Below are 56053 nucleotides of genomic sequence, written 5' to 3'. Positions count from 1 at the left end.
AACTGGCTCACAGCAACAGGCTCAAGGACGAATTCCTCGCCACGCTGACCCACGAACTGCGCACGCCCATGAACGGTGTGATCGGTTCGCTGGAGCTGATGCAGACCGTCGAGATGAACCCAGAGCTGGAGCAGTATCAGCAAACGGCGGCAGGTTCGGCGCGGGACATGATGCGCATGGTCAACGGCATCCTCACCCTGACCGAATTGCAGGCCGGCAAGCTCAAGGTCTATCCGGACACGTTCAGCTTGCGCAGTATGGTCGAGTCTTTGCGCGGGCAGTTCGACGGCAATGCGTCGGGCAAGTCGCTGGACTTCAAGGTCGAGGTAACGCCCGGGTTGCCGGATCGTTTGTTCGGCGACAGCGGCAAGCTGGCGCAATGCCTGGAATGCTTGCTGGACAACGCAATCAAATTCACCCGAGTCGGTGGTCTGGCGCTGCGGGTGACGGGTAAACCGGCGGCGGAGCCCGGTCGTCTGGCGCTGTCTTTTGCGGTGATCGACACCGGCATCGGTTTTACCGATTTGGGGGAGGCGACGCTGTACCAGCGCTTCTTCCAGCTCGACGGCTCGATGACCCGCGAATATGGCGGCCTAGGCGTTGGCTTGGCGATTTGTCAGCAGTTGGTCGACTTGCTCGGCGGCCGCCTGAGCCATCGTTCGGAACTGGGCCGTGGAAGCCGCTTCCAGCTCGACGTCGAATTCGAGCTGTCGGTGGTGGATCCCGCCCCCTCGATCACCCGGCAAACCACCGGCCTGCGCTTGCCCCAGGAGTGCACGGTATTGCTGGTCGATGACAACAGCATCAATCAATTGGTGATGCGCGGCATGTTGCTCAAGCTTGGGTTCCGGGTACGCACCGCTGACAGTGGCCTTGCTGCGCTCGATCAATTGCAGTGTGAAGCCGTTGACGCGGTAGTGCTCGATTGCCAGTTGCCGCCAGTGGACAGCGCCTCCATCTTCCGCCGGATCCGTGCGTTGCCGGGTTGCGCCGAATTACCCGTGTTCATGATTGCCCTGAGTGCGGACCGAGTGCACTGCTCGAGTGACACCTTGGTCGACTACCTGAACAAACCGGTGAAATTCGAGGACTTGCAGGCCGCGCTCTATCGACGGGTGCTCTGTTCTGGACAAGGCGAAAGCGCCGACAGTTAGGCAGATATGCCACTTTGTTCAGCCTCGGGGCGGTGCTTAACTGAAAATCCCTTGGCTGACCAAAGGAGTCCCGTCATGAACCTGCATCAGTTCGCCGAAACCCACGAAGTCACCAACCAGCCACCGTCGCTGGACGGCACCAACCTCTATCGCATCGACCTGCCTTTGCAGGAGTGGTCGCGGCGGTTCGATGCTGGTTGGGCCGAGTCGCGGATCGACGCTTACGGCGCATTGGCCGGCGGGCCGCTGATGGAGGCCGGGTTTGCGGCCAATCAGAGCAAACCGGTGTTCGTCAGCCATGACCGTTACGGCCATCGCATCGACCTGGTGGAGTTTCACCCGGCTTATCACCAGTTGATGCGCACGGCGGTGGAGCATGGCCTGACAGGGTTGCCCTGGACCGATCCGCAACCGGGCGCCCATGTGGCTCGCGCGTCCATGACGTATTTGCACAGTCAGGCTGAGGCTGGCAGCGGTTGCCCATTGACCATGACCTTCGCCAGCGTCCCGGCGATGCGCCTGCAAGCGGATCTGGCCCGGCAATGGCTGCCGAAAATCCTCGCCACCGAATACGACCCACGCAATGTCGGGATGGCCCATAAGGCCGGGGTCACCATCGGCATGGCGATGACCGAGAAACAGGGCGGCACCGATGTTCGGGCCAACACCACCAAGGCGTTTCCGGTGGGGGCCGGTGGGCCGGGCCAGGCGTATGAACTGGTGGGCCACAAGTGGTTCTGCTCGGCGCCAATGTGTGACGCCTTCCTGACCCTGGCCCAGACCGACAAAGGGCTGACCTGTTTCCTGCTGCCGCGTCATCGCCCGGATGACACGCGCAATCAGTTCTACATACAGCGGCTGAAAAACAAACTCGGCAACTGGTCCAACGCCTCCAGCGAGGTGGAGTTCCGTGGCGCCCTGGCCTGGATGGTCGGCGAAGAGGGCCGGGGCGTTCCGACCATTATCGAAATGGTCGCCATGACCCGTTTCGATTGCATGGTCGGCTCCAGCGCGCTGATGCGCCAGGCCTTGACCCAGGCCAGCCATCACTGCGCCCACCGCCAGGTCGGTGGCAAGTTGCTCAGCGAACAACCCTTGATGCAAAACGTGCTGGCCGACCTGGCCCTGGAAAGCGAAGCCGCCCTGGCGTTGAGCCTGCGCATGGGGCGAGCGCTGGATCATCTGGATGACGACCACGAAGCGAAATTCGCTCGATTGGTGACGGCAGTGGGCAAGTACTGGATCTGCAAACGCGCGCCCGCGATGATCAACGAAGCGGCCGAATGCATGGGCGGCGCCGGTTACGTCGAAGAAAGCATCTTGCCGCGACTGTACCGTGAGGCACCGGTCAACTCGACGTGGGAAGGTTCCGGCAACGTGCAATGCCTCGATGTGTTGCGCGCGTTGTCGAAAGAACCGGGTGTGCTCGATGTGCTGTTCAACGAGTTGGGCGATGGCCATGGCGACAAACGCCTGGCCACACACATCGGCCAGTTGCAGAAGGCGTTCAAGGACACCGACGACATTCAATACCGCGCCCGCCAGCTCACCGAAGACATCGCCTTGGGGCTTCAGGCCAGGCTGTTGCTGGAGGCGGGTAATGCGGCGGTCAGTGATGCGTTCATCGCCGGCCGCCTCGGTTCGGCCGCTCGGGTGTATGGAACGTTGCCACGTGGGCTGGATGTGCAAGCGATTGTGGCCCGCTCGACACCGCAGGGCTTCTGAAGGGCGAAAAGATCGCAGCCTTCGGCAGCTCCTACAGGCGTGTGAAGGCTACGATCTTTTTTCACTGTTCCCGTGAAGCGATGATGCAGGCAAGATGAAGGTCTGCAAGTCAGAACACAGGAAGCTGATCGTGACCGAAGCGTTTATTGTCGTTCAAACCGCCGAGCAAGCCGTTGATCGGCTTGCTGTCTTGCACGAGCGTGCAACCACAGCGCTGAATCAAGCGCTCAAGCGTTATCTCAAGGATCGCGTCGAGCCGGACGCTGAACAGCGTGCCCTGTTTCGCTATCCCGAGTTGCGTCTGACCTACCTCTGCCAGGGCGAAGTCCCACAGACCACTCGCGCCTATGCCAAGGTTCAATTGCCGGGGACCTACAGCGTCACCGTCACTCATCCGGCAGCCTTTCGCAAATACCTGCTGGAGCAACTCGTTCCGTTGATGCACGACTTCACCGTGACCGTGGAAGTCGGTGTCAGCCAGCAAAACATTCCTTATCCATATGTGGTCGAGCAGGGCGATGAACTGGCCGGCTCTGGCGTTACGGCGGCGGTACTGGCGCGGGTGTTCCCGAGTACGGATCTGTCGGCCGCCACCGATGGCATCGCTGATGGCTTGTACGATTGGGAAAACACCGATCCGCTGCCATTGGCCCTGTTCGATGCCGCGCGGGTGGACTTCTCCCTGCGCCGACTGGTGCACTACACCGGCAGCGACTGGCGGCATGTGCAGCCGTGGATTCTGCTGACCAACTACCACCGTTACGTCGACCAGTTCATCGTTCATGGCCTGGAACAACTGCGCAAAGACCCGCGTTTTGTGCGCATGGTGTTGCCGGGCAACGTGATCATCGAAAAGGGTATGGACCACGGCGAAGCCTCGGCGATTGCCGCGGGCGTGGTCTGGCATCGTTACCAGATGCCGGCCTATCACCTGATCGCCAGCGACGGCCATGGCGTGACCCTGGTAAACATTGGTGTCGGCCCGTCCAACGCCAAGAACATCACCGACCATTTGGCCGTGCTGCGTCCGCATTGCTGGCTGATGATCGGCCACTGCGGCGGCTTGCGTCAGTCGCAGACCATTGGCGATTACGTGCTGGCACACGCTTATATGCGTCGCGACGGGATTCTCGACCGGGTGGTGCCACCGAACATTCCGATTCCGGCCTTGGCCGAAGTGCAGTTGGCGTTGCAGCAAGCGGCGGCCAACATCACCGGCGAGAAGGGCGACGAACTGAAGAAGCGCCTGCGTACCGGCACCGTGTTGACCTACGACGACCGTAACTGGGAGCTGCGCTGGGCGCAGGAGCGTCCGCTGATCAACCTGTCCCGCGCCGTGGCGGTGGACATGGAAAGCGGCACGATTGCGGCCCAGGGTTATCGCTTGCGGGTGCCCTACGGCACGTTGCTTTGTGTGTCGGATAAACCGCTGCACAGCGAAATCAAACTGCCGGGGTCGGCCAACGCGTTCTATGAGCGCGCGGTCAGCCAGCACTTGAAGATCGGTATCGAGGCGGTGGATCTGTTGCGCACCGAGCTCAACTCGCTGCACTCACGCAAACTGCGCAGCTTCGACGAGCCGCCGTTCCGCTGATTGTTCTCATGGTCATTTGACGGTTGGGGCACTAGCATTAGCGGCCCTGACCGTTAGATGTTCCTTTGCTCATGTCTCGTCCTCAACGTCCCGACTCTCGCCGCCCAGGCGCGAACAAACCGCAATCAGCCCCGCGCCGTGTCGCCAAAGCGCCACCGGCCGAGCCGAGGCTGATTCTGTTCAACAAGCCTTTCGATGTACTGACGCAGTTCAGCGACGGCGAAGGGCGGGCGACGCTCAAGGACTTTATCGAGATTCCGGGGATTTACCCGGCAGGACGGCTGGACCGTGACAGCGAAGGCTTGTTGCTGCTGACCAACGACGGCCAGCTTCAGGCGCGGATTGCCGACCCGAAACACAAACTGGCCAAGACTTACTGGGTGCAAGTGGAAGGCGAGCCAACCGCCGAGCAGTTGCAGCGTTTGCGCGAGGGCGTCGAGCTGAACGACGGTATGACCTTGCCGGCCGAAGCGCGACAACTGGATGAGCCGCAACTGTGGCCACGCAACCCGCCGGTGCGCTTTCGCAAAAGCGTGCCCACCAGTTGGCTGGAGTTGGTGATTCGCGAGGGACGCAACCGTCAGGTGCGGCGCATGACCGCGGCGGTCGGCTTGCCGACGTTGCGCCTGGTGCGGGTCAGAATCGGTGACTGGTCGATCGAAGGGCTCGATCAGGGCCAGTGGAAGGAAGTGCCGGCGCGTTTATAGCGTGCCGGATTCGATCAGGCCGATGACCACGCTTTTGATCACGAATGCGGCCACGCCCAACCCCAGCACAAAGAACAGAATGAACGAGCCGAAGCGTCCGGCTTTGGATTTTTTTGCCAGATCCCAGACGATGAAACCCATGAAAATGATCAGGATGCTGACCAGGCCAGTCATCATCCACTCTTCGAAAACTGCAGGATCCATCGAATATCTCCAGCGCGGGCGGGGCTAAAAAGGCCGGAGGAGTATACGCCAAGGGGGATTGGCGGGGGTATTGACCTGCGTCGGATTGTGGCGAGGGAGCTTGCTCCCGCTGGGGCGCGAAGCGGCCCCAAAATCTGTGGCCGAGTTTAATCAGGCACACTGCGTTCACTGGTTTTACGACTGCTTCGCAGCCGAGCGGGAGCAAGCTCCCTCGCCACAAAGGCATTCTCAGCTGCGCAGATGGGTTAACGGCAACTCGGTGCTATTGAGCACCTGGTTCAACACGAAACTCGACCGTACACTCGTCACCCCTTCAATTCGGGTCAGATGCCCCAGCAGCAGCTTCTGATAGTGATCCATGTCCGGCACCACCACCTTGAGCTGATAATCCGCATCCATCCCGGTCACCAGGCTACATTCCAGCACTTGCGGTAACGTGCGAATGGCGGCTTCGAAGTTCTCGAAACGCTCGGGAGTATGGCGGTCCATGCCGATCAGCACGTAGGCGGTCAGGCTCAGGCCGAGCATCTTGCGGTCCAGCAAGGCGACCTGGCGGGAGATATAGCCATCGTCTTCCAGTTGCTTGACCCGCCGCGAGCAAGGCGAAGGCGACAGGCCGATGCGTTCGGCCAGCTCCTGATTGGAGATGCGCGCGTCACGCTGTAATTCCGCCAAAATACTCAGGTCGTATCGGTCGAGTTTGCTCATCAATCAGGCCTTTGTCATAACTATTGCGGCAGATTATCTATCCTGAGTTAAAAATTGCGCAAGTGATGTTTATTTGAGCAATCTTCGCAATCCTCTGCCGGCGCTCCGGGCCTATTCTTATCACCAGAATCACTGCTCGGACAAACAGTCCAGTGCGGCTCGCCCAATCAGGCCAGCTGCGGTCGCCACCCCCACCGGGGATGCGTCGGCCCCCGAGCTACACACTGTCCAGAAGACGGCGTGAGGTGAGCCGACGTCATAAGCGTCGAGCACGGACGAAGTTCTCAAAGGGAGGCCGACGGGTCTCCCTTTTTTCTTGCCCGCAATTTGGCATGCCCTTAATAAAAAGCCGCTCAATAAAAAAGTTACGTGACTGATAACCTGTTGCAGAACCGGCCTGCGCTTTCCCAGTCTTACGTACAGGCCCTAACCCGCCGTGAGGAAAAGCATGAAATCGCGCATCTGGCGTTTGGCCGGTGTTGGTTTGCTGTGTGTGAGTGTCACTGCACAATCGCTTGCCGATGAACCACAGAACCGCGGCCCCGATGGCGGGCAGCATGGGCCTGATCATCGGGGCAATGAACAGGGCCAGGGCCGTGGCGGCAGCAATCAGCCACGCCCGCAGAACACCGAAATCATTCGTGGCGACAACAGTCGCAAGTTTGAGCTCCACGACCAGAATCAGGGTGGCCAGTGGCAGAACCGGGCGCCGCACGAGTCCAACAATCAGGGCGGCCAGTGGCAGAACCGTACGCCGCACGACTCCAGCGTTCAGGGTGGCCAGTGGCAGAACCGTCCGCTACACGATCCAAACGTTCAGGAGCGAGCGCCGCAACAACCGAGTAATAATCTGCCAATCCAGAGTCGGCCCGATACCGTGCGCCAGACCCAGGAACCGCGGCGTGGCTACTATCAGGACGAGCGGTGGCGTAACAATTACAACCAGCCATGGCAGACCGGGGGGCGGGAGCCGCGTCACGATGACCGTCGCTGGCCCGGTCGCCCGGATGGGCACGGTAATGGCTGGGGCCCCGGTCCGCAGTATCGTCCGGGGTACGTGATCGACCGCTTCCCGGAGGAGCGTCACTTCCGTGTGCCGTATCGTGGCCAGGATTATTTCTATTCCGGTGGGTATTGGTATCGCCCGCAAGGCCCGCGTTATGTGGTGGTTCAGCCGCCTCGAGGGATTCGTGTCAGCTATTTGCCCGATTACGCCCGTGAGGTGTGGATCGGTGGCACGCTGTTGTTCCTGGCGGCCGGCGCGTATTACGCCTACCAGGAGAGCACTCAGGATTACGTCGTGGTCGAACCGCCCGTGCAGCCGCAACCGGTGAGCAATGGTTATGACGTGGTGGCGTACCCGGCCAACGGTCAGTCGCCGGAGGAAGTCAGTCGGGACGCTTATGAATGTTATCGCTGGGCCGTGCAACAGAGCGGTTTCGATCCGCGCACCGCTACCTACCGACCGGATCCGTCGGTGGTGCAAGCTTACCGACAGGCCCAAGGCAACTGCCTGAGCAGTCGCGGTTATCAGGTGAGTTACTGAGCCCTGGCAGCCTTTACCACTTCCTGCGGGTCGGCGTGCACCAGCACTTCGGCTCGCGGGTAAGCGGCGTGAATCGCATCGGCGGCTTGATCGCTGATGCCGTGGGCGACTGACAGGGTCAAGTCCCCCGGCAATTCCAGATGCAATTGCACGAACCACTGGTTACCGGAAATCCGCGTGCGCAAGTCGTGGGCGCCCAAAACCCCCGGTACGCTGCAGGCCAGTTCGAGCATGTGCTGGCTGACATCAGTCGGTAACTCTTCATCCATCAGCACTGCAAAACTTTCCCGGGCGATCTGAATTGCGCTCCAGAGGATGTAAGCCGCGATCCCCAGACCGAACCAAGGGTCGACTTGCTGCCAGCCAAACCCGGCCAGCACCAGCGCCACGAGAATGCCGCCGTTGAGCAGCAGGTCCGAGCGGTAATGCAAGGAGTCGGCGCTCACCGCGTTGGAACCGGTAGCCTTGATTACCCGGTGCTGCAACATCAGCAGGGCCACGGTCAGGACGAGGGAGAACACAATCACCCCGATGCTGAGCCACGCTGCGCCTATCGGCTCCGGATGTTTCAACCGTTCGATCGCCTGCAAGGCAATCAGCACTGCGCTGCCGCCAATGAACAGCGCCTGAGCCATGCCCGCCAATGATTCGGCCTTGCCGTGCCCATAACGATGATCGTCATCGGCCGGGCGCAAGGCGTAATGCACGGCCATCAGATTGAGCAGCGAGCTGACGCCGTCGAGTGCCGAGTCGGTCAACCCGGCGAGCATGCTCACCGAGCCGCTCAGCCACCAGGCGATGGCTTTGGCGATGATCAATATGCACGCGACCGCCACCGAGGCGCGCGTCGCCAGCCGCAGCAGGCGGGCGTGGTCGGTAGGGGTAGTCATCAGTGCTGTGGTTCCTTCAAATGCACGAATTATGCGGCCGGTTGCAGGCCGAACATGGCCAGTTGCTGGGCGTTGCCCTTGTGCTGGATCAGACGCGGATCGTCCAGCGGGAAGCTGCGGCCCAGTTCACTTTCGAGAATAGTCTGCAACTTGTGGTTATCGACCTTGCCGTCGGCACCGATGGCTTCCTTGAGTTTTTCCGGGGCCACCTGAGCGGTCCGACCGGGCTCGAAGTAAATGGCACCCGTGGCGAAGTCCACCGCAAAGGCAATCAGGCCGGGGATGATGTAGAACAGCAGGCCCACGGCATCCAGCGCAGCGATGGCCGGGTCGATCTTGCCGTCGATCTGGCCGCGACGATCCGGGTAGAAAATCGAACCGCAGGCGGTCACCTGGGTCAGCAAGGACGCGATCAATACACCGCCGATCAAGCGAAAGGGAGCACGCATTTGAAATCTCCTGGGTTATCTGGAAACGAAGCATCGTCGATATGAATTAGGACCGCGCTGAACGCCGTTATACTCGGCCCTCTGTTTGGGAGCCAGCATGATTTCTTTGCCAATTGATGAAGTTTTACCCGCCCTGCGTGAAGCCCTCGCTACACGCCACGAAGCCGTGCTCGAAGCACCGCCCGGTGCCGGTAAAACCACCCGGGTGCCGTTGGCCTTGCTCGATGAGCCGTGGCTGGCCGGGCAGACCATTCTGATGCTCGAACCGCGCCGGTTGGCGGCGCGGGCGGCGGCAGAGCGCTTGGCCAGTGAATTGGGCGAGAAGGTCGGCGAAACCGTGGGCTATCGCATTCGTCTCGACAGCAAGGTCGGCCCCAATACCCGCATCGAAGTGGTCACCGAAGGCATCCTCACCCGGCGCTTGCAGGATGACCCGGCACTGGAAGGCGTGGGCTTGCTGATCTTTGACGAGTTCCACGAACGCAGCCTCGATGCCGACCTGGCCTTGGCCCTGAGCCTGAATGGCCGGGAGCTGTTCCGCGACGATCAACCGCTGAAAATTCTCTTGATGTCGGCGACCCTGGAAGGCGAACGCCTGGCCGGGTTGCTGGATGACGCGCCAATCCTGCGCAGCGAAGGTCGCATGTACCCGGTGGCGATGCGCTGGGGCCGGCCGTTTCAGCCCGGTGAGTTCATCGAGCCAAAGGTGGTGCAGACCATCCTTGATGCGCTGAACGATGAGACCGGCAGCCTTCTGGTATTTCTGCCGGGGCAGGCGGAAATTCGGCGGGTGCATCAACAATTGGTCGATGCGCTGGGCGAGGGCACGCCTGTGTTGCTGTGCCCGTTGCACGGTGAACTGGACCTGGCGGCGCAGCGTGCGGCGATTGATCCGGCGCCTGCGGGCAAGCGCAAAGTGGTGCTGGCCACCAACATCGCCGAAACCAGCCTGACCATCGACGGTGTCCGCGTGGTGATCGATGCCGGGCTGGCGCGCGTGCCGCGTTTCGACCCCGGCAGCGGCATGACTCGCCTCGACACCCAACGCATTTCCAAAGCCAGTGCCACGCAGCGCGCGGGCCGGGCCGGGCGTTTGGAGCCTGGCGTGTGTTATCGCTTGTGGTCGCAGGATCAGCACGAACAACTGGCGGCTTACGCCAGTGCGGAAATACTCTCGGCGGACCTTGCCGGGCTGGCCTTGCAACTCGGTCGTTGGGGCGTGACACCGGGGCAATTGGTTTGGCTCGATGTGCCTCCGGCAGCGGCTTATGCACAGGCTCAGGATCTGCTTGAGCGTTTGGGTGCGCTGGAGGGTGAAGCGCTGACCCGTCATGGTCAGGCCATGGCCGAACTGCCGGCCCATCCTCGGATCGCCCATTTGCTGTTGCGTGGCCAGGCGCTCGGCCTGTCTGACATGGCCTGTGATGTCGCGGCACTGCTCGGCGAGCGCGATATCTTGCGTGGTGCTGGCGCAGACCTGCACAGCCGACTGGTGCTGTTACCCGGTGAAGAGCGGGCCGCTCGCGGTGCGCAGGGCGGTGTTCAACGGGCTCGGCAACTGGCGCGGCAGTATCGCGGTTATTTGCGCGGCAAAGCGTCGGAGCCGGTCAGCGATCCCGAACATCCGCGTTGGCTCGGTGCGTTGCTGGCATTGGCTTATCCCGATCGGGTCGCCCAACAGCGGCGGGCCGGTGGCGCTGAATATCGCCTGGCCAACGGTCGTGCGGCATTGTTTGCCGAGGCGGACAGCCTGATGAAGCAACCGTGGTTGGTGATCGCCGATCTGGGCAGTCGTCAGGGCCAGCGTGAAGAACGGATTTATCTGGCGACGGATTTTGATCCGGCGCTGTTCGACTCCGTGCTGGCCGAACAGGTGCGGTGCGTCGATCAACTGGATTGGGATGAGCGCGAAGGTGTGCTGCGGGCCGAGCGTCAGCGCAAGGTCGGCGAGTTGATCCTCAGCCGCGAACCGCTGACCGGGCTCGATGAAAGTGCTCGCAGCCAGGCGTTGGTGAATCTGGTGCGGCGCAAAGGTCTGGAGCTGTTGCCCTGGACGCCAGAGCTGCGTCAGTGGCAGGCGCGGGTGGCGTTGTTGCGGCAGTTGGATCTCGCGGGTAAAGGCGAGAGCGAATGGCCGGATGTCAGCGACGCAACATTGCTCAAAAGCCTCGAACACTGGCTGATGCCCTATCTGGGGAAAGTCTCGCGGCTCAGTCACTTCGCCAATCTGGACCTGTCGAGCATCGTTCACAACTTGCTGCCGTGGCCGTTGCCGCAACGGCTGGATGAGCTGGCGCCGCATCATTTGAGCGTGCCGTCGGGTTCATCGATTCGTCTGGATTACAGCGAGCAGCCGCCGATTCTGGCGGTGCGGTTGCAGGAGTTGTTCGGCCTGGCCGAGACCCCGCGGATTGCCGGTGGCCGGCAGGTGGTCAAACTGCATTTGCTGTCCCCGGCGCGGCGGCCAGTGCAGGTGACTCAGGATTTGGCGAACTTCTGGCGCAGTACGTATGCCGAGGTGAAGAAGGATTTGAAGGGGCGGTATCCGAAGCACTATTGGCCGGATGATCCGCTGGTGGCCGAGGCGACGGCGCGGGTTAAGCCTCGTAAGTAGCGCACGGATTTTTGTGGCGAGGGAGCTTGCTCCCGTTGGGCTGTAAAGCAGCCCCAAATTCTGTCACATCATTTTTCAGGTGCGTGGCGTCAATCGGTTTACGACTGCTGCGCAGTCGAGCGGGAGCAAGCTCCCTCGCCACAGGTGTTTTATGGCGCGGCCGGCAACAGAAACCGCGCAATCACCGGCAAATGATCGGAAATGCGCAACGTATCGTCCTGCCGCACCCGCGCTTCGACCCGTTTGATGCGCGGGCTGTAAAACAGGTAGTCGACGGTCCGGTCCGGCCCGTTCAAGCCGGGATCATTCGGGTAATGGGTCAACCATTGTGCCCGGTCGATACCGCTGGCTTCGTTGTTGGTGGGGATCATCGGGTATTTGTCCCACAGCACATGCAGCGCGCTGTCGGCAGAGTAGGGCGTGCGTTGCTCGGCGGGCAGGCGTTGATACTGGCCCAGTGGCAACAGATTGAAATCTCCGCCGATCAACCACGGCGTGCCGCGGCTTTCGAACTTGTCGAGCACCTTGGCCACGGCGGTCACTTGGGTTTGCAAGGTATCGTCGAGCTGGGTGGCGCGGTCCAGATGGGTGTTGAGCACGGCCATCTGGCCACCGCCGTTCAATGGCAGGTACGTGACCAGCAAGGCGTCTTTCGGCTTGAACTGACGGCTGATGACATTGGCCGGCGTGACCGGCAATTGCAGGCGTTCGGCGTGTTCGATCCGGTAGCGGCTCAGGGTCGCCAATTGCCGGCCAACGCTGCCGAAAATATGCGGTTCAGGTACGAAGTCGGCTTTCCAGTCGAAGGCCTGAGTGCTGCACGGATACAGGTCGGTGACCCGATCCTGAAGTAATTTGAACTGGTTCTGGTAGTCGCTGGCCTTGGCGCCGTCATCGAGTTCCTGCAACAGCACGATGTCCGGTTGCTCGTCGCGAATCACCCGCGCCACTTCGTCGAGGCTGAAGGCCATGTCTTCAGGTGTAGGGGATTCGTCGTCTCCTGCGGCCAGGTCGTTCCAGAACACATAGCGCTTGCCAGCCAGATACTGGACGTTCCAGGTCATCACCTTCAGCGCCTGGCCGGGCACCAGCGTCGGCGCCTGGGCGTTGCAACTGACCGGCAGCGCTTCCTTGGCGTCGGGGCGCCAGGTCAGGCTGTAGATCAGCAATGCAATCAGGCTGATGGCGATCAGCAGGCACAGCAGGGTGTAGCGCAGTAGACGGGGCATCGCTCGGCTTATCGCGTTACAATATTGACCCCGAGCATAACCGAGAGCCGCGCCAAAGCCCAAGGGTAGAGCGGTCAGAGCCGCTCATCAGATTTCTCGGGCGCATCGGCGATCAGCATGAACAATCGGAACAGCACCACGCTGGTAAACAGTTGCAGGAAGCTGTGGGCGCTGTCGATCAGCAGCGAGATCACCGGGTTCTGCGGGTCAGGGTAAACCGCCAGTGTCGCTCCCTTGAGCACCCACAGCGGGCCCATCACACAGAGAATGCACACCAGAATGCGCATGAAATGCCCGCGGGTCAGGCGCAGGCTTTCCTTCATCGCCGCCAGCGGTGCCAGGCCACGCAGCACCAACAGGTACTCGCCGAACGCCAGCGTCACCATCAGCCAGATGCCCGGCAGGAAATACAGCGACAGGCCGATCAGGATCAGCAACGTATTGAGGGCGGTCAGCACGGCGAAGCGCGGCCACAGGGTCGCAGCGGCGGCCAACAGGTCGCGGGTACGTGGCGATTCGCCTCGGCTGCGGGCATCGAGAAACAGGATCAGCGCGGCGGTGTACAGCGGATACACCAGCAAGCCGACAATCACACTGATGCCGGCGAAACTGTCCGGCCCGGTGGAGCGGTCGACCACTTGTTGCAGCAGCGCCTCGACAATCACCAGCGGCAGGCATAGCTGCACGATCTGGCTCAGATTGCGCTTGAAGAAATACAGAGAGTCACGCAGTACATCGAACGAATTCATCAGTCGGTATCGCAGGTTGAAAGCAGTGCCTCACTTTAACCGATCAACTCCTTCGGGGCACAAACGTAAACGTTCGGTAAAGGTCATTGAAACATCCTGTATCAGCCCCATTACTGGTGAGCACCTTATCCACTGTGGGTGAGGGCAATGATATTCCCGGCAATCTACGAGGTCGCCATGAACAGCGAAGAACAAACCCTGATCGATGGACTGTTTTCCCGGCTGCAACAGGCCGAAACGGACTCAGCCCCGCGCGACGCCCAGGCCGAAGCACGGATCAAGGAGCACCTGACTCGCCAGCCAGCGGCGGGCTATTTCATGACCCAGGCGATTCTGGTGCAAGAGGCAGCCATCAAGAGCCTCGACGAACAGAACAAGCAACTCACCCAGCAAGTGCAGCAATTGCAGGCCGAACTGCAACAGGCCAAGGCGCAGACAGCGGCGCCGGCGTCGAGCGGCGGCTTTTTGTCGAGCATCTTCGGCGGCGCTTCCCGTGATCCGCAGCCTGCGCCGACGCAAAGCGCAGCTCAATCGAATGGCGGCTGGCGTGAACCAGGACGGCCGTCGTTCAACTCGCAGCCGCAGCAAAACTTCGGTGCACCGCCTGCTCAGCAGAATTTCGGAGCGCCGCCTTCGCAGAATTACGCACCGCAACAGCCTGTCGGCAGCGGTTTCCTCGGCGGTGCGTTGAAAACGGCAGCGGGCGTGGCCGGTGGCGTGATGCTGGCGCAAGGCATCAGCAGCCTGTTCCATCACAATCAGCAGCCGGAAGTGGTTGAAGTCATCAAGGAAGAACCGGCCAAGGTCAACGATCAGAGCGATAGCAGCGGTTGGGGCAATGATCAGCGCGTGGCTGACAACTCCAGCGATCAGGGCGGTTTCACCGACGCGAATTACGACGATGACGGTTCATCGTTCTTCGGTGGCGATGACGACGACTCCTTCATCTGATTCACCTGTGGCGAGGGAGCTTGCTCCCGCTGGACTGCGTAGCAGGCCCTTGGGTTTTAAAGCAAGGGGGCCGCTTCGCACCCCAGCGGGACGGTGCGGCGTTCCGACAAGCTCCCTCGCCACACGGCCGATTATTCGCGGAACAATCCTTCTGGCTGGCATACTGGGCGACTTTTCGGGCCTGGAGCCTGATCCAGCCCGCGCGCCTGTGCGCCACGACCCCGCGCGCCAACGCGCTGAGAGGATGTACGGTGAAAAAAATCGCAGTGTTCGCCGATGTACAGAACCTCTACTACACCGTGCGCCAGGCCTATGGTTGCCACTTCAACTACGCCGCTTTGTGGGCTGACGTCAGCAAGCAGGGGCAGATCGTCGAGGCCTACGCCTATGCGATCGATCGTGGCGACAGCAAACAGCAGCAGTTCCAGCAGATCCTGCGCAACCTCGGCTTCGTCGTGAAGCTCAAGCCCTACATCCAGCGCAGCGACGGTTCGGCCAAAGGCGACTGGGACGTGGGCATCACCCTCGACATCATGGACGCCGCCGACCATGTCGACGAAGTGGTGCTGGCCTCTGGCGACGGTGATTTCGACATGCTGCTGGAGCGCATTATCGCCAAGCACGGCGTGCAGGCGGTGGCCTACGGCGTGCCGGGCCTGACGGCCAACTCGCTGATCCGCGCCGCCAGTCGTTACGTACCGATCGAAGGCGCGTTGCTGCTCAAGAATTGATTTTTACGGAGTTGAAACAGGTTTGGAACGCATAGCAGTCATCGACTTTGAAACCACCGGGATCTCCCCGAGCAGCAGCTGCCGGGCCACGGAAATTGCCGTGGTGATTCTTGAACAGGGGCGTATCGTCGAGCGTTACCAAAGCCTGATGAATGCCGGCGTGCGGGTGCCGGCGTTCATCGAACAACTGACCGGCATCAGCAACGCCATGCTGCGCACCGCGCCTTCGGCCGAGCAGGTGATGAACGAGGTCAACGAATTCGTCGGCATCACGCCGCTGCTGGCGCACAACGCTGCGTTCGACCAGAAGTTCTGGGACTACGAGCTTGGGCGAATCAAACGTACACGCTTGCAGAACTTTGCCTGCTCACTGTTACTCGCCCGCCGCCTGATGCCCGCCGCGCCGAACCACAAACTCGGCACCCTCACCACCTTCGCCAGTCTGCCCAATACCGGCAAGGCTCACCGGGCCATGGCCGATGCGGAAATGGCCGCCAACCTGACCGCGCATCTGGCGCAAGAGTTGCGGCAAAAGCACGGGTTGCGCGAGTTGTCCCATGATCTGTTGTGCAGCCTGCAGAAAGTGCCGGCGGCGAAGATCAATGAGCATTTGAAGCGGTATCGCGGGTTCTGACAGAAGCACTGCTGAACCCCTGAACCCCTGAACCTCTGTAGGAGCTGTCGAGTGAAACGAGGCTGCGATCCTTTGACTTTTAAGATCAAGATCAAAAGATCGCAGCCTCGTTTCACTCGACAGCTCCTACGGGGGAATTATTTTCCGTTTCCTTCCAGTTGACCCAACGGCACGCGCTTTTCGATGGCACTGGACAACACAATCGAGGTCTTGCTGAACCCGAACGTGGCGATCCGGTTGATCAACTCCTCCAGCTCGGGCATCGACCCAACCGCTGCTTGCATGATCACGCACGGGTCGCCAGTGACGCGATGGCATTCGGTGAGCTGTGGGATTTTGATCAGTTCGTCGTAGGTTTTCTGTTTACCGTGCTGGTTCAGGCGCAGCTCGATGACGCACTGGATCGGCAGGCCGATTTTGGACATGTCGACTTTCGCCTGGTAACCAGTGATCACCCCGCAGGCTTCAAGTTTGGCAACGCGTTCGGCCACCGCCGGAGCGGACAGGTTCACTTTGCGCGCCAGATCGGCGTAGGACGCACGACCGTTTTCCAGCAGGGCGCTGAGGAGCATGCGGTCGTATTTGTCCATCGTGGCCTACCTGAAAAATGACTGACTTTCGAAAGCACGGTTTATAGCGTCGAACTCCGTGTTTTGAAAAGTGTACCGGCGCTATAAACAGGTTTTGTAGCTTATTTTCCAGCGTTGGCCTTTCTAGAATAGCGGCTCTCCTTGTCTTGTTCATCGAGCTGCCCATGTCTGGTCTACGCCGTTTTTCCTTACCGCTGATCGCTGCTTTTTTCGCGTTGTACGTGATTTGGGGATCGACCTACCTGGTGATTCGCATCGGCGTGCAGTACTGGCCGCCGTTGCTGCTCGCCGGTATCCGCTTCGTGCTCGCCGGGACGTTGATGTACGCGTACCTGCGTTGGCGTGGAGCACCGGCACCGACCTGGGCGCAGTGGAAAGCGGCGGGGATCATCGGGATTTTGCTGCTGACGTGCGGTAACGGTGCGGTGAGCGTCGCCGAACACACGGGCGTGGCCTCTGGCGTGGCCGCGTTGGCGGTGGCGACGGTGCCGCTGTTTACTTTGCTGTGCGGATATTTCTGGGGCGCGCGTAATACCCGTCTCGAATGGGCCGGGATTGTGCTCGGGCTGACCGGTATTGCCATGCTCAACCTCGGCTCCAACCTGCAATCGAGCCCGTTGGGCGCAGCGTTGCTGGTGTTCGCGGCGGCGTCCTGGGCCTTCGGCTCGGTGTGGAGCAAACATTTGCCGTTGCCTCAGGGCGCGATGGCCAGTGCCGTGGAGATGCTGGTGGGTGGCGTGGTGTTGCTGATCGGCAGTGCGGTGAGTGGCGAGCGTCTGGAAAGTCTGCCGCCGATCGAAGGCTGGGCGGCGCTGGCGTACCTGACCATCTTCGGCTCGATCATCGCCTTCAACGCCTACATGTACCTGTTGAAACACGTGCGTCCGGCCGCGGCCACTAGCTATGCCTACGTCAACCCTGCGGTGGCGGTGTTGCTGGGGATCGTATTTGTTGGCGAGACCATCGGTATCGAGGAAGCGCTGGCCATGGCGGTGATCATCAGTGCCGTGGTGTTGATCGGGTTGCCGCAGTGGCGCCGTGGTACAGATCGGCCTGCCCCTGCCGTAGTGGTGCCGACAGAATCCCGCGCGAATTAGGGTAAACTGCGCGCCATTGCACACTTGTTTCGCACAATCGCGCTGATTTTTCCTACGGTACTCCCATGACTTTCGCCACCCTTGGCCTGATCGAACCCTTGCTGCGCGCCCTCGAGACGCTCGGCTACCAGACCCCGACGCCGGTTCAGGCGCAAGCGATTCCGGCGGTGCTGGCCGGTCGCGACCTGATGGCCGCGGCCCAGACCGGCACCGGCAAAACTGCCGGTTTCGCCTTGCCGCTGCTGCAATTGCTGGCCATGGAAGGGCCGAAAGTCAGCGCCAACTCCGTGCGCGCGCTGATTCTGGTGCCGACCCGCGAACTGGCCGAGCAGGTTCACGAAGCCGTGCGCCAGTACGCCGAGAACCTGCCGTTGAGCACCTACGCGGTGTACGGCGGCGTCAGCATCAACCCGCAAATGATGAAGCTGCGCAAGGGCGTCGACCTGTTGGTAGCGACCCCGGGCCGTTTGCTCGACCTGTTCCGTCAGAACGCGCTCAAGTTCAACCAGCTGCAAACCCTGGTGCTGGACGAAGCCGATCGCATGCTCGATCTGGGCTTTTCCGAGGAGCTGGGGAATATCTATAAAGCCCTGCCGAAGAAACGTCAGACGCTGCTGTTCTCCGCGACCTTCTCCGATGCCATCCGCATGCTGGCCGGGCAAATGCTCAACGACCCGTTGAGCATCGAAGTCAGCCCGCGCAACGTGGCCGCCAACACCGTCAAGCAATGGGTGGTGACGGTGGACAAAAAGCGCAAGCCGGAGCTGTTCATTCACTTGATGCGCAAGGGCAAGTGGAAGCAGGTGCTGGTGTTCGCCAAGACCCGTAACGGCGTAGACGCGTTGGTGGAAAAACTCCAGGGCCTGGGCGTCAATGCCGACGGCATCCACGGCGACAAACCCCAGGCAACTCGCCAGCGGGCGCTGGATCGCTTCAAGGCCAGCGAAGTGCAGATCCTCGTGGCCACCGACGTCGCTGCCCGTGGTCTGGATATCGAAGATTTGCCATTGGTGGTCAATTTCGACCTGCCGATCGTGGCCGAGGACTACATCCACCGCATCGGTCGTACCGGCCGTGCGGGTGCAACCGGGCAGGCGATTTCGCTGGTCTGCGCCGATGAAGTGAATCAGCTGTCGGCCATCGAGATGTTGACCCGTCAGACGTTGACTCGCCAGATGGAGCCGGACTTCGAACCTGAACACCGCGTGCCGGATACCGATGCCAGCGGTCAGGTGATCAAGAAGCCGAAAAAACCGAAGAAGCCCAAAACCTCCGGTGGCGGCAAGCGCAACCTGGGTAAATGGGTCGAGAGCGGTGAGGCGTCGGCGCCGGAGCCTTCGATCAAGCCGGTGCGTAAAGTGCCGGTATTCAATACCGGGCCGCGCAAGCGTAAGCCTTGATCCAGTAAAGATTGTTCCCACGCTCTGCGTGGGAACGCCTCAATGGACGCTCTGCGTCCGCTTCGAAAGGAACGCGGAGCGTCCCGGGTTGCATTCCTTTGCTGCGCGTGGGAACGATCAGTTTCGGTGCTTCAACCACTCCACCATCCCCAACCCCGCCGCTCGCCCACTGGCGAAACACGCTGTCAGCAGATAGCCGCCGGTCGGCGCTTCCCAATCGAGCATTTCCCCTGCGCAGAACACGCCGGGTAGTTGCTTGAGCATCAGACGTTCATCCATCGCCTCGAACATCACGCCACCGGCACTGCTGATGGCTTCGTCCAATGGCCGGGTTTTCACCAGCGTCAGCGGCAATGCCTTGATTGCTTTGGCCAGCAGCGCCAGATCGGCAAAGCATTCGGCCGGTGTCAGTTCCCGCAACAATGCTGCTTTCACGCCATCAAGCCCAAGCTGACTGTGCAGGTGTTTGGCCATGGAGCGTGAGCCGCGCGGTTTGCTCAGCGCCGCCTGGATTTTATCCACAGGCTTGCCTGGTAACAGATCGAGGTGAAGGGTTGCCGAGCCGTGTTGATTGATCGCTTCGCGGATCGCTGCCGACAGGGCGTAGATCAAACTGCCTTCAATCCCCGTGGCAGTGATCACACACTCGCCGAGTCGCGGCACGTCGTCATTGAGGCCGATGGCGATGTTTTTCAGCGGGCTGCCGGCGAATTTGCTGACCATCAATTCGCTCCAGGCCTGCACTTCGAAGCCGCAATTGCTCGGTTGCAATGGCGCCAGCCCTACACCGCGCTGTTCCAGCGGCAGCATCCAGGCACCGTCCGAGCCGAGACGCGACCAGCTGCCGCCGCCGAGTGCCAGCAGGCTCGCATCCGCGTGAACGGTTTTTTCGCCTTCGGGGCTGTCGATGCGCAAATCACCGTTGGTATCCCAACCGAGCCAGCGATGGCGGGTGTGGATAACTACGCCGGCATCGCGCAGGCGTTTGAGCCAGGCACGCAACAGAGGCGCGGCTTTCATGTCGGTAGGAAACACCCGGCCGGAGCTGCCGACAAAGGTTTCGATGCCCAAGTCATGAATCCATTGGCACAAGGCTTCGGCGCCGAACGAGCGTAACAGCGGGGCAATCTGCGGCGCCCGTTCGGCATAGCGTGAGAGAAATGCCGGGTAGGCCTCGGAGTGGGTGATGTTCATGCCGCCGACCCCGGCGAGCAGGAATTTTCGCCCCACTGAAGGCATGCCGTCGTACAGATCGACCTTGATCCCGGCCTGGCTCAACACTTCAGCCGCCATCAAGCCGGCGGGGCCGCCGCCGATGATGGCGACGTGAGGGGGGAGGGAAGTGGAGGACTGGGTCATGGCGAGAGCTGCGGCGTGGCGGAATAAGCCGCGCATTCTACCAGCCCTGCTCCCTGTGGGATGATTCGAGGGCTGGTTAAAAAACAACCACCACTCTGTAGCCTATATCCCGCATGGGCTGCAGGCCCTTTCACTCAGGTTATCCACAGGCGGCTCCACAGGCATTGTGGGTAAAGACTCACACATCAATGACAACCTGATGACTGCCACACCCGTTGGGCGCTGTGATGGAGGATGCCATGACGGCGCGCCAGGGCCTTGCGGTCCTTGCTGTAGCCGCCGCCGATCACGCCGACCACCGGAATATCCCGGCCCAGGCAATGGCGCATCACGCTTTCATCACGCGCGGCGACACCTTCGTCGGTCAGCTTCAGATAACCCAGGGCGTCATCCTTGTGCACGTCGACACCGGCGTCGTACAGCACCAGATCCGGTTGATAGAGCGGCAGCAAATAGTTGAGCGCATCGTCCACCACCTTCAGGTAATCGGCATCGCCCATGCCCATCGGCAACGGGATGTCCCAGTCGCTTTCGGCTTTGCGTGCAGGAAAATTCTTTTCGCAGTGCAGGGAAACGGTCACCGCTTCCGGGGTGTTGTGCAGGATTCGTGCAGTCCCGTCGCCCTGATGCACATCGCAGTCGAAGATCAGCACCCGATTCACCCGGCCACTTTCCAGCAGGTAATGGCTGATCACCGCCAGGTCATTGAAGATGCAGAACCCGGCAGGGTGATCGTAATGCGCGTGGTGTGTGCCGCCGGCCAGGTGACAAGCCAAGCCATGTTCCAGCGCCTGTTCGGCCGCCAGCAGCGAACCGCCGACCGCCCGCACTGTGCGCCGGGCCAGTGCTTCGCTCCAGGGCAGGCCGAGGCGCCGCTGGTCTTCGCGGGACAACTCGCCGCCCATGTAGCGTTCGATATACGCAGGGTCATGGGCGAGGGCGAGAATATCCGCCGGGCACAGGTCCGGGCGCAGCAGGTCGGCGTCGCGGGTCAGGCCACTGTCCACCAGGTGATCGCGCAGCAGGCGAAACTTGTCCATGGGGAAGCGGTGATCCGCCGGGAACTCGGGACTGTAGTCTTCGTGGTAGATCAGGGGCAGGGGCATGGCTGATTTATCGGGGAAGCCTGTAGGAATGAGTGAACGATCCTACCAGCGATGTAGACTTGCGGCATGGAAACAGAGGGGAGGGGCACGATGGAGCCGATACTGGAACTCGAAAGCGCACGACTGTCATTACGACAGTGGCGCGATGAGGATTTGCCGGCGTTTGCGGCGATGTGCGCCGATTCACAGGTGATGCGTTATTTTCCGGAGCCCTTGAGTCGGCTGGAAAGTGCCGCGCTGATCGGGCGGGTTCGCGGGCATTTTGCCGAGCATGGTTTCGGCCTCTGGGCACTGGAGCGCAAGGACACCGGAGCGTTCATCGGGTTTACCGGGCTGAGTGTGGTCGGCTTTGACGCACCGTTCACGCCAGCCATCGAAATCGGCTGGCGCCTGGCGCGCGAGCACTGGGGCCTGGGTTATGCCAGCGAGGCGGCATGGACCGCTCTGCGCTGTGGGTTTGATCGCTTGGCGCTGCAAGAGGTCGTGGCGTTCACCACCGAAACCAACCTGCCTTCGCAAAAAGTCATGCAGGCGATCGGCATGCACCATGCCCCCGCCGATGACTTCGAGCACCCGCGGCTTGCAGAGGATCATCCGCTGCGCCCGCACGTGTTGTATCGCATCACCCGTGAGCAATGGCTGCAAACCTTGCATGGATAAGCAGGCACGGACGTTTACAATGGCCCTCATGTTGAACCGGGCCATAAACTGAATCGACCGCCGCAGCCAAGACTGCGCGGCATTATTGCTCTGTGTGAGGAGAGTCTGAATGAGCCAAGTGTTGGAAGATCTGGTAGACCTGCTGACCCTGGAACCGATTGAAGAAAACCTGTTCCGTGGCCGCAGCCAGGACCTGGGTTTCCGTCAGTTGTTCGGCGGCCAGGTGCTCGGCCAGTCCCTGTCGGCGGCCAGTCAGACAGTCGAAGAGACACGCCATGTGCACTCGATGCACGGTTATTTCCTGCGTCCGGGCGATGCGAAGTTGCCGGTGGTGTATCAGGTCGATCGGGTGCGCGATGGCGGCAGTTTCAGCACGCGCCGGGTGACGGCGATCCAGAAGGGCAACCCGATTTTCACCTGCAGCGCCTCGTTCCAGTACGACGAAGAGGGCTTCCAGCATCAGAGCCAAATGCCGCAAGTGGTCGGCCCGGAAAATCTGCCGTCGGAATTGGAGCTCACTCAGCAGCGCGCACACCTGATCCCGGAGCACATGCGCGAAAAGCTGCTGTGCCCGAAACCGATCGAATTCCGCCCGGTGACCGAGAAAGATCCCTACAACCCGCAGCCTGCCGATCCGGTCAAATACGTCTGGTTCCGCGCCGATGGTGCGTTGGCTGACACTCCAGCGCTGCACAAATACCTGCTGGCCTATGCGTCGGACTTCGGCCTGCTGACCACCTCGATGCTGCCCCATGGCAAATCGGTCTGGCAGAAAGACATGCAGGTCGCCAGCCTTGATCACGCGTTGTGGTTCCACGCCGACCTGCGCGCCGATGACTGGTTGCTGTACGCCATGGACAGCCCGTGGGCCGGCAACTCGCGTGGATTCTCCCGTGGCAGCGTGTTCAACCGTGCCGGGCAACTGGTGGCCTCGGTCACTCAGGAAGGCCTGATTCGCCATCGCAAGGATTGGGCATGAGCCTGGCCGAAGTGCGGCACTGGGTGTTCGACATGGACGGCACCCTGACCGTGGCCGTGCATGACTTCGCGGCGATCCGCGTGGCGTTGGCGATTCCTGCAGAACACGACATCCTCACTCACCTCGCTGGGCTGCCGGCCGAAGAAGCGGCGGCCAAACATGCGTGGCTGCTGGAGCATGAGCGGGATCTGGCACTGGGTTCGAAACCGGCGCCGGGTGCGGTGGAACTGGTGCGTGAGCTGGCCGGGCGCGGTTATCGCCTGGGCATTCTCACGCGCAATGCTCGCGAGCTGGCCCATGTCACGCTGGAGGCCATCGGCCTGGCCGACTGCTTTGCGGTGGAGGATGTGCTGGGCCGCGATGAAGCACCGCCCAAACCGCATCCCGGTGGTTTACTGAAACTGGCCGAAGCCTGGAAGGTGCCGGCGAGTGAAATGGTAATGGTCGGTGATTACCGCTTCGACCTGGATTGCGGTCGGGCGGCGGGGACACGGACGGTGTTGGTGAACCTGCCGGATAATCCGTGGCCGGAATTGACCGATTGGCATGCGCGCGATTGCGTGGAGTTGCGGCAGCTGCTTTCGGCTTGAGAGATTGGGCGTCCGATCAGACGCCCCAAAACTCACTGCCCGAACAACGCCTTCTGCCCCTCGGGCGAGGTAAACATCCCGTCCCCATTGTGCCCGACGCCGGGCACTTCGATCAGCTGCTGACTCAACCCTTGAGGATGGCGCCGTTTCAGATAATTGAAATAATTGCGCCCGCGAATCAAACGAGAAGCGCCCTGGGCTTTGGCTTCGCAACTTTTATCCAGCGCCGGGTGATTCGGGTCGATGTCCTGCTGCCCGAGTAGATAAACGACGTCACGTTTGACGTAATTTTCTTCCAACTGCGCGGGCGTTTGCCCACCGGAATAGGCGGGCAAGTCCGCCAGCCCGTACTTCCAGCGGTTGAAGTTCGGGCACCCCGCGTGACTGAACGCCACCGGCCGTTGCTCATTGAAATAGGCATACGACGAAGGATTGGCGATCACATAGCGCACCTTCACCCCCGCTGTGTCGAGGGCTGGCTGAGGGTGGCTCAACAAGGCGTAACGCTGAACCACCTGAGCGCCACCGGAGTGACCGGCGATGACGATTTGCTTCACGTCCGGAAACTGTCGCCGATCACCCAGGCGAGCGATGATTTCGTCGAGCACCGCATAGGAGCTCAACGTAAACGGTGCTGTGGACAAGCCGCCGGCCATCCAGTCATTGCCCTGCCAGCGTAAAACGCTGTCAGGCACCGGGTGGCTCGCGATGTCGGTTTCATTGAGGAACTGCGGGGCGAGCACCAAGGTGTTCGCGCTTTGCCCGGCTTGCTCGACGGCATGCTCGGCGCTCTGGCGGTAGGTTTCAGCGTTGCGCAAACGACCATGGATGATGATCAGCACCCGTTCGATCTTTTCCGGCGGTGTCGGGCCGATGCCCACGGCGATTTCGCCGGCGCTCAACAGCAGGCGCCCGGAACTGATTGCCTTGACCCCATGCTCGGCCGCCTGGGTACTTGCGCAGGTGATCAACAGAGCCAGCAGCCACTTACGCATTACAGATTCTTCGCAGAAAAGGTATCGCACTGGCCGATCTCGCCCTGTGCGAATCCGGCTTTGAACCAGCGCACCCTTTGCGCTGACGTACCATGAGTAAACGAGTCCGGCACCACGCGGCCCTGACCTTGCTGTTGCAAGCGGTCGTCGCCGATGGCGTTGGCGGCGTTCAAGGCTTCTTCGATGTCACCGGGTTCCAGCCAGTTCAGGCGCTTCTGCGCATTGTTGGCCCAGACCCCGGCCAGGCAATCGGCCTGCAGTTCCTGGCGCACCAGCAAACCACCGTCGCCCTCCATTTGGCGGCCCTGTTGGCGAGCGGTTTGAATCTTCGCCGAAACACCGAGCAAGGTCTGCACGTGGTGTCCGACTTCGTGAGCGATCACGTAGGCCTGGGCGAAATCACCTGCGGCGGAAAAGCGTTGCGACATTTCCTGGAAGAAACTCATGTCCAGGTAGACCTTCTGGTCCGCCGGGCAATAGAACGGACCGGTCGCCGACGTCGCCAGGCCGCACGCCGAGTTCACCTGATTGCTGAACAGCACCAGGGTCGGGTCTTTATATTGCCGACCGGCCTGCTGGAAAATCTGGCCCCAAGTGTCTTCGGTATCGCCGAGGATCGAGCGCACGAATTCGGCGCCTTCATCATTGGCCGGTGGTGCCTTGCGGGTTTGGGTGGTGGCCGGGGCCGATTGCTCGCTCATCTGTCCGGTCAGTTGGCCGAGGATCTGCAACGGGTCCTGGCCGGTGATCCAGCCGATCCCGACGATCAGCAGGATCGCCGTCAGGCTCAGGCCCTTGCCTCCACCGAAGCGCATCCCGCCGCCGCCACCGCCGACATCATCGCCACGGGCATCGACCACGTTGTCGCTGCGTCGGCCTTTTTTCCAAAGCATGGGGAGGAATCCTCGTTTGAATATGGTGATGAGTGTTGCTGGTCAGTGAGAGCGGCGCCAGTCCGGTCGTCTGTCTTTTACTGCGCACGGAATGTTTCAGACTTGTATTGAACACGGATAGCCCAGCGAATTCCTTCAGGGCGACAGGTTTTTACCGAGTGGGCGAATGCTTGTCTCGAGAATCACTGATCAAACTCACTCCATACCGGCGATATGCCGTGCAGCGATGTAACCGAAAGTCAGCGCCGGGCCAAGATTGATGCCCCCGGCGGGATAGTGCCCGCCCATGATGCTGGCCATGTCACCGCCCGCCGCATACAGCCCGGCGATGGCTTGACCGGATGCGTCGAGGACTTGCGCGTGTTCGTTGACCTTGAGCCCGGCGAAGGTGCCAAAGCAGCCGGGCTGAACCTTCACGGCGTAGAACGGGCCTTGTTCAATCGGTGCGACGCACGGGTTGGGCTGCTGCAACGCATCGCCCTGTTTGCGGTTGTAGGGCGTCGAGCCACGACCGAACAACGGATCTTCACCGTTGCGCGCATGCCGGTTGTACTCATCCACCGTGCTGAGCAATCCGCTTGGGTCGATGCCGCAGGCCAGGGCCAATTCCTCGACGGTGTTGCCGGTTTTCAGATAGCCACTGCGGATAAAGGATGACAGCGGTACTGGAAAAGGCCGAGAAATTCCCAAGCCGTAACGCCGCTGGAAACCATGGGTGCAGATCAGCCAGGAGGCGACTTCTTCACCCTGCGGTGCGGCGGCGACCATGGCCGTCACGTAGTCGTAGTAGCCGTCGGCTTCGTTGACGAAGCGCTGGCCGTTGCTCAGCACACCGATGATTCCCGGTTTGCCGCGTTCGATGATGTGCGGGAAGTGGCCGATGCTGCCGTCACTGTGCGGTACTTGCGAAACCGGTGCCCAGGCCACGGGCGATGCCATGTCGGTGCTGACCCGCGCACCGGCGCTTTCACCCAATCGCAAACCATCACCAGCGACGCCGAGAGGCGGCAGCGCCAGGTGTTCGTTGCCGGTCGGTGTGCGAGGGAACAGTGCCTTGCGCCGCTCGATGTCATTGGCAAACCCGCCGGCCGCGAGCAACACGGCCTTGCGCGCACGGATGCGGGTTTTACCTTTGGCGGTGCTGACAACCGCGCCTCGCACCTGATCGCCTTCGCGAAGCAACCCGGTCACCGGTGCCGATTCCCAGAGCAAGACGCCCAGGTCTTCGGCGGACTTTGCCAGCCGTGCTATCAGCGCAACGCCATTGACCAGTTGCATCGCCCGGCCATGAACGGCGAGGTCGAGCAGGTGCCGGGTAAAGCGCCGGGTCACGTGCCATGCAGCGGGCAAAGAGCGAGTCAGGTTGAGAAATGCGCTCAGGTCCGCCCCTGCCATGATCGGCATGCCCATAAACGAAGTTTCCCGCATGGTTTTGCGAAGACGCTTCAGTAGCTTGCCGACTTTTCGCCCGTCATAAGGCGCAGCGATCACCGAGCGTCCACCGGTGCCGGCACCCGGCGTGTCGCCATGAATGTCGGCGATGGCGTTGCCGTCGGCGAATTGCAGGGCGGTGTGCTGCTCGAAGAACGCAACCATTCGCGGGCCAGCTTCAAGGAACGCGTCGATCATCGCCGGATCGTAACGCTCACCCAATTCGTGCTTCAGGTAAGTGCGCGGTTGCTCGACGTCTTCAACGATGCCGGCACGACGCGCCAGGGGATTGCACGGCACCCAGGCCCATCCACCGGACCACGCCGTGGCGCCGCCGAACACCGGGTCTTTCTCGACCACGATCACTTTCAAACCATGCCAGGCCGCGGTAACGGCTGCGGACAACCCGGCCGCGTCGGAGCCGACGATCAGCACATCGCATTCGATGTCCGCAAGGAGGGTGGATTCGGCAGGCATCGTCTAAAAGCTCCATCGCGTATTTTTAGAATTTGATTCCAGAAAATATAAGAATGAGATTGGCCTCGGCAATCATTCAAGGGCGTAAAGAGGGCGTTTATCGGACAGCGGGTTCCAGATTTCGCATTACGTGGTTTGTCTTCTAGAATCGGCAAAATTTCGAGTGGAACCCCCCATGGCCGGCAGTCAGATCGAACGTGTTTTCAGCGTGCTGGAAAGCCTCACCAGTGACCCTCGCGGCCTGCCGATGCAGACGTTGGCGGAGCAACTGGACATCCCCAAAAGCGCGACCCACCGTCTGCTCGCCGAGCTGATTCGGTTAGGTTACGTGCGACAGAATCCGGAGAACCTGCGCTATCACCTGTCGACCAAACTGGTGGCGATGGGTTTCCGTTACCTGTCGAGCAGCGGCGCCGATATCGTGCAGCCGGTGCTCGATCGCCTGGCCGAGGAAACTGGTGAACTGGTGCGCCTTGGCGTTATTGAAGGCGAGCGGCAGGTCTGGATCGCCAAGTCTCAGGGTGCCCGCTCGGGCCTGCGCTACGACCCGGACATGGGCCGTGATGCGCCGTTGTTCTACACCGCCTCGGGCCACGCATGGCTGGCGTGCATGAGCGATGCCGAAGCGTTGTCGCTGGTGGAGCGTCAGGGGAGCGAACGGCCGAAAGACCTGGGGCCAAACGCGCCGCGCTCCAACATTGAATTGCTGGAGCGTCTGCGTCTGGCGCGAGAGCAGGGCTATGCCTGGGTCGAAGAGAGTTCGGCCGTGGGCACCTCGGCGATTGCGGCGGTGGTGCGCCACCCTGGCGATGGGCGAGTGATCGGTGTGCTGAGCATTGCCGGGCCAAGCGCGCGGATGCCTGGGGCACGGTTGCATGAGTTGGCGCCGCTGTTGTTGAAGTTTACTGAAGAGCTATCGGCGGCAAGTCTGGCTTCTGAGTTGTTCAGCTGATGTTTAATCGTGTGCGCTGTTCGCACACTTTTATGGTTCGCTTGTGTAAGAATCTGGAACCTGGTTCTAAATTATCGGAATTCATCCTTCCGACAATAATCACAAGAGGACCGCAGCATGACTTCGCCCCTTCGCATCGCCCTGATCGGTGCCGGCAACATGGGCCAGCAGCATTACCGGCATCTGCAAACCCTGACGCAAGCGACGTTGTGTGCGGTGGCCGATCCCGGCCCACAAGCGGCAGGCCTCGCGGCCGAATGGGGCGTGGGGTATTTCGCCGATCACCGTCAGATGCTGGAGCAGGTGAAGCCAGACGCGGTCATCGTCGCCAACCCGAACACACTCCACGTCAGCACGGCGCTCGATTGCCTCGCCGCCGGCGTGCCGGTGCTACTGGAAAAACCGGTCGGTGTGCACCTGGATGAAGCGCGCGAACTGGTGGCTGCGTCGAAAGCCACCGGTGTTCCCGTGCTGGTCGGCCATCATCGCCGGCACAATCCGTTGATCGTCCGCGCCCATGAACTGGTGCAGGGTGGCGCTTTGGGGCAGCTGACGACGGTGACGGCGCTCTGGCAGTTGCGCAAACCCGACAGCTATTTCGAAACGCCATGGCGCCGCGAGCCCGGTGCGGGGATGTTGCTGACCAACCTGATTCATGACCTCGACCTGCTGCGTCATCTGTGCGGCGAAGTGCGGCAGGTGCAGGCGATCACCAGCAATGCGGTGCGCGGGTTTGCCAACGAAGATTGCGCGGCGGTGTTGCTGCAGTTCGACAATGGCGCACTGGGCAGCCTGACCGGTTCCGACGCGGTGGCGGCGCCCTGGAGTTGGGAGCTGGATTCAGGGGAGAACCCGGTCTATCCGCGCCAGGCCGATCAGCCGTGTTACTTGCTGGCCGGGACGGGCGGTGCGTTGAGCATTCCGCAGCTCAAGCGCTGGCACTACGCCGACGTCGATGGCGGATGGCATGAGCCGTTGCTGGCGGAGCAGGAAAGTTTCAGCGCCGATGAAGCATTGCGTTTGCAGTTGCAGCATTTCGTGCGCGTGGCGCGCCGGGAAGTCGAACCGTTGGTGAGCGCTGCCGATGCTGCGCGCACCCTGGCGCTGGTTGAAGCGATTCGCGAGGCCGCCGAAACCGGTCGTGCCTGCACCCCGATGTTGATCGAGGAATGAACATGAGTGAGCGGATCTTTTCCCTGGCCAGCCTGACCGTGCTGGAGTTGTCTCCGCCGCAGATGGTGGACGTTGCGGCGCGTGCCGGTTACAGCCATGTCGGATTACGCCTTGAACCGGCGACACCCGAAGAACATCACTTTGCGCTGGTAGCCGATGTCAGTTTACGGCGTGAGACGCTGGCACGTCTGCGCGATACCGGCATTCGTGTGCTGGATGTTGAAATCCTGCGCCTTAAACCGCAAACCGTCGTCGCCGACTTCGAGAAGATTCTGGCGGTCGGAGCGGAATTTGGTGCCAGTGAATTACTGGTGGCCGGTAACGATTCTGACGAGCAGCGACTTACCGAGAACTTCGCCCGGTTGTGCGATCTGGCGGCATTTTATGGGCTGCATCCGCACCTGGAGTTCATGCCGTGGACCGATGCGCGCAACCTCGAACAAGCGGTGCGCGTCGTCGAAAACGCTGACCGTGAAAACGGCGCGGTGTTGGTGGACGCGTTCCATTTCGACCGATCGGGTTCGCGGCTGGAAGATCTGGCCAAAGTTGCCCCGTCACGGTTACGGTATGCACAGCTGTGCGATGTTGCGGGACCACGGCCAACGGACATGGCGGAGATTTTGCGTCAGGCGCGTAACGAACGGCGTTTTCCGGGCGATGGCGATTGTGATCTGGCGGGGTTGTTGCAGTGTTTGCCGGCCGATATTCCGTTAAGCCTGGAGATTCCCACCGTGAAGTTGCTGGAGCAGGGCGTGAGCGGTTTGCAACGGGCGCAGATGGCGTTGGATAAAACCCGGGAATTGTTGGCGCGCCTTTGAACCTGTGGCGAGGGAGCTTGTCGGACCGCCGCACCGTCCCGTTCGGCCGCGAAGCGGTCGTCAACGACCTGTTATATGCAGTGACGGAACACCTTTGCTGATTTGGGGACTGCTGCGCAGTCCAGCGGGAGCAAGCTCCCTCGCCACATTCTGATTTGATTCCAGAGGCCTTGCATGACCATCAGCACACCGCTCTCCGGCGTAAACAAACCCTTCAAAGGGATTCTGCTGATCGTCGTCGCGACCTTCCTCTTTTCCAGTCACGACGCCTTGTCGAAATATCTATCGGGTTTCTATCCGATCGTCATGGTGGTTTGGGCCCGCTATGTGGTTCACACCTTGCTGATGGCCGGGATTTTCCTGCCGCAATCGGGGTTGCGAGTCCTGCGCACCAAACGGCCGTTGCTGCAGTTGTTCAGGGCGTTGTGCCTGTTGGGTACCAGTTTGTTTTTCACCACCGGTTTGCAGTACATCCCGTTGGCCGAAGCCACGGCGGTCAACTTTCTCGCACCGGTTCTGGTCACCGCGCTGTCAGTGCCACTGCTGCGTGAGCGGGTCACTCGTGGCCAATGGATCGCAGTGATTTGCGGATTTGTCGGCGTATTGATTATCGTCCATCCCGGCGGTGATCTGTTCACGCCAGCAGTCTTGCTGCCGCTCTGCTCGGCGCTGTTTTTCTGCTTCTATCAATTGCTCACCCGCAAGCTCAGTGAAATCGACAGCCCGACCACCAGTAACTTCTTTGCCGGTCTGTGCAACACCCTGGTGATGAGCGCGTTGGTGCCGTTTTTCTGGAAAGTGCCAAGCCTTGGGCATGGATTGATGATGGTTGCACTGGGCGCCTGCGGGATGACGGCGCACCTGTTTCTGACCCAGGCGTTCCGCCACGCCGCCCCCGCGCTGCTGGCGCCGTTCGGCTATTGCCAGATTGTCTTTGCCGGATTGCTCGGCTGGTTGCTGTTTTCTCACACACCGACCCTGACCACAGTGGTCGGGATCGCCGTGATTTGCTGCAGTGGGTTGGCGGCGGCGTGGCAACAAAGCCGCCGCTGAGGCCGGTCAAAACCTGAAACGCACCACCAGGTTTTGCAGGCCGTCCGCCAGTCGCGACAACTCCTGGCTGGTGGCGCTGGTCCGGGTTGCGGCATCGGCGCTTTCCAGCGACAGGTCGCGGATGTTCAGCAGATTGCGATCCACCTCACGGGCCACTTGCGCCTGTTCCTCCGAGGCACTGGCGATCACCAGGTTACGTTCATGGATCTGCTCCATCGCCCGGGTGATTTCTGCCAACGCCAGGCCCGCCTGTTCAGCAATCGACAGGGTTTCGGCGACACGCTGACTGTTGTCGTGCATCGACATCACCACACCGTTGGTATCGCCCTGAACCCGGCCAATGATCTGTTCGATCTCCCGGGTTGATTGCTGAGTGCGATGCGCCAGTGCCCGAACTTCATCGGCCACCACCGCGAAACCACGTCCGGCTTCACCGGCCCGCGCAGCCTCGATGGCGGCATTGAGCGCGAGCAGGTTGGTCTGTTCGGCGATGGCGCGGATCACGTCCAGCACCCTGCCGATTTCCCGGGACTGCTCGGCCAGGGTCTGAACCTGTTGCAGCGCGATGCCCGCATTGCCGCTCATCGCCTGAATCGAATCCAGGGTTTCAATCACCCGCGCCTGGCCCTGGCTGGCTTGCTGCGTTGACTGGCGAGTGCTGTCGGAAGTCGATACCGCGTTGCGCGCCACTTCTTCCACCGCGGCGGTCATTTCGTTGACGGCCGTGGCGGCTTGCTCGATTTCATTGTGCTGCTGTTGCAGCCGACTGGAGTCCTGCTGAGTGCTCTGATTCATCTGCAGGGCGGCGGCCGCCAGTTGCGTCGACGTGCCGCTGATCAGTTGCAGGGTTTCCCGCAGGCTGGTCTGCATGGCCGACAGGGCCTTGAGCAAGCGTGCGGTTTCATCGGCGCCGTGGCTGCGGATCGGTTGGCTCAGGTCACCGGCGGCCACTTGCTCGGCCACTTCGACCGCCTGACGGATCGGCATGACGATGCTGCGAATCAACAGCCAGGCCAGGCATAGGGTCAGGAGCGCAACCGCGATCAGCGCACCGATCACGGTGATTTTTACCTGGTTGTAGAGCGAGTCGGCCTGGTTCGCCGAGAGGCTGACTTCGTTGGCGGAAAGCGCCATCAATTCGGCGAACTGGTCACCGGTCTGGGTCGAGTAGTCCTGGATTTTGCCATTGAGCAACGCGGTCATTTCTTCGCTGCGGTTCTCCCGCGACAGCGCTTCGTATTGCGCCAGCGCCTGGCGGTAGCTGGTGACGGTGGCGACGAACTTTTCGTACGGCCCCCGGTTGTAATCACCGACCAGCGGAGTGAATTTTTCCAGCGTCTCTGCAAGCCAACCCTGCACTTGGTGCAGGCGTGTGACGGTGGCATCGAGCACCTTTGGATCGCGGTTGAGCGCCATGCGCAGGCTGAGCACGCGAATGCTCAGGATGTAGTCGCGGATTTCACCCAAGTGGCGAATGCTGGGCAGGGAGACGTTTTCAGTGTGCTGGCCGGTGGCGCGGACCTGCGCGACCTGTTTGAGGGCAAACAGTCCCTGCAACAGGACCAGCAATGCGATGACACCGAAGCTGATCACGGCACGCTTGGCGATGCTCAAGTTACCTGGCGACATGGTGTGCCTCTGTGGCTGTGAGAAAAAAAGGGTGAAATGGATAAATCGCGGCCATAAAAAAACGCAGGCCCGGGATCAGGCCTGCGTTTGTGGTGTATCAATCTTTTACGGTCGGAATCTTGCGCGGTGCCATGAAGTACATCCAGGTCAGCGCGATGAAGTACATCGCCGGAATGATGGTGAACAACACGGTGTAGTTGTTGTTGGTGATGGTCAGAATGTGGCCGACCAACTGGGTCATGAACATCCCGCCGATCGCCGCGCACATGCCGCCGAAGCCGAACACCGTACTCATCATGTGTTTAGGCGTGTAGTCCATCACCAGGCTCCAGATGTTCGCGGTCCAGGCCTGGTGCGCGCCGATGGCCAGGGAGATGGCGAACACCGCGAGCCACAGGCTGCTCGAACCGGCGGCCATGACCACGCCGATGATGCAGCAGGCGAACAGGAACATGGACATCAGTCGGGCCTTGATCGGGTTGATCCCGCGACCGATCAGGAACGAAGACAGGATCCCGCCGCCGACGCTGCCGAAGTCAGCCGTGAGGTAGATGATGATCAGCGGAATACCCATCTGGGTCACGTTGATCCCCAGGTTGTATTGCTGATTGAGGAACGGCGGCAGCCAGTACAGGTAGAACCAGAACACTGGCGCTGTGATCGAGTAGGCGAGGGCGAAGGCCCAGGTGCCACGCATGCGCAGGATTCGCGAGAACGGTACGCGGGATTGTTCCGGTTCGACTTCCTTCTGGATGTAGTCCAGTTCCGATTGTTTAACGCTCGGGTGATCTTCCGGGTTGAAGTACTTCAGGCCCCAGAACAGCAACCAGATGCCGCCCAGCGCTGCCATGCACAGGAACGCGGCTTGCCAGCCCCAGGCGTGAAGGATCAGTGGCAGCAGCATCGGTGTGAACATCGCACCGACGTTGGTCCCGGCGTTGAAGATACCGGTGGCCACGGCGCGCTCGCCAGCAGGGAACCACAACCGCGTGGTTTTCACGCAGGCCGGGTAGTTGGCGGCTTCGGTCAGGCCGAGAATGAACCGGCAGACCATGAAGCCCGCCGCCGAAGTGGCCAGGCCATGAGCGCCGGTGGCCAGGCTCCAGAGCAGTACGGCGAAGAAGAACACGCGCTTCACGCCGACCCGGTCGATCAACCGGCCCTGTAGCACGAAACCGACGGCGTAGCCGACCTGGAACCAGAAGTTGATGTTGGCGTAGTCCATCGCCGTCCAGCTCATTTCCTTGGCGAGGATCGGTTGCATGACGCCCAGGGCGGCGCGGTCGATGTAGTTCAGGGTGGTGGCGAAAAATACCAGCGCCAGCATTCCCCAGCGGGTTTTGCCGACGGCCATGGCGCCGCGGATTTTGTCGCCGATGCCGCCAGTGGCGACGCTTTGGGCCGAAGCCACGCGAGAGCTTTGAGAAGGAAACATGTGTGCCATCCGTTCAATGACTGACAAGCGAGGCTTGTCGGGACTTCAAGGGCGCGTGATCAATCGATGGCGACGGGCGCGGGTGAGATTGATCGGCTGAGGTGTTCTCGTCAGGTGACGACAACGTTTTATTCAGCGAGCGGCACGGTTCGGCCGAGGGGGCGCAAGGTTCGGATGGACACCAGGTCTGGCGTGAGATCGGTGGAGCAAGCAAACAAGGCGTTGAATGAGCGCATGAGCGTGTACCCGTTTTTTGAAATTTTTATGTGGTGTTCAGGGTCTTTGGTAACCGAGTCCATGGGGTCGTGACCGGACTCAATGTGGTGTCGATGGTGCGCAGTGGACGAAAAATCGTCAATTCGCCAACCGCCATTGTGTTCGATAATCGCCCGCAAAACTAACCGGGTAGTACACTTTGAATTGCTGTGCGGATTCGTCAAGCCAATAATTTGCCCAACAAGAATGTCCCCACCACCGGGAGTCGACACATGCAACGTTCCATTGCCACCGTTTCCTTGAGCGGTACCCTGCCGGAAAAACTAGAAGCCATCGCCGCCGCCGGATTTGACGGGGTGGAAATTTTCGAGAACGACCTTCTCTACTACGACGGCAGCCCACGGGAAATCAGGCAGATGTGCGCTGATCTCGGGATCGCGATCACACTGTTCCAACCCTTTCGGGATTTCGAAGGTTGCCGCCGCGATCGCCTGCCGCGCAATCTGGAGCGGGCCGAGCGCAAGTTCGATTTGATGCAGGAGCTGGGCACCGACCTGGTGCTGGTGTGCAGCAACGCCTCGGCCGACTCCATCGACGATGAGCAGATCCTGGTCGACGACTTGCGCCTGCTCGCCGAACGGGCCGGCGCTCGTGGTTTGCGGATTGGTTACGAAGCACTGGCCTGGGGCCGACACGTGAACACATATCAACAGGTGTGGAACATCGTTCGCCAGGCCGACCATCCGAACCTCGGCGTGTTGCTGGACAGTTTCCATACGCTGTCGCTCAAGGGCGACCCGAAGGCGATCGCCGAGATTCCCGGTGACAAGATCTTCTTCGTGCAAATGGCCGACGCGCCGATCCTGGCCATGGACGTGCTGGAGTGGAGCCGGCATTTCCGTTGTTTCCCGGGGCAGGGCGAATTCGATCTGCCGGGGTTCCTCGCGCCGATCATCAAGAGCGGCTACACCGGCCCGCTGTCGCTGGAGATCTTCAACGACGGCTTCCGCGCCGCACCGCCCCGGGCCAACGCTGCCGATGGTTTGCGTTCGTTGCTGTACCTGGAAGAGAAAACCCGCCAGCGTCTGGAACAGGAAGCCGCGCCTGTGGCCAATCGCGAGATTCTGTTCGATACCCCAGGCGCCAGCGAATACAACGGCATCGAGTTTCTTGAGTTCGCCGTGGACGAAAGCCTCGGCGCCAAGCTGTCCCACTGGCTGGAGCGGCTGGGTTTCGTCAAGGCCGGGCAACACCGTTCCAAGAGTGTCAGCCTGTTGCGTCAGGGCGATATCAACCTGATCCTCAACTCCGAACCTTATTCCTTCGCCCACAGTTTTTTCGAGGCCCATGGGCCATCGCTGTGCGCCACCGCCGTGCGGGTCAAGGACAGCGCCAGTGCGTTGGCCCGAGCCGTGGCTTACAAAGGCCAGCCGTATCGCGGGCTGGTAGGCCCCAATGAACTTGAACTGGCAGCCGTGCGTGCGCCGGACGGCAGTCTGATTTACCTGGTGGACCAGGACGCCGACGTCTATGGCACCGACTTCAATCTGCAACCGGCGGCCGTGGCCAGCGGTGGCCTCAAGCGCATCGACCACATGGCCATGGCACTGCCCGCCGACAGCCTCGACAGCTGGGTGCTGTTCTATAAAAGCCTGCTGGATTTCGAAGCCGACGATGAAGTGGTGCTGCCCGACCCGTATGGTCTGGTGAAGAGCCGTGCCTTGCGCAGCCGTTGCAGTTCGATCCGCCTGCCGCTGAACATTTCCGAGAATCGCAACACCGCGATCTCACACGCACTGTCGAGTTATCGCGGTTCCGGTGTGCATCACATCGCTTTCGATTGCGACGACATCTTTGCCGAAGTCAGCCGTGCCAAGGAGGCGGGCGTGCCGCTGCTGGATATCCCGCTCAACTACTACGATGACCTCGCCGCGCGCTTCGATTTCGACGATGAGTTCCTCAGCGAGCTGGCGTATTTCAATGTGCTCTACGACCGTGATGCCCAGGGTGGCGAGCTGTTTCACGTGTACACCGAGCCGTTCGAAGGGCGGTTTTTCTTTGAAATCATCCAGCGCAAAAACGGCTATGCGGGTTACGGCGCGGCCAACGTAGCCGTGCGACTGGCGGCCATGGCCAAATCCCGAAGTGGTGGCGTACGTCAGACAAAGTTGTAGGAAAATCGTAAACACGGGTACAAAACCGCTGCCGCGTGGCTTCCTTCACTGTGCGCAGCGGCCCATAATCGCCTACTTGTGCAGTGATGGCCGTGAGCCCGCAATGACAATAATTTCAGAACTCTCCGTAGCGCCCGAAAAGCCAATTGCCGAGCCTCGCAAGAGTCGCAAGAACAACCCGGAAAAAACCCGCGAGAACATCCTTCAAGAGGCCATTGTCGAGTTCGTCCAGCAGGGGCTTTCCGGTGCGCGCGTCGATGCGATCGCCGAGCGCATCCACACCTCCAAACGCATGATCTATTACTACTTCGGCAGTAAGGAACAGCTCTACGTCGAGGTATTGGAAAAACTCTACGGAGATATCCGCAGCACCGAAAGTCGCTTGCACCTGGCCGAGTTGGCACCGGTGGAGGCGATTCGGCGGTTGGTGGAATTCACCTTCGATCACCATGATCGCAACGTTGATTTCGTGCGCATCGTCTGCATCGAGAACATTCACAACGCCGAGTATGTGAAGCGCTCCGATGCGATCAAGGCGATGAACAACACCATCCTCGATTCACTGGGCGAGATTTTGCGTCGTGGGGCCGCAGAGGGTGTATTCCGCGCCGGTCTCGATCCGCTGGATGTGCACCTGCTGATCAGTTCGTTTTGCTTCTATCGCGTGTCGAACCGTCATACCTTCGGTGAGATCTTTCAGATCGACTTGCCGGACGAAAGCATCAAGCAGCGTCATCGAGAGATGATTTGCGAGTCGGTGTTGCGGTATCTGCAGGCCTGATTTTCAGGACCTTAAAAGATCGCAGCCTCGTTTCACTCGACAGCTCCTACAGGGGTATGGGTACTTGTAGGAGCTGTCGAGTGAAACGAGGCTGCGATCTTTTGCATTTCAACCATTCATGCTTTGAAAATGCGCTAGCATCCGCTGGGCATCCGGCACCACGCCGCTGAATAATTCAAACGCCTTCACCGCCTGAAACACCGCCATGTTGCCGCCGTCCAGGGTTCGGCAACCCAGCGCGCGAGCATTGCGCAGCAGTTCGGTTTCCAGCGGGAAGTAAACGATCTCTGCCACCCACAACTGCGCCCGAAGCAGCTCTACCGGCACCGGCATGCCTGGCAGCTTTTTCATGCCCATGGGCGTGGTATTCACCAGTCCATCAGCCTGACCCAGCGTGCCCGGCAAGTCATGACCGGCCACGGCGCGGCCAAAACCGAAATGCTGATTGAGGTTGTCCGCCAAAGACTGAGCCCGGCTGTGATCCACATCGAAAATGCTCAGCAGTTGTACGCCTTCGCTCAATAACGCGTGGGCCACCGCTGCGCCTGCGCCACCGGCGCCCATTTGCACCACACGCTCACGGGCAACGTCCTGCAGGCCGCGACGAAACCCTTCGGCGAAGCCCAGGCAATCGGTGTTGTGGCCGATGCGTTTCCCGTCCTTCAACACCACCGTGTTCACCGCGCCAATGCCGCGGGCTTCCGGCGACAATTCGTCGAGCAACGGGATGATTGTCTGCTTGCACGGGAAGGTGATGTTCAGCCCGGTGAAATTCATCCGTTCGGCGGCCATCAGCAGGTCGGGCAGGGCGCCGCTGTCGAGTTTCAGCTGATCCAGATCGATCAGTCGATACAGGTAGCGCAAACCCTGCGCATCGCCTTCGTGCTCGTGCAGTGCCGGAGTGCGGGAAGCCTGAATGCCGGCGCCGATCAGCCCGGCCAATACCACGGTGTTCTGTGTCATCACGCTTAACCTTTCAAACGTTGGCTGAAATGCTCCAGCGCCAAACGATAGCCGTGGCTGCCGAAGCCGCACATCACCGCCGTGGCGATGGACGAGACAAAGGAGTGATGCCGGAAGGGTTCGCGGGCATGGACGTTGGACAGGTGCACTTCGATCACTGGCAGTTCGCTGGCGACCAGCGCATCGCGAATGGCGACCGAGGTGTGGGTCCAGGCAGCCGGATTGATGACGATCCCGGCGCAGCGGCCACGGGCGGCATGAATCCAGTCGAGCAGTTCGCCTTCATGGTTGGTCTGGCGAAACTCCACCTTCAGGCCGAACTCTTCAGCGGCGCGACCGCACAGCGCTGAAATATCCGCCAGGGTTTCGTGGCCATAAGTCGCCGGTTCACGGGTGCCGAGCAGGTTCAGGTTCGGGCCGTTGAGCACCAGAACGATAGGGGGCATCGGGTCTCTCCACTTATTATTTTTGGCATTGGCCGAGGGTCTCAGCCTGTGGAGATAAATTGTACTAACTGGTTAATAAGGTCAATTGAAGAGGCGCCGGCCCTGGATTATCTGTGCGGTGATCGAACATTCAGCGCGGAAGACGCTCAACCAGAAAATCGATAAACGCCCTGAGCCGCAATGGCACATGGCGGCTTTGCGGATACAGCAACGTGAAGGGGCGGGAGCGCCCGCCATAGGGCTTGAGCACTTCCACCAGCGAGCCATCCGCCAGTTCATTTTCGACGATGAAGCGATAGGTTTGAAACAACCCGGCACCGTGTTTCGCCAGCGTCACGCCGCCCAATACATCATCGGAACAGCAATAATTACCTTCTGCCAAAATCTCCAGCGGCACGCCGTTATCGTTGAACAGCCAGGCAATCCTCCGCCCGCTGCTGGGCAGTTCGAACTGGATGCATTCGTGGTGCGCCAGGTCGTCGAGGGTCTGTGGCGTGCCGGCACGCTTCAGATAGTCAGGGCTGGCAATCATCACCAGCGCGGCGTCCTCCAGTGGCCGGGCAATCAGCCCGGAGTCGGGAATCGCCCGCACACGGATGGCCATGTCATAGCCTTCGCCGACGAAATCGATGTTGCGATTGCTGATGTGCACCTCGACTTTCACGGCGGGAAAACTCGCCCGAAACGCCGGTAGCAGCGGCAGGATACGGTGGTGGGCATAGGTGGTGGGAATGCTGATACGCAAGGTGCCGGAGGGTTCCTGCTGTTGGCCCATGACCTCGCGTTGAGCCTCGACCAATTGCGCAAGGGCCAGGCGACACTCCTCGAAATAGCGCCGGCCACTGTCGGTCAGCTTGACGCTGCGGGTGGTACGCGCGAACAGCCGCACACCCAGGCGTTCTTCCATCCGCGACACCGAGCGGCTGACCGCAGCCGGGGTCACACCCGCCACCAGGGCCGCAGCGGTAAAGCTGCCGGCTTCGGCGGCCAGGCAAAACAGTTCGATGCTGCCGAGCTGAAGATCGTCGAAATGTCGCTGCATGATTGATTACACCAAGAATCAAATGAAGTGTCTGAGGCTGTATTTATCAAAGATGGGCGCACAAATACAGGGCACGTTTCAACCGCCAATACCGAAACTCACCGCCGTCTACGTGTTGCCAATGAAAGGATTGCTTACTCTTTTTGCCCTGATCAGCAGGGGACGGTCGACCTGAAACGCTAGGCTCAAACGTGGTCAGCTGATCGAACGGTTAGGGCCAGTTATCGGATTTTTCAAGGAATGGCGAATCTTCGGATTCTATAACCTAACGGATGGGTTAGCATGAATGTATGCCGCTACAAGGGGTTGTCACTGGTAGTCATGTTGCGTGATGAGCATTGCCCGCCACATGTTCACGTCGATGGAGGCACATGGAGCGCACGCTTTCGGTTCAGCTTCTGGCACAACGGCGTAGAGCTCTGGGATGTCATTCCTCATTCGCATCGACCTCCTCTGGCCATGCTGGAGGGGTTACGCCAGGCGCTCAGGCAACCTGCCCATTTGCGGCGAGCCCGTGACATCTGGTGGAGAAAATTGCGGACGGCCTGCCTCGACAATCAGTTATGGGATTGGCAGGGCAATGAAGTGGTCGTGATGAAGAGGATTGCCAGCACGACTTACATGATTGGTTCGGCTCGCTATGAGCCTGAAGGAAACAAGACCTTATTGACGCTGATGGGAGCACCGGAGGGCGTGGAGATCGAATTATGAAAACGATAAGTGCAAAAATGCAGGTAGATCACCCTGTGACCGAAGGCGTTTTGGACGAAGCGATCGAGAGTGGCGAGTTACGCCGTCGCAGTGGATTGAATGCAACGACGGTGATCTTTCTCGATCCATGTCTCGCCGTCGGTTTCGAGGATGGCAGCGGTGTGTTGTTGCCAGTGAAAAACTATCCAGAGTTCGATGGTTTTGAGACCGAGGATTTCGCCGGTTTGACAGTCGGTTTCGCCGGCACCGCGCTTTTTCATGAAGACAAGGATCTGCAGGTGTCCATCGCCGGTTTGATTTCGGCGAGCAAGCCGCTGATGGATATGGCGGCCTCGGTGATCGCCTCGCGCAATGGTCGTCAGAGCAGCGCCGCCAAGGCCGAGGCAGCTCGGGCCAACGGCAAGAAGGGCGGTCGCCCACGCAAGGTCGATGCGGCTCTTTGATCGCCTACAAAAAAGCCGTCCCAAGGACGGCTGATTTGTATAACGACTGCAATCAACGACGGGTCAACAACACTCCGGACTCCATGTGATGGGTCCATGGGAACTGGTCGAACATCGCGCATTGAGTAATGCGGTGAGTGTCGTTTAGTTGGGCGATGTTGGCCGCGAGGGTTTCCGGGTTGCAGGAGATGTAGAGGATGTTGTCGAAGCGCCGGGTCAGTTCGCAAGTATCCGGGTCCATGCCGGCGCGGGGCGGATCGACGAACACGCTACCGAACTCGTAGCTCTTGAGGTCGATGCCGTGCAGGCGACGGAACGGGCGAACTTCGTTCAGGGCTTCGGTCAGCTCTTCAGCAGACAAACGCACCAACGTGACGTTATCCACCGCGTTTTCGCTCAGGTTGCTGAGCGCTGCGTTGACCGAGGTCTTGCTGATTTCAGTGGCCAGCACTTTGCGCACGCGGGTAGCGAGCGGCAAAGTGAAGTTGCCGTTGCCGCAATACAGCTCCAGCAAATCGTCGGAACGATCGCCAAGGGCGTCATACGCCCAGTTGAGCATCTTCTGGTTCACCGTGCCGTTGGGCTGGGTGAACGCGCCTTCCGGCTGGCGATAGCTGAAGGTACGGCCGCCGACTTCAAGTTGCTCGACCACGTAATCGTGACCGATCACTTCGCGTTTGCCCTTCGAGCGACCGATGATACTGACGTTCATGTCGGCTGCCAGCTTCGACGCCGCCGTGTGCCAGTGCTCGTCCAGCGGGCGGTGGTAGCACAGGGTGATCATCGCATCGCCGGCCAGCGTGGTCAGAAACTCCACCTGAAACAGTTTGTGGCTCAGGGCTGCACTCGCTTGCCACGCCGCCTTGAGCTGCGGCATCAACTCATTGATGCGCAGGCTTGCGATCGGAAATTCTTCGATCAGGATCGGCGTGCGTTTGTCTTCCTGGGAAAACATTGCGTAGTGGCGCTCGCCGGCTTCACGCCACAGGCGGAATTCGGCACGCAGACGGAAGTTTTTCAGCGGCGAATCAAACACCACTGGTTCGGGCGCATCGAACGGGGCCAGCAGGTCGCGCAGGCGCGTGACCTTTTCTTCGAGCTGAACGGCATAAGCCTGGGAATCAAAAGTCATGCGTTGAACCAACCCAACTTGATCACGAACAGAATCGACAGAATCACCAGCGCCGAATTCAGTTCACGGCCGCGACCGGACAACAACTTGGTGGCGGTCCAGGAGATGAAACCGAAGGCGATGCCGTTGGCGATGGAGTACGTGAATGGCATGGCCAGGGCGGTGACCACGACCGGTGCGGCGACGGTGATGTCGTCCCAGTCTATTTCCGCCAGGCCGGATGTCATCAATACGGCGACGAACAGTAATGCAGGCGCCGTGGCGAAGGCTGGAACGCTGGCCGCCAATGGCGAGAAGAACAGCGCCAGCAGGAACAGAATCGCCACCACGATGGCGGTCAGGCCAGTGCGGCCACCGGCACTCACGCCGGCTGCGGATTCGATGTAGCTGGTGGTGGTCGAGGTGCCCAGCAACGAACCGGCCATGGCCGCGGTACTGTCGGCGATCAGGGCGCGGCCCATTTTCGGCATGTGGCCGTCCTTGCCCATCAGGCCGGCGCGCTTGGCGACGCCGATCAGGGTGCCGGAGTTGTCGAACAGATCGACGAACAGGAACGCGAAAATCACGCTGACCAGACCGATGTCCAGTGCGCCTTTGATGTCCAGTTGCAGGAAGGTCGGCGCCAGCGACGGTGGCATCGACATCACGCCGCCGAACGGGCTGAAGCCCAACAGGATGGAAACGATGGTCACCGACAGAATGCCGATCAGCACCGCACCGCGGACTTTCAGGGCTTCAAGCGCGACGATCAGGGCAAAACCCAGGGTCGCGAGGATCGGCGCCGGTTGCTTCAGATCGCCGAGGCCGACCATGGTCGCCGGGTTGCTGACGACGATGCCGGCGTTGTGCAGGGCGATCAGTGCCAGGAACAGGCCGATACCGGCGGCAATCGCCGAGCGTAGTGCTAGCGGGATGCTGTTGATGATCCATTCGCGGATGCGGAAGATCGACAGCAGGAAAAACATCACCGCCGAGAGGAACACCGCGCCGAGTGCCACTTGCCAGGTATGGCCCATGTGCAGGACCACGGTATAGGTGAAGAAGGCGTTCAGGCCCATGCCCGGTGCCAGGGCGATCGGGTAGTTGGCGATCAGGCCCATGGTTGTCGAGCCGATGGCAGCTGCCAGACAGGTGGCGACAAACACCGCGCCTTTGTCCATGCCGGTCTCGCCGAGGATGCTCGGGTTGACGAACAGAATGTAGGCCATGGCCAAAAAGGTCGTGACGCCCGCCAGAATCTCGGTCCGCACGTTGGTGTTGTGTGCCTTGAGTTGAAACAGCCTTTCCAGCATGTCTGCTCCCCGTGGCGCGCCCGGCGCCGTGAATGTATCGACCTCAACAGCAAAGCACAGACCGCCGTAGGCGCCTGGGAATTTTCTGTGGGTCGGAAAAAGCCGCGCATCATACCAGCAGCGTGGAGCCATGGCTGCTTATGGCTGCGATCGTCGTCGATGTTTTGCCAAAAAGGGAACTGCGCCATACTGCGCGCTGTTTTTTTAGGGCGGGGAAGGGCGGAATATGAAGTACATGAGCACGCGCGTGGTTGCCGCATTCGCAATGTTGATCGCGTTGTTCCTGGGTGCCCAAACCGCCTTGGCAGCGACGGCTCCACCACTGAGTCAGGTCAAGGTGCTCAAGGTCGAGTCGCCCAACTGTGGCTTTGAAGATATTGCGGACAAGCAGGAGCAGACCCGTTGCGATCACCAGGGGCCGAACATCAAGGTGTATGTGCTGGAAGTCGGCTACGGTCGCGAAGCCCATGTTGCCCTGGACGGTTTCGAGGTGGATGGCACCCGGACCCCAGTCTGTGCTTTTGATACCGGCAACCTGACCGAGTGCTCAGTCGGGAAAAAAACTGTCGGCTATCTGTACATCTTCGACCTGGCAGGCAAGCAGGACGGCATCTTCACGTTCAGCAACACCTCGATCAACGCGCCGGGCAACACGATGTCGACGCAGCTTTACATCAAGTAACGGCCAGGCTCGAACAAGGGTCAGGAAAGCTGACTACGCTTTAAAGATCATTCTCTGGACCGCGCCCATGACCTTTAGAGCCCTGATTACCCTCGCCGAGGGCATCGACGATCTGCAAACCGTGACCCTGATCGATGTACTGCGCCGCGCCAAGGTTGAAGTGGTGGTGGCCAGTATCGAGTCGCGGCGCATGCTGACCTGCGCGCGCGGCACCCGCCTGACTGCCGATGCGATGCTGGTCGATTTGCTGGCCCAACCCTTCGACTTGATCGTTTTGCCCGGCGGCGCCGTGGGGGCGCAGCATTTGGCGGCCCACCAACCCCTGCAACAATTGATCAAGGACCAGGTCGCCGCCGGACGCTTGTTCGCCGGCATTGCCGAAGCGCCGGCGCTGGCGCTGCAGACTTTTGGCGTGCTGCGTCAGCGGCGCATGACGTGCCTGCCTTCCGTCAGCCATCAATTGTCGGGCTGCAACTTCGTCGATCAACCGGTGGTGGTCGATGGCAACTGCATCACCGCCCAGGGGGCAGGCGCCGCGCTGGAGTTTGCGCTGACGCTGGTGGAGCAACTCTGCGGCAAAGCCACGCGGTCGGCGGTGGCGGGGGAGTTGCTGGTATAGAAGACTGCTTCAGGCCCTGACCTCTTCCACTGGCACATGCATGCGGTCGCGGTTGGCCAGCGTCGGGAACAGTTTGACCCAGACCCCGGTGACCATCAGTGTGCCGATGCCGCCCATCACCACGGCCGGTACGGTGCCGAACCAGTGGGCCGTCAAGCCAGACTCGAATTCGCCGAGCTGATTCGAAGCGCCGATGAACAAGCCATTCACGGCACTGACCCGGCCGCGCATCTCGTCCGGGGTTTCCAGCTGCACGAACGAGGCGCGGATCACCATGCTGATCATGTCTGCCGCACCTAAAACCACCAACACAGCGAGAGAGAACCAGAACGAAGTCGACAGGCCGAAAGCGATGGTTGCGACGCCGAATACACCCACGGCGGTAAACATCACCCGTCCGACGTTGCGTTCCACGGCAAATCGCGCCAGAAACAGCGACATCAGCAGTGCGCCCACCGCCGGGGCCGAACGCAGCAGGCCCAGACCCCAAGGGCCGGTCAGCAGAATATCTTTGGCGAACACCGGCAGCAGCGCAGTCGCGCCACCCAGCAAGACGGCAAACAGATCCAGGGAAATCGCCCCGAGAATGTCCGGGCGGCTGCGAATGAAGCGGATGCCTGCGAGCAGCGAATCCAGGGTTGCCTTGCCCTTGTTCAACGGTGTCTGCCGGGCCGGGAGGTTAAGCATCAGCGCACAGGCGATGAGGTAGAGAATCACCGTCGGGCCATACACCCAGACGCTGCCGAAGGCGTAAAGCAAACCGCCCAGCGCCGGGGCAACGATGGTGGCCGATTGCTGCGCAGATTGCGCGGCAGCAACCGCGCGCGGGAATAGAGCACTGGGCACGATGCTCGGCAGCAAGGCCTGGGTGGTCGGCATCTCGAAGGAGCGGGCGGCGCCGAGCAGGAATGCGAGGATGAAGATCATCTCCCGGGTGACATGGTCAGTCGCGCTGCCGATGGCCAGCGACAGGGCGATCAGCGCTTGCACAGACTGACAGATCGCCGCGACCTTGCGCCGGTCATAGCGATCCGCGACATGCCCGGTGTGCAGCATGAACAACACCCGCGGGGCAAATTCCACCAGACCCACCAGACCCAGATCGAGCACATTGCCGGTCAGTTGATACAGGTTCCAGCCGATGGCCACGGTCAGCATTTGAAAACCGCTGGCGGTAAATACCCGAGCCAGCCAGAACGCGATAAAAGGGCGGTGATGACGTAACAGCAGGGGCGCTTGGCTGGGCATCTGAAGGCAAGTCTGGGTGAGGGGAAGGGCGAGATTATCACCAACCTGTAACCGGGAGTTGCGAGCACGGAAAATTTAGTTAGCTAGACACCGATCCCACAGAACATACAAATACCCTGTGGCGAGGGAGCTTGCTCCCGCTGGGATGCGAAGCAGCCCCGAACCTGCTACCCCATACCACAGGCACATCGCGTTACCCGGTTTTACGACTGCTGCGCAGCCGAGCGGGAGCAAGCTCCCTCGCCACAGGGAAAATGCATTGCAACGCATGACCAAACCCGTGAGGCAACCTGTCACGCGGCAATAGACCACACCGTCCATCGGCAAAAATGCGACTACTCTTTCAACGTTGCTTGATCCAGATCAAGACCCTTCGTGGAAATGATCCGGTGGCCAGATGGCCAGATTCCCTACGTTGTGATGATGGTAGAAAAAGAACGAGTTCAAATTCGCCACACTCCATAACCGTGGGGGCAGTGGGTGCAGGCCGCAAGCCTTCAGCCAGTATTACCTGACAGAGGAAGACTTATGTTCGGTTTGGAGGCACTTGATCTCGCCCGGATTCAGTTCGCGTTCACCATTTCGTTCCACATCCTGTTCCCGGCCATCACCATTGGCCTGGCGAGTTACCTGGCGGTACTCGAAGGCCTGTGGCTGAAGACGCACAACGACACTTACCGCGATCTGTACCATTTCTGGTCGAAGATCTTTGCCGTCAACTTCGGCATGGGTGTGGTGTCCGGCCTGGTCATGGCCTATCAGTTCGGCACCAACTGGAGCCGCTTCTCGGATTTCGCCGGTTCCGTGACCGGGCCGTTGCTGACCTACGAAGTGCTCACCGCGTTCTTCCTGGAAGCCGGTTTCCTCGGCGTCATGCTGTTCGGCTGGAACAGGGTCGGGCGCAAGCTGCACTTCTTCGCCACGGTCATGGTCGCCATCGGTACCCTGATCTCGACCTTCTGGATTCTCGCCTCCAACAGCTGGATGCAGACCCCGCAGGGCTACGAGATCGTCAACGGGCAAGTCATTCCGGTGGACTGGCTGGCGGTGATTTTCAACCCTTCGTTCCCCTACCGCCTGATGCACATGGCTACGGCGGCATTCGTCGCTACCGCTTTCTTCGTCGGTTCGTCGGCGGCCTGGCACTTGCTACGCGGCAAGGACAACCCGGCCATCCGCACCATGCTCTCGATGGCCATGTGGATGGCGCTGATCGTGGCGCCGATCCAAGCCGTCATCGGTGACTTCCACGGCCTCAACACCCTCAAGCACCAGCCGGCGAAAATCGCTGCGATTGAAGGTCACTGGGAAAATGTCGGTGATGAACCGACCCCGTTGATCCTGTTCGGTTGGCCGGACATGAAAGCCGAAAAGACCAAATTCGCGGTCGAGATTCCGTACCTGGGCAGCCTGATCCTGACCCACACCCTGGACAAACAGGTACCGGCGCTCAAGGAGTTCCCGCCTGAAGACCGGCCGAATTCGACCATCGTGTTCTGGTCGTTCCGGATCATGGTCGGCCTGGGGTTCCTGATGATCTTCACCGGTTTGTGGAGTCTGTGGCTGCGCAAGCGCGACACGTTGTATACCTCGCGTCCGTTCCTGTACCTGGCGCTGTGGATGGGCCCATCCGGCCTGATCGCGATTCTCGCCGGCTGGTTCACCACTGAAATCGGCCGTCAGCCGTGGGTGGTCTACGGCTTGATGCGCACGGCGGATGCGTCCTCCGGGCACAGTTTCGTGCAGATGAGCATCACCTTGATCATGTTCGTTGTGGTGTATTTCGCGCTGTTCGGTGCCGGTCTTGGCTACATGATGCGCCTGGTGCGCAAAGGGCCGAAGATCGACGAAGGCAAGGAAACCAACGAGGGTGGTCCTGGCCAGAAACGCACGCCGGCCCGTCCGCTGTCCGCCGCAGCCGACGACAACGGTGACGGCGATCACAACCACAGCCAGACCAAGGAGATTTGAATCATGGGTATTGATCTTCCGCTGATCTGGGCCGTGATCATCATCTTCGGCATCATGATGTACGTGGTCATGGACGGCTTCGACCTGGGGATCGGGATTCTCTTCCCGTTCGTCAAGGGCAAGACCGACCGTGACGTGATGATGAACACCGTCGCCCCGGTCTGGGACGGTAACGAAACCTGGCTGGTATTGGGCGGTGCGGCCTTGTTCGGCGCCTTCCCGCTGGCCTATTCGGTGGTGCTCTCGGCGTTGTACCTGCCGCTGATTTTCATGCTGATCGGGCTGATTTTCCGTGGCGTGGCCTTTGAGTTTCGCTTCAAGGCCAAGGACGCCAAGCGCCACTTGTGGGACAAGGCATTCATCGGTGGTTCGATCGCCGCGACCTTCTTCCAGGGCGTGGCATTGGGTGCGTTCATCGATGGGCTGCCGGTGGTCAATCGTCAGTTTGCCGGAGGTTCACTCGACTGGCTGACACCGTTCACGATGTTCTGTGGCGCGGCGCTGGTAGTGGCTTATGCGCTGCTCGGTTGCACCTGGTTGATCATGAAGACCGAAGGCAAGCTGCAGGAGCAGATGCATGACCTGGCGCGACCATTGGCCTTCGTGTTGCTGGCGGTGATTGGCATCGTCAGCATCTGGACACCGTTGGCCCACGCCGAGATCGCCGCACGCTGGTTCACCCTGCCGAATCTGTTCTGGTTCCTGCCAGTGCCGATTCTGGTACTGGTGACTCTGTACGGTCTGATTCGCGCGGTGGCTCGCAATGCGCATTACACGCCATTCCTGCTGACCCTGGTGCTGATCTTCCTCGGCTACAGCGGTCTGGGTATCAGCCTGTGGCCGAACATCGTGCCGCCGTCGATTTCGATCTGGGACGCTGCCGCACCGCCGCAGAGCCAGGGCTTCATGCTGGTGGGCACGCTGTTCATCATCCCGTTCATCCTGGGTTACACCTTCTGGAGCTACTACGTGTTCCGCGGCAAGGTCACCCACGAAGACGGTTACCACTAGCCCATACGAATACGGCGCAAGGTTGATACCTGCGCCGTTGCAGAGGAGAACGCGATGATGGCTGGCAAACCTGATTTGCAGGAAATCGAAGCCGCAGAGAAAAAGCCGCTTTGGCAACGACTCGGCTGGCTGGCGTTGATCTGGGCAGGCAGCGTTGGGGCACTGTTCATCGTGGCCACGCTGATGCGCATGTTCATGAATGCCGCGGGCCTGAGTACCCACTGAAATTCCCATCCCGTTGCCTTGCGGCACGGATTTATAACCCTCCTGCGACGGAGGGTTTTTTTTGCCTGCTTTTATTTGCGAGCCTTGAGAATCACGAACTTGGGGGTAGCGGCCACTTGTTCGACGCCGCGGAACAACCGCGCAAGCTTGCTGTGATAGCCCAGATGACGGTTGCCGACGATGTACAGTGCGCCGCCCACCACCAGCGCTTCGCGCGCTTGCTGGAACATCCGCCAGGCCAGGAAATCGCCGACCACTTGCTGTTGGTGGAATGGCGGATTGCACAGCACCACGTCGAGGGATTGGGGTTCCTGCCCCGCCAACCCATCGCCGGCACGTACGATCACGTCACGATCACCCAGCGCCGCGCGCCAGTTTTCAGCGGCCGATTGCACGGCCATGAATGACTCGTCCACCAATGTGTAATGGGCCTCGGGGTTTTGCAGGGCGCTGGCGATCGCCAGCACGCCGTTGCCACACCCCAGATCGGCGACCCGCGCTGTGCCGAGGTTGTTCGGCAAATGCGGCAGAAAGGCTCGCGTGCCGATATCCAGCCCTTCGCGACAGAACACGTTGGCGTGATTGAGCAGTTCGATTGCAGGCGTGTCGAGTCGATAGCGCGTCGGGTATGGAGAGACAGCGGGGGCTTTGGTTTCGGGCGTGGCGATCAGCAGCCGAGCCTTCTTCACGGCCAGCGAGGCTTGCACCGGGCCGATGTAGCGCTCCAGCAGATCGCCCGCGGCACGTGGCAGGTGCTTGACCATCGCGGCGGCAATCACTTGAGCACCGGGAGCCAATTGACCCTGTAGCCGGATCAGTTGCTCTTCCAGCAGGGCCAGGGTTTTCGGTACCCGGATCAATACTCGGTCAAACGGTCCGACGAAGGCTTCGCTGGCAGGTACGCTCGGCACCGCATCAAACGCCTGGCCGTTGCGCATGAGGTTTTTTTCGAGCCCCTGAAAGGCCAGAAATGAATCGCCGCTGCTGGTCACCCGGACCTTGCCCGCCAGGCTAGCGGCCAATGCGCCGAAGCTGTCGTTGAGTACCAGTACGCGAGTATCTGCTGTCGGTTGTTGCCCGGCCAGATGATTGAGCAGGTATTCGTCTGCGGCATCAAACGCTTGCAGCGGTTCGTTCTGCTGTTCTGGCTGGCGGATCAGGTCGAGTTGAGCGAAGGGGGTTTCGAGCAGGGGCATGAGGCGGGGCTCTGATAATCAACGGGGGGCCGCCGCTTCGGGGCGTTGTAGCGGGCGGAACCATTCGAGCGGACAGCGTCGTGGAACTTTCCACGGCATCACTCAGAACGGATCGCAATGGTACGTTTTTTTCGTCCGGATTACTCGCAGGGATTACCAGATTCGAACAGTTTCAGATAACCCCCGATCTTGCAGCGCTGATCACCGCTGCAATCTTGTTGTTGACGCCAAATTTGCGGATAGCGCCCTTTATATGGAAATTTACTGTGCTTTCGCTCAGGCTGAGGATGATTGCGATCTCGCAGGCCGTCTTGCCTTCGGCTGAATATTTCAGCACTTCAACTTCTCTGCATGATAGATGCGCCGTAGCCGGCTTCAGCGAGGAGACACGCAGGTCTTTCGCGACAAGCCCGTGCAGGTGACGGCTAATAAACGTCGCGTAGCCCAGATTTTTGTACAGTTCATATGCGGTAATCGGGCTATGGGTTCTGGCCACGCTCAGCATGCTGCAAAGCCCGTTCTTATCATGAACGGATTGCGACCAGCCAAACTGCAAACCCTGATTTTTTTGGGCTTGCCACAACGTCTGTGTCTTTGAAAAGATCTCATCCTGCCAGAGAATCGGCCATTCGGAATGATTGCAATGGGCTAGTACTGGATCAATCTCACTGAAATGTTCTTTTTCATATTTCGCATTCCATCCGCTAGGGTAATTATTCAGATTTATCTTATGGTGGCGTGTCCCTGTTGTTGGGGATGTTATTGAAAATGCACAGAAATTAAAGCCCATATTTTTGACGAAATTAAGCGACATCTCATATGCAGTCTTTATTTCTTGAGCGCAAGAAAGCTGTGTTAACTGTGACTCCTTCCACACTTTCATTGGGTAACTCCATGCGGACTTTCTTCGGGGGTGCCGATTGGATCCAAGATCCGGCACGTCCCAGAGTGTAGGAGAATTCTTACAAGCATGCTGAACTATTTTGCTCTTTAAAAAAGCGTGCAGCGACATAACTGGTTCTTAGCTATTTTCTATGGAAAGACAAAATCCAACGTTCATGTATTTATTTTTATTGTTGTACTGTTTTGTTGCCTGGATGAAAGACATTACAATTCATCGGTGTTTACACAGAGCGCTTTGCGGGACACTGGGGTCATCTGTTGAATGGAGCGACCCATGACTGCCAGTGCAGAAAAATTCACTCGCCAGACGCTGCTTGACGTCCAGCCATTGACTCCCAATCTGTTTACCCTGCGCACTACCAGGGATCCGGGCTTTCGTTTTCGCGCGGGGCAATTCGCCCGTTTGGGCGTGACCAAAGCAGACGGCAGCACGGTGTGGCGAGCTTATTCCATGGTCTCTTCGCCTTATGACGAGTTCCTCGAATTCTTCTCCATTGTTGTGCCGGGAGGGGAATTCACCAGTGAACTGAGTCGGCTGGAAGCTGGCGATACGCTGCTGGTCGACCGTCAGGCCTTCGGTTATCTGACGCTGGATCGCTTCGTCGATGGCCGTGACCTCTGGTTGTTATCCACAGGCACGGGTGTAGCGCCGTTTCTGTCGATCCTACAGGACTTCGAAGTTTGGGAGAAATTCGAACGAATCATCCTGGTCTACAGCGTGCGCGAAGCGCGGGAGCTGGCGTACCAGGCATTGATTGCGGAGCTGGCGCAGCGTGACTACCTGGCCGAGTACGCGCACAAACTGCAATTCATTCCCACCGTCACCCGCGAACAGCATCCGGGTGCCTTGAACGGGCGGATCACCAGCCTCATTGAGAATGGCGAACTGGAACAGACGGCTGGTGTAGCGCTGACAGCCGAGCATTCGCGGGTGATGCTCTGCGGTAACCCACAGATGATCGATGAGACGCGCAAGCTATTGAAACAACGGGACATGCACTTGAGCCTCAGTCGCCGACCTGGCCAAGTGGCGGTGGAAACCTACTGGTAAACAAACGGCGCCTCGAAGGCGCCGTTTCTTTGGGCAATCAGCGATCAGGGCCGATTGTTCTGAGCCTTGAGCAGATCGCGGATCTCGCTCAGCAATTCTTCTTCCTTGGTCGGTACCGGCGGCAAGGTGGGCGCAACGGCCTCTTCGCGTTTCAGACGGTTGATGGCCTTGACGCCCAGGAAGATCGCGAAGGCAACGATGATGAAGTCGATCATGCTCTGAATGAACTTGCCGTACGCCAGCACCACTGCCGGGACGTTACCGTTAGCGGCCTTGAGCGTAATGGCCAGATCACTGAAGTCCACCCCACCGATCAGCAAGCCAATTGGCGGCATCACCACATCGCCGACAAACGAAGAAACGATTTTGCCGAAGGCAGCGCCGATGATGATACCGACGGCCATGTCGACCACATTACCTTTGACCGCGAAGGCCTTGAACTCACTTATCACGCCCATAGGTTATTTCCTTGTTACAGATGAGGTTGGTGAACGCAGTGTAAATCAGCAAAGCGCCCCTTGCTTGAAACACCTTCTTACAATGCCCGTGTCTATCGACACATCTTCCTGCAATTAGTTTACAAAATGCCACTCTTCGCGCGCGTCTACCCGCTCTAGACCGGGCTTTCCAGAACCTTTTTGCTATCGGCCCGGTACGGGATTTCTATTTATGTTTTGGCCTTTGGGTCACTAGCCTCTGTGGTGCGCACCAGGATGCGCTTAATAAAACCAGAGGAAACTTCCATGACAACTCCCCTTGGCCTCGGGGCTTTTCCCCTCCGTCGTACCTTCGGTGTTCTGACCGTCAGCCTGCTGTCCTTCTCCATCAACGCTGCGACGTTGACCCGTGATAATGGTGCCGCAGTCGGCGACAACCAGAACTCGCAAACCGCCGGCGCGACCGGGCCGGTGCTGTTGCAAGACGTACAGTTGATTCAGAAGCTCCAGCGTTTCGACCGTGAACGCATTCCTGAGCGTGTGGTGCATGCCCGTGGCACCGGCGCCCATGGCACGTTCACCGTGACTGACGACCTCAGTGACTTGACCAAGGCCAAGGTGTTCGCCGGCGGCCAGAGCACGCCGGTATTTGTGCGCTTCTCCGCAGTGGTCCATGGCAACCACTCACCGGAAACCCTGCGTGACCCACGGGGGTTCGCCACCAAGTTCTACACCGCAGACGGTAACTGGGACCTGGTCGGCAACAATTTCCCGACCTTCTTCATCCGGGACGCCATCAAGTTTCCGGACATGGTCCATGCCTTCAAGCCGGACCCGCGCACCAATCTTGACGATGACTCCCGTCGTTTCGATTTCTTCTCTCATGTTCCGGAAGCCACTCGCACCTTGACCGAGTTGTATTCCAACTCCGGCACCCCGGCCAGTTATCGGGAGATGGACGGCAACGGTGTACATGCCTACAAGTTGGTTAACGCCCAGGGCGAAGTTCACTATGTAAAGTTTCACTGGAAAAGTTTGCAGGGGATAAAAAATCTCGACCCCAAAGAAGTTACCAATGTTCAAGGTCAAGACTACAGTCATATGACTAACGACTTGGTCGCTCATATTAACAAGGGTGATTTTCCGAAGTGGGACTTGTACGTCCAGGTTCTAAAACCTCAAGACTTGTCCAAGTTTGATTTCGATCCATTGGACGCCACCAAGATCTGGCCGGGTGTTCCTGAGCGAAAAGTTGGACAGATGGTATTGAACCGTAATCCGGCGAATGTATTCCAGGAAACCGAACAAGTGGCGATGGCCCCGGCCAACTTGGTGCCGGGTATCGAGCCTTCGGAAGATCGCTTATTGCAGGGGCGAGTGTTCTCGTATGCCGATACCCAACTGTATCGCCTGGGGGCCAACGCTCTGCAGTTACCGATCAACGCACCGAAAATCGCCGTGAACAACGGTAATCAGGATGGTGCGATGAACATCGGCGCCAGCAGCACGGGGGTGAATTACCAGCCGAGCCGTCTGCTGCCCCGTGAGGAGCCGCAAACTGCGCGTTACAGTCAGTCGACCCTGTCGGGCAGCACGCAGCAGGCGAAGATTCAGCGTGAGCAGAACTTCAAGCAGGCCGGTGATCTGTATCGCTCGTTCACACAGAAGGAGCGTCAGGACCTGATCGACAGCTTCGGCGGCTCCCTGGCCACCACCGATGACGAGAGCAAGCACATCATCTTGTCCTTCCTCTATAAGGCCGACCCGGAATACGGGACGGGAGTAACCAAAGTGGCCAAGGGTGATCTGGCCCGGGTCAAGACGCTGGCGGCCAAGCTGGTCGATTGATCTATCTGTCCGAAGCGGGGCCTCACGCGAGGTCCCGTCTGATCAAGGAGCGCTGCCATGCGTCTTTATTTGTCTGTGTTTCTGGCGTGCTGGTCACTCAGTGTGCTCGCCGGGGCTGAGCCGCAAATCTCGAAGGACCCCGAGGCGCTGAAAGCGCAATTACAGGATTACTATTTCGATGCCGCTCGACGGGGTGATGTGCCGATGCTCGAGACCTTCATCGAAGCCGGCTATTCCCTCGACACCCGCGACAGCAAGGGTTACACCGCACTGATTCTGGCCGCTTATCATGGTCAGGGTGCCGCCGTGGAGCGTTTGCTCGCGGCCGGGGCGGACGCCTGCGCACAGGATCAACGCGGCAATACCGCGCTGATGGGCGCGATTTTCAAAGGCGAAGTGCAGATTGCTCGAACCCTGCTGGCCGCCAATTGCAGCCCCGACCAACGCAACGGCGCGGGGCAGACTGCCGCGATGTATGCAGGACTGTTCAAGCGCGTCGAGTTGCTCGACGCACTCAAGGCCAAAGGGGCGGACCTGAACGCCGAGGATCCGTTGGGCAACAGTGCCGCGCGTCTGGCCAGCGGTGAAATCCGCACGGCGGCGCCGCGCTGATCCGCGTCAGCTGAGCTATCATCGCGGTTTTTGCCGGGAGTTCAGATGGCCAAGGCCAAGCGCATGTACGGCTGCACCGAGTGCGGTTCAACCTTCCCCAAGTGGGCCGGCCAGTGCGGCGAATGCGGGGCCTGGAACACGCTGACCGAAACCATGGTGGAGAGTGGCGGCGCCGCGGCCCCTAGCGGTCGTACCGGTTGGACCGGCCAGCAGGCGCAGATCAAGACCCTGGCTGAAGTCAGCGTCGAAGAAATTCCGCGGTTCTCCACGGCGTCCAGCGAGCTCGATCGCGTTTTGGGCGGCGGCCTGGTGGATGGCTCGGTGGTGTTGATCGGTGGTGACCCCGGCATCGGCAAGTCGACGATTCTGTTGCAAACCTTGTGCAACCTCGCCAAGAGCATGCCGGCGCTGTATGTCACCGGCGAAGAGTCCCAGCAACAAGTGGCCATGCGTGCCCGACGGCTGGGCTTGCCTCAGGATCAACTGCGGGTGATGACTGAAACCTGCATTGAAACCATCATTGCCACC

General features: G+C 60.2%; 54 protein-coding genes and 1 pseudogene (2 of these 55 only partly in view). 31 read left to right on the top strand and 24 right to left on the bottom strand.

Annotated elements, in window-relative coordinates:
* From ACCC96_RS04590 to ACCC96_RS04575, 4 genes are all read left to right on the top strand, one after another.
* Positions 1–1154, top strand: partial view of a hybrid sensor histidine kinase/response regulator gene (locus ACCC96_RS04590; RefSeq protein WP_413695107.1) — the 3' portion only. The gene continues 1228 nt to the left of window position 1, outside the view; 1154 of the gene's 2382 nt are visible here — the last part of the coding sequence; the start codon falls outside the window, past its left edge; its stop codon occupies positions 1152–1154.
* A 75-nt stretch (positions 1155–1229) separates the two neighbouring features.
* The gene (locus tag ACCC96_RS04585; RefSeq protein WP_413695106.1) at positions 1230–2879 is read left to right on the top strand and encodes an acyl-CoA dehydrogenase family protein; all 1650 of its coding nucleotides are present in this window, start codon (positions 1230–1232) and stop codon (positions 2877–2879) included.
* Positions 2880–2973: 94 nt separating this feature from the next.
* A complete protein-coding gene (gene amn / locus ACCC96_RS04580; protein ID WP_018925774.1) occupies positions 2974–4473 on the top strand; it encodes an AMP nucleosidase in 1500 nt (499 codons plus the stop codon).
* A gap of 71 nt (positions 4474–4544) precedes the next feature.
* Positions 4545–5180: a pseudouridine synthase gene (locus ACCC96_RS04575; protein WP_413695105.1), complete on the top strand. Its 636-nt coding sequence runs from the start codon at positions 4545–4547 to the stop codon at positions 5178–5180.
* Here ACCC96_RS04575 and ACCC96_RS04570 read toward each other — a convergent pair.
* Both ACCC96_RS04570 and ACCC96_RS04565 read right to left on the bottom strand, forming a co-directional pair.
* Complete coding sequence (locus ACCC96_RS04570) at positions 5175–5384, bottom strand: DUF2788 domain-containing protein (RefSeq protein ID WP_007937369.1); 210 nt, start codon at positions 5382–5384, stop codon at positions 5175–5177. The genes ACCC96_RS04575 and ACCC96_RS04570 overlap by 6 nt on opposite strands.
* Before the next feature lie 228 nt (positions 5385–5612).
* Positions 5613–6092 (bottom strand): Lrp/AsnC family transcriptional regulator, encoded by a 480-nt coding sequence (locus ACCC96_RS04565; RefSeq protein WP_007937367.1) that lies wholly within the window; start codon positions 6090–6092, stop codon positions 5613–5615.
* Between the two features lie 448 nt (positions 6093–6540).
* Here ACCC96_RS04565 and ACCC96_RS04560 point away from each other — a divergent pair, with 448 nt between their 5' ends.
* Complete coding sequence (locus ACCC96_RS04560) at positions 6541–7638, top strand: DUF6515 family protein (RefSeq protein ID WP_413695104.1); 1098 nt, start codon at positions 6541–6543, stop codon at positions 7636–7638.
* Here ACCC96_RS04560 and ACCC96_RS04555 read toward each other — a convergent pair.
* Both ACCC96_RS04555 and ACCC96_RS04550 read right to left on the bottom strand, forming a co-directional pair.
* The gene (locus ACCC96_RS04555) at positions 7632–8528 is read right to left on the bottom strand and encodes a cation diffusion facilitator family transporter (protein ID WP_413695103.1); all 897 of its coding nucleotides are present in this window, start codon (positions 8526–8528) and stop codon (positions 7632–7634) included. The genes ACCC96_RS04560 and ACCC96_RS04555 overlap by 7 nt on opposite strands.
* Before the next feature lie 29 nt (positions 8529–8557).
* Positions 8558–8977, bottom strand: a complete 420-nt coding sequence (locus ACCC96_RS04550; RefSeq protein WP_413695102.1) for a polyribonucleotide nucleotidyltransferase — start codon at positions 8975–8977, stop codon at positions 8558–8560.
* 97 nt (positions 8978–9074) lie between these two features.
* Here ACCC96_RS04550 and hrpB point away from each other — a divergent pair, with 97 nt between their 5' ends.
* A complete protein-coding gene (hrpB, locus tag ACCC96_RS04545; protein ID WP_413695101.1) occupies positions 9075–11591 on the top strand; it encodes an ATP-dependent helicase HrpB in 2517 nt (838 codons plus the stop codon).
* Positions 11592–11740: 149 nt separating this feature from the next.
* Here hrpB and ACCC96_RS04540 read toward each other — a convergent pair whose 3' ends face one another.
* Positions 11741–12820, bottom strand: coding sequence for an endonuclease/exonuclease/phosphatase family protein (locus ACCC96_RS04540; protein ID WP_413695100.1), 1080 nt, complete (start codon positions 12818–12820; stop codon positions 11741–11743).
* Between the two features lie 74 nt (positions 12821–12894).
* Positions 12895–13569 carry a YciC family protein gene (locus tag ACCC96_RS04535; protein WP_413695099.1) on the bottom strand — a complete coding sequence of 225 codons (675 nt, stop codon included), beginning with the start codon at positions 13567–13569 and terminating at the stop codon, positions 12895–12897.
* A 177-nt stretch (positions 13570–13746) separates the two neighbouring features.
* Between ACCC96_RS04535 and ACCC96_RS04530 the strand changes: the two genes are divergently transcribed.
* The 3 genes from ACCC96_RS04530 to ACCC96_RS04520 all read left to right on the top strand — a co-directional run bounded on the left by ACCC96_RS04530 (position 13747) and on the right by ACCC96_RS04520 (position 15885).
* Entirely contained in the window at positions 13747–14520 is a 774-nt protein-coding gene (locus ACCC96_RS04530) for a DUF2076 domain-containing protein (protein WP_413695098.1), read from the top strand.
* Positions 14521–14771: 251 nt separating this feature from the next.
* Entirely contained in the window at positions 14772–15251 is a 480-nt protein-coding gene (locus ACCC96_RS04525) for an NYN domain-containing protein (protein WP_018925783.1), read from the top strand.
* 22 nt (positions 15252–15273) lie between these two features.
* Positions 15274–15885, top strand: a complete 612-nt coding sequence (locus ACCC96_RS04520) for a PolC-type DNA polymerase III (RefSeq protein ID WP_018925784.1) — start codon at positions 15274–15276, stop codon at positions 15883–15885.
* A 137-nt stretch (positions 15886–16022) separates the two neighbouring features.
* Here the strand turns inward: ACCC96_RS04520 and ACCC96_RS04515 are convergent, their stop codons facing one another.
* Positions 16023–16475: an Lrp/AsnC family transcriptional regulator gene (locus tag ACCC96_RS04515; RefSeq protein WP_019650907.1), complete on the bottom strand. Its 453-nt coding sequence runs from the start codon at positions 16473–16475 to the stop codon at positions 16023–16025.
* A 164-nt stretch (positions 16476–16639) separates the two neighbouring features.
* Here ACCC96_RS04515 and yedA point away from each other — a divergent pair, with 164 nt between their 5' ends.
* Both yedA and ACCC96_RS04505 read left to right on the top strand, forming a co-directional pair.
* Positions 16640–17572, top strand: coding sequence for a drug/metabolite exporter YedA (gene yedA, locus ACCC96_RS04510; RefSeq protein WP_413695097.1), 933 nt, complete (start codon positions 16640–16642; stop codon positions 17570–17572).
* A 65-nt stretch (positions 17573–17637) separates the two neighbouring features.
* Positions 17638–18972, top strand: coding sequence for a DEAD/DEAH box helicase (locus tag ACCC96_RS04505; RefSeq protein WP_018925787.1), 1335 nt, complete (start codon positions 17638–17640; stop codon positions 18970–18972).
* Between the two features lie 117 nt (positions 18973–19089).
* Here ACCC96_RS04505 and ACCC96_RS04500 read toward each other — a convergent pair whose 3' ends face one another.
* Positions 19090–20331, bottom strand: a complete 1242-nt coding sequence (locus ACCC96_RS04500) for a TIGR03862 family flavoprotein (RefSeq protein WP_413695156.1) — start codon at positions 20329–20331, stop codon at positions 19090–19092.
* Between the two features lie 185 nt (positions 20332–20516).
* On the bottom strand, positions 20517–21437 hold the full coding sequence (locus tag ACCC96_RS04495) for a histone deacetylase (protein WP_018925789.1): 921 nt from the start codon (positions 21435–21437) through the stop codon (positions 20517–20519).
* A gap of 90 nt (positions 21438–21527) precedes the next feature.
* Here ACCC96_RS04495 and ACCC96_RS04490 point away from each other — a divergent pair, with 90 nt between their 5' ends.
* From ACCC96_RS04490 to ACCC96_RS04480, 3 genes are all read left to right on the top strand, one after another.
* Positions 21528–22097, top strand: a complete 570-nt coding sequence (locus ACCC96_RS04490; RefSeq protein WP_413695096.1) for a GNAT family N-acetyltransferase — start codon at positions 21528–21530, stop codon at positions 22095–22097.
* A 109-nt stretch (positions 22098–22206) separates the two neighbouring features.
* Entirely contained in the window at positions 22207–23076 is an 870-nt protein-coding gene (gene tesB, locus ACCC96_RS04485) for an acyl-CoA thioesterase II (protein WP_019650913.1), read from the top strand.
* Positions 23073–23666, top strand: a complete 594-nt coding sequence (locus ACCC96_RS04480) for an HAD family hydrolase (RefSeq protein WP_028938856.1) — start codon at positions 23073–23075, stop codon at positions 23664–23666. The genes tesB and ACCC96_RS04480 overlap by 4 nt, the downstream gene beginning before the upstream one ends.
* Positions 23667–23698: 32 nt before the next feature.
* Here the strand turns inward: ACCC96_RS04480 and ACCC96_RS04475 are convergent, their stop codons facing one another.
* The 3 genes from ACCC96_RS04475 to ACCC96_RS04465 form a co-directional block, all read right to left on the bottom strand.
* Positions 23699–24661, bottom strand: coding sequence for an alpha/beta hydrolase (locus ACCC96_RS04475; protein WP_413695095.1), 963 nt, complete (start codon positions 24659–24661; stop codon positions 23699–23701).
* Positions 24661–25554 (bottom strand): neutral zinc metallopeptidase, encoded by an 894-nt coding sequence (locus ACCC96_RS04470; protein WP_413695094.1) that lies wholly within the window; start codon positions 25552–25554, stop codon positions 24661–24663. Before ACCC96_RS04470 ends, ACCC96_RS04475 begins: the two co-directional genes overlap by 1 nt.
* Before the next feature lie 195 nt (positions 25555–25749).
* Complete coding sequence (locus ACCC96_RS04465) at positions 25750–27462, bottom strand: FAD-dependent oxidoreductase (protein ID WP_413695093.1); 1713 nt, start codon at positions 27460–27462, stop codon at positions 25750–25752.
* A gap of 175 nt (positions 27463–27637) precedes the next feature.
* Here ACCC96_RS04465 and ACCC96_RS04460 point away from each other — a divergent pair, with 175 nt between their 5' ends.
* The 4 genes from ACCC96_RS04460 (at position 27638) to ACCC96_RS04445 (ending at position 31458) form a co-directional block, all read left to right on the top strand.
* Positions 27638–28414, top strand: a complete 777-nt coding sequence (locus tag ACCC96_RS04460) for an IclR family transcriptional regulator (RefSeq protein WP_019650918.1) — start codon at positions 27638–27640, stop codon at positions 28412–28414.
* Positions 28415–28531: 117 nt separating this feature from the next.
* Positions 28532–29587, top strand: a complete 1056-nt coding sequence (locus ACCC96_RS04455; RefSeq protein ID WP_413695092.1) for a Gfo/Idh/MocA family protein — start codon at positions 28532–28534, stop codon at positions 29585–29587.
* Positions 29588–29589: 2 nt separating this feature from the next.
* Complete coding sequence (locus tag ACCC96_RS04450) at positions 29590–30405, top strand: sugar phosphate isomerase/epimerase family protein (protein WP_413695091.1); 816 nt, start codon at positions 29590–29592, stop codon at positions 30403–30405.
* A 174-nt stretch (positions 30406–30579) separates the two neighbouring features.
* Entirely contained in the window at positions 30580–31458 is an 879-nt protein-coding gene (locus ACCC96_RS04445) for a DMT family transporter (RefSeq protein WP_413695090.1), read from the top strand.
* 6 nt (positions 31459–31464) lie between these two features.
* Here the strand turns inward: ACCC96_RS04445 and ACCC96_RS04440 are convergent, their stop codons facing one another.
* From ACCC96_RS04440 to ACCC96_RS04430, 3 genes and pseudogenes are all read right to left on the bottom strand, one after another.
* The gene (locus tag ACCC96_RS04440; protein ID WP_413695155.1) at positions 31465–32253 is read right to left on the bottom strand and encodes a methyl-accepting chemotaxis protein; all 789 of its coding nucleotides are present in this window, start codon (positions 32251–32253) and stop codon (positions 31465–31467) included.
* Between the two features lie 66 nt (positions 32254–32319).
* A pseudogene (locus ACCC96_RS04435) lies at positions 32320–33087 on the bottom strand (MCP four helix bundle domain-containing protein); the annotation flags it as partial.
* Between the two features lie 97 nt (positions 33088–33184).
* Positions 33185–34522: an MFS transporter gene (locus tag ACCC96_RS04430; protein WP_019650923.1), complete on the bottom strand. Its 1338-nt coding sequence runs from the start codon at positions 34520–34522 to the stop codon at positions 33185–33187.
* Between the two features lie 488 nt (positions 34523–35010).
* On the opposite strand from ACCC96_RS04430, the gene quiC reads away from it, so the two are divergent.
* Positions 35011–36912 carry a 3-dehydroshikimate dehydratase QuiC gene (gene quiC / locus ACCC96_RS04425; protein WP_413695089.1) on the top strand — a complete coding sequence of 634 codons (1902 nt, stop codon included), beginning with the start codon at positions 35011–35013 and terminating at the stop codon, positions 36910–36912.
* Between the two features lie 103 nt (positions 36913–37015).
* The gene (locus tag ACCC96_RS04420) at positions 37016–37693 is read left to right on the top strand and encodes a TetR/AcrR family transcriptional regulator (RefSeq protein ID WP_258671217.1); all 678 of its coding nucleotides are present in this window, start codon (positions 37016–37018) and stop codon (positions 37691–37693) included.
* A gap of 108 nt (positions 37694–37801) precedes the next feature.
* Here the strand turns inward: ACCC96_RS04420 and ACCC96_RS04415 are convergent, their stop codons facing one another.
* The 3 genes from ACCC96_RS04415 to ACCC96_RS04405 all read right to left on the bottom strand — a co-directional run bounded on the left by ACCC96_RS04415 (position 37802) and on the right by ACCC96_RS04405 (position 40144).
* The gene (locus ACCC96_RS04415; RefSeq protein WP_028938865.1) at positions 37802–38656 is read right to left on the bottom strand and encodes a shikimate dehydrogenase; all 855 of its coding nucleotides are present in this window, start codon (positions 38654–38656) and stop codon (positions 37802–37804) included.
* A gap of 5 nt (positions 38657–38661) precedes the next feature.
* Complete coding sequence (gene aroQ / locus ACCC96_RS04410) at positions 38662–39102, bottom strand: type II 3-dehydroquinate dehydratase (protein ID WP_413695088.1); 441 nt, start codon at positions 39100–39102, stop codon at positions 38662–38664.
* A gap of 130 nt (positions 39103–39232) precedes the next feature.
* Positions 39233–40144, bottom strand: coding sequence for a LysR family transcriptional regulator (locus ACCC96_RS04405; protein ID WP_413695087.1), 912 nt, complete (start codon positions 40142–40144; stop codon positions 39233–39235).
* Positions 40145–40426: 282 nt separating this feature from the next.
* Here ACCC96_RS04405 and ACCC96_RS04400 point away from each other — a divergent pair, with 282 nt between their 5' ends.
* Positions 40427–40855, top strand: a complete 429-nt coding sequence (locus ACCC96_RS04400; protein WP_413695086.1) for a DUF4160 domain-containing protein — start codon at positions 40427–40429, stop codon at positions 40853–40855.
* On the top strand, positions 40852–41298 hold the full coding sequence (locus tag ACCC96_RS04395) for a DUF2442 domain-containing protein (RefSeq protein WP_019650931.1): 447 nt from the start codon (positions 40852–40854) through the stop codon (positions 41296–41298). Before ACCC96_RS04400 ends, ACCC96_RS04395 begins: the two co-directional genes overlap by 4 nt.
* A 52-nt stretch (positions 41299–41350) precedes the next feature.
* Here the strand turns inward: ACCC96_RS04395 and trmA are convergent, their stop codons facing one another.
* The gene (gene trmA, locus ACCC96_RS04390; RefSeq protein WP_019650932.1) at positions 41351–42430 is read right to left on the bottom strand and encodes a tRNA (uridine(54)-C5)-methyltransferase TrmA; all 1080 of its coding nucleotides are present in this window, start codon (positions 42428–42430) and stop codon (positions 41351–41353) included.
* Positions 42427–43722, bottom strand: coding sequence for an NCS2 family permease (locus ACCC96_RS04385; RefSeq protein WP_019650933.1), 1296 nt, complete (start codon positions 43720–43722; stop codon positions 42427–42429). The genes trmA and ACCC96_RS04385 overlap by 4 nt, the downstream gene beginning before the upstream one ends.
* A gap of 226 nt (positions 43723–43948) precedes the next feature.
* On the opposite strand from ACCC96_RS04385, the gene ACCC96_RS04380 reads away from it, so the two are divergent.
* Positions 43949–44404, top strand: coding sequence for a DUF4879 domain-containing protein (locus ACCC96_RS04380; protein ID WP_413695085.1), 456 nt, complete (start codon positions 43949–43951; stop codon positions 44402–44404).
* Positions 44405–44471: 67 nt separating this feature from the next.
* Complete coding sequence (locus tag ACCC96_RS04375) at positions 44472–45023, top strand: DJ-1 family glyoxalase III (RefSeq protein ID WP_007937285.1); 552 nt, start codon at positions 44472–44474, stop codon at positions 45021–45023.
* Between the two features lie 9 nt (positions 45024–45032).
* On the opposite strand, the gene ACCC96_RS04370 is transcribed toward ACCC96_RS04375, so the two are convergent.
* The gene (locus ACCC96_RS04370) at positions 45033–46271 is read right to left on the bottom strand and encodes an MFS transporter (protein ID WP_019650936.1); all 1239 of its coding nucleotides are present in this window, start codon (positions 46269–46271) and stop codon (positions 45033–45035) included.
* 528 nt (positions 46272–46799) lie between these two features.
* Between ACCC96_RS04370 and ACCC96_RS04365 the strand changes: the two genes are divergently transcribed.
* Genes ACCC96_RS04365 through ACCC96_RS04355 form a run of 3 tightly spaced genes read left to right on the top strand, consistent with a single transcriptional unit; the run spans position 46800 to position 49478 of the window.
* On the top strand, positions 46800–48242 hold the full coding sequence (locus ACCC96_RS04365) for a cytochrome ubiquinol oxidase subunit I (RefSeq protein WP_413695084.1): 1443 nt from the start codon (positions 46800–46802) through the stop codon (positions 48240–48242).
* Positions 48243–48245: 3 nt separating this feature from the next.
* Positions 48246–49253: a cytochrome d ubiquinol oxidase subunit II gene (cydB, locus tag ACCC96_RS04360; RefSeq protein WP_413695083.1), complete on the top strand. Its 1008-nt coding sequence runs from the start codon at positions 48246–48248 to the stop codon at positions 49251–49253.
* Positions 49254–49310: 57 nt separating this feature from the next.
* Entirely contained in the window at positions 49311–49478 is a 168-nt protein-coding gene (locus ACCC96_RS04355) for a DUF2474 domain-containing protein (RefSeq protein WP_081625770.1), read from the top strand.
* A 71-nt stretch (positions 49479–49549) separates the two neighbouring features.
* On the opposite strand, the gene ACCC96_RS04350 is transcribed toward ACCC96_RS04355, so the two are convergent.
* Together ACCC96_RS04350 and ACCC96_RS04345 are read right to left on the bottom strand one after the other, a co-directional pair.
* Positions 49550–50674 (bottom strand): methyltransferase, encoded by a 1125-nt coding sequence (locus ACCC96_RS04350; protein WP_413695082.1) that lies wholly within the window; start codon positions 50672–50674, stop codon positions 49550–49552.
* A gap of 172 nt (positions 50675–50846) precedes the next feature.
* The gene (locus ACCC96_RS04345; RefSeq protein WP_258671209.1) at positions 50847–51557 is read right to left on the bottom strand and encodes an autoinducer binding domain-containing protein; all 711 of its coding nucleotides are present in this window, start codon (positions 51555–51557) and stop codon (positions 50847–50849) included.
* A gap of 294 nt (positions 51558–51851) precedes the next feature.
* Between ACCC96_RS04345 and ACCC96_RS04340 the strand changes: the two genes are divergently transcribed.
* Complete coding sequence (locus ACCC96_RS04340) at positions 51852–52628, top strand: ferredoxin--NADP reductase (protein WP_019650941.1); 777 nt, start codon at positions 51852–51854, stop codon at positions 52626–52628.
* 44 nt (positions 52629–52672) lie between these two features.
* Here the strand turns inward: ACCC96_RS04340 and mscL are convergent, their stop codons facing one another.
* Complete coding sequence (mscL, locus tag ACCC96_RS04335; RefSeq protein ID WP_007937271.1) at positions 52673–53086, bottom strand: large-conductance mechanosensitive channel protein MscL; 414 nt, start codon at positions 53084–53086, stop codon at positions 52673–52675.
* A gap of 285 nt (positions 53087–53371) precedes the next feature.
* Between mscL and katB the strand changes: the two genes are divergently transcribed.
* The 3 genes in view from katB to radA are tightly spaced (at most 57 nt apart) and all read left to right on the top strand, a layout consistent with a single transcriptional unit that may run on beyond the window.
* The gene (katB, locus tag ACCC96_RS04330; protein WP_258671208.1) at positions 53372–54913 is read left to right on the top strand and encodes a catalase KatB; all 1542 of its coding nucleotides are present in this window, start codon (positions 53372–53374) and stop codon (positions 54911–54913) included.
* A 57-nt stretch (positions 54914–54970) separates the two neighbouring features.
* Entirely contained in the window at positions 54971–55525 is a 555-nt protein-coding gene (locus ACCC96_RS04325) for an ankyrin repeat domain-containing protein (protein ID WP_258671207.1), read from the top strand.
* Between the two features lie 45 nt (positions 55526–55570).
* On the top strand, positions 55571–56053 hold the beginning of the coding sequence (gene radA / locus ACCC96_RS04320) for a DNA repair protein RadA (RefSeq protein WP_019581287.1). 885 nt of this gene lie beyond the right edge of the window; only the first 483 of its 1368 coding nucleotides appear in the window; it begins with the start codon at positions 55571–55573; the stop codon falls past the right edge of the window.

Origin of the sequence: Pseudomonas sp. Pseusp11, assembly GCF_047304405.1 — a bacterium.
Lineage (GTDB): Bacteria > Pseudomonadota > Gammaproteobacteria > Pseudomonadales > Pseudomonadaceae > Aquipseudomonas.
This window is presented reverse-complemented; position numbering and strand designations above follow the sequence as displayed.

Excerpts from the sequence above, each read along its gene's own strand:
- ACCC96_RS04585 (WP_413695106.1), top strand. The coding sequence starts at position 1,230 with ATGAACCTGCATCAGTTCGCCGAAACCCACGAAGTCACCAACCAGCCA.
- amn (WP_018925774.1), top strand. The coding sequence starts at position 2,974 with ATGAAGGTCTGCAAGTCAGAACACAGGAAGCTGATCGTGACCGAAGCG.
- ACCC96_RS04575 (WP_413695105.1), top strand. The coding sequence starts at position 4,545 with ATGTCTCGTCCTCAACGTCCCGACTCTCGCCGCCCAGGCGCGAACAAA.
- ACCC96_RS04570 (WP_007937369.1), bottom strand. The coding sequence starts at position 5,384 with ATGGATCCTGCAGTTTTCGAAGAGTGGATGATGACTGGCCTGGTCAGC.
- ACCC96_RS04565 (WP_007937367.1), bottom strand. The coding sequence starts at position 6,092 with ATGAGCAAACTCGACCGATACGACCTGAGTATTTTGGCGGAATTACAG.
- ACCC96_RS04560 (WP_413695104.1), top strand. The coding sequence starts at position 6,541 with ATGAAATCGCGCATCTGGCGTTTGGCCGGTGTTGGTTTGCTGTGTGTG.
- ACCC96_RS04555 (WP_413695103.1), bottom strand. The coding sequence starts at position 8,528 with ATGACTACCCCTACCGACCACGCCCGCCTGCTGCGGCTGGCGACGCGC.
- ACCC96_RS04550 (WP_413695102.1), bottom strand. The coding sequence starts at position 8,977 with ATGCGTGCTCCCTTTCGCTTGATCGGCGGTGTATTGATCGCGTCCTTG.
- hrpB (WP_413695101.1), top strand. The coding sequence starts at position 9,075 with ATGATTTCTTTGCCAATTGATGAAGTTTTACCCGCCCTGCGTGAAGCC.
- ACCC96_RS04540 (WP_413695100.1), bottom strand. The coding sequence starts at position 12,820 with ATGCCCCGTCTACTGCGCTACACCCTGCTGTGCCTGCTGATCGCCATC.
- ACCC96_RS04535 (WP_413695099.1), bottom strand. The coding sequence starts at position 13,569 with ATGAATTCGTTCGATGTACTGCGTGACTCTCTGTATTTCTTCAAGCGC.
- ACCC96_RS04530 (WP_413695098.1), top strand. The coding sequence starts at position 13,747 with ATGAACAGCGAAGAACAAACCCTGATCGATGGACTGTTTTCCCGGCTG.
- ACCC96_RS04515 (WP_019650907.1), bottom strand. The coding sequence starts at position 16,475 with ATGGACAAATACGACCGCATGCTCCTCAGCGCCCTGCTGGAAAACGGT.
- yedA (WP_413695097.1), top strand. The coding sequence starts at position 16,640 with ATGTCTGGTCTACGCCGTTTTTCCTTACCGCTGATCGCTGCTTTTTTC.
- ACCC96_RS04505 (WP_018925787.1), top strand. The coding sequence starts at position 17,638 with ATGACTTTCGCCACCCTTGGCCTGATCGAACCCTTGCTGCGCGCCCTC.
- ACCC96_RS04500 (WP_413695156.1), bottom strand. The coding sequence starts at position 20,331 with ATGACCCAGTCCTCCACTTCCCTCCCCCCTCACGTCGCCATCATCGGC.
- ACCC96_RS04495 (WP_018925789.1), bottom strand. The coding sequence starts at position 21,437 with ATGCCCCTGCCCCTGATCTACCACGAAGACTACAGTCCCGAGTTCCCG.
- ACCC96_RS04490 (WP_413695096.1), top strand. The coding sequence starts at position 21,528 with ATGGAGCCGATACTGGAACTCGAAAGCGCACGACTGTCATTACGACAG.
- tesB (WP_019650913.1), top strand. The coding sequence starts at position 22,207 with ATGAGCCAAGTGTTGGAAGATCTGGTAGACCTGCTGACCCTGGAACCG.
- ACCC96_RS04480 (WP_028938856.1), top strand. The coding sequence starts at position 23,073 with ATGAGCCTGGCCGAAGTGCGGCACTGGGTGTTCGACATGGACGGCACC.
- ACCC96_RS04475 (WP_413695095.1), bottom strand. The coding sequence starts at position 24,661 with ATGCGTAAGTGGCTGCTGGCTCTGTTGATCACCTGCGCAAGTACCCAG.
- ACCC96_RS04470 (WP_413695094.1), bottom strand. The coding sequence starts at position 25,554 with ATGCTTTGGAAAAAAGGCCGACGCAGCGACAACGTGGTCGATGCCCGT.
- ACCC96_RS04465 (WP_413695093.1), bottom strand. The coding sequence starts at position 27,462 with ATGCCTGCCGAATCCACCCTCCTTGCGGACATCGAATGCGATGTGCTG.
- ACCC96_RS04460 (WP_019650918.1), top strand. The coding sequence starts at position 27,638 with ATGGCCGGCAGTCAGATCGAACGTGTTTTCAGCGTGCTGGAAAGCCTC.
- ACCC96_RS04455 (WP_413695092.1), top strand. The coding sequence starts at position 28,532 with ATGACTTCGCCCCTTCGCATCGCCCTGATCGGTGCCGGCAACATGGGC.
- ACCC96_RS04450 (WP_413695091.1), top strand. The coding sequence starts at position 29,590 with ATGAGTGAGCGGATCTTTTCCCTGGCCAGCCTGACCGTGCTGGAGTTG.
- ACCC96_RS04445 (WP_413695090.1), top strand. The coding sequence starts at position 30,580 with ATGACCATCAGCACACCGCTCTCCGGCGTAAACAAACCCTTCAAAGGG.
- ACCC96_RS04440 (WP_413695155.1), bottom strand. The coding sequence starts at position 32,253 with ATGAATCAGAGCACTCAGCAGGACTCCAGTCGGCTGCAACAGCAGCAC.
- ACCC96_RS04430 (WP_019650923.1), bottom strand. The coding sequence starts at position 34,522 with ATGTTTCCTTCTCAAAGCTCTCGCGTGGCTTCGGCCCAAAGCGTCGCC.
- quiC (WP_413695089.1), top strand. The coding sequence starts at position 35,011 with ATGCAACGTTCCATTGCCACCGTTTCCTTGAGCGGTACCCTGCCGGAA.
- ACCC96_RS04420 (WP_258671217.1), top strand. The coding sequence starts at position 37,016 with ATGACAATAATTTCAGAACTCTCCGTAGCGCCCGAAAAGCCAATTGCC.
- ACCC96_RS04415 (WP_028938865.1), bottom strand. The coding sequence starts at position 38,656 with ATGACACAGAACACCGTGGTATTGGCCGGGCTGATCGGCGCCGGCATT.
- aroQ (WP_413695088.1), bottom strand. The coding sequence starts at position 39,102 with ATGCCCCCTATCGTTCTGGTGCTCAACGGCCCGAACCTGAACCTGCTC.
- ACCC96_RS04405 (WP_413695087.1), bottom strand. The coding sequence starts at position 40,144 with ATGCAGCGACATTTCGACGATCTTCAGCTCGGCAGCATCGAACTGTTT.
- ACCC96_RS04400 (WP_413695086.1), top strand. The coding sequence starts at position 40,427 with ATGAATGTATGCCGCTACAAGGGGTTGTCACTGGTAGTCATGTTGCGT.
- ACCC96_RS04395 (WP_019650931.1), top strand. The coding sequence starts at position 40,852 with ATGAAAACGATAAGTGCAAAAATGCAGGTAGATCACCCTGTGACCGAA.
- trmA (WP_019650932.1), bottom strand. The coding sequence starts at position 42,430 with ATGACTTTTGATTCCCAGGCTTATGCCGTTCAGCTCGAAGAAAAGGTC.
- ACCC96_RS04385 (WP_019650933.1), bottom strand. The coding sequence starts at position 43,722 with ATGCTGGAAAGGCTGTTTCAACTCAAGGCACACAACACCAACGTGCGG.
- ACCC96_RS04380 (WP_413695085.1), top strand. The coding sequence starts at position 43,949 with ATGAAGTACATGAGCACGCGCGTGGTTGCCGCATTCGCAATGTTGATC.
- ACCC96_RS04375 (WP_007937285.1), top strand. The coding sequence starts at position 44,472 with ATGACCTTTAGAGCCCTGATTACCCTCGCCGAGGGCATCGACGATCTG.
- ACCC96_RS04370 (WP_019650936.1), bottom strand. The coding sequence starts at position 46,271 with ATGCCCAGCCAAGCGCCCCTGCTGTTACGTCATCACCGCCCTTTTATC.
- ACCC96_RS04365 (WP_413695084.1), top strand. The coding sequence starts at position 46,800 with ATGTTCGGTTTGGAGGCACTTGATCTCGCCCGGATTCAGTTCGCGTTC.
- cydB (WP_413695083.1), top strand. The coding sequence starts at position 48,246 with ATGGGTATTGATCTTCCGCTGATCTGGGCCGTGATCATCATCTTCGGC.
- ACCC96_RS04355 (WP_081625770.1), top strand. The coding sequence starts at position 49,311 with ATGGCTGGCAAACCTGATTTGCAGGAAATCGAAGCCGCAGAGAAAAAG.
- ACCC96_RS04350 (WP_413695082.1), bottom strand. The coding sequence starts at position 50,674 with ATGCCCCTGCTCGAAACCCCCTTCGCTCAACTCGACCTGATCCGCCAG.
- ACCC96_RS04345 (WP_258671209.1), bottom strand. The coding sequence starts at position 51,557 with ATGAAAGTGTGGAAGGAGTCACAGTTAACACAGCTTTCTTGCGCTCAA.
- ACCC96_RS04340 (WP_019650941.1), top strand. The coding sequence starts at position 51,852 with ATGACTGCCAGTGCAGAAAAATTCACTCGCCAGACGCTGCTTGACGTC.
- mscL (WP_007937271.1), bottom strand. The coding sequence starts at position 53,086 with ATGGGCGTGATAAGTGAGTTCAAGGCCTTCGCGGTCAAAGGTAATGTG.
- katB (WP_258671208.1), top strand. The coding sequence starts at position 53,372 with ATGACAACTCCCCTTGGCCTCGGGGCTTTTCCCCTCCGTCGTACCTTC.
- ACCC96_RS04325 (WP_258671207.1), top strand. The coding sequence starts at position 54,971 with ATGCGTCTTTATTTGTCTGTGTTTCTGGCGTGCTGGTCACTCAGTGTG.